This window comes from Halarchaeum sp. P4 (assembly GCF_051195175.1).
Taxonomy (GTDB): Archaea; Halobacteriota; Halobacteria; order Halobacteriales; family Halobacteriaceae; genus Halarchaeum.
On record NZ_JBNTKC010000004.1, the window covers coordinates 171,141 to 226,261 of the forward strand.

Here is a 55,121-nt window from a genome sequence, read left to right on the forward strand (position 1 = left end):
CGTGACGTCCACGCGTCCGCGCAGGGGGGGCTCGTCTTCACGGCGCTCGGCGACCACGAGCGCGCCGGCGACGTCCTCGAGTGGGCGATCGCGAACCTCTCGAACGGCGAGGGCCGCTTCTACCACGAGCAGCGCCGCTACTACACGAAGCGCCAGACATTCATGCGCTGGTGTCAGGCGTGGATGGCGTACGCGCTCTCCGAGCACGTCGTCTTCGGCGGCGACGATGGTCGCGACGCCCCGTGGCACGCCGGCGAGCGCGCGTGGTAGCGCGGTTAGCGGCCGTGTAACAATTCCCCTCTCGCGAGACCACACAGCCAGATGCCCCCGAGTCGGTCAGCAGAGCGTGACGCGAACGCGCGCACGGCGGCGGACGAGCAAGCCACCACGGTCGCGAGCGCCGCTCGCCGTCGCACCGTCGATATCTCCCTCCTCGTCGGCTTCCTCGCGCTCGCCGGCGGCGTCCTCACCGCGCACCGCGCGCCCACTCACGGCTACGAAGTCTCCGTCTACGCGGGAACGCCGACGGCGTTCTGGGGCGGCGTCGTCGCCGCCGTCCTCCTCGCATGTCTCGTCCTCAGCGTCGCCACCCGGTCGTTCGAGCGACGGGCCGCACTCGGCCTCACGGGTCTCGCCGCCGCCGCGTTCGCCGCGCTCCCACTCCTGCGGAGCTATCGCTTCCACGGCCGCTACGACCCGCTCACCCACCTCGGCTGGGTGAAGGGCGTCGCCTCCGGCGCGCTCGACCCCGGCCAGTTGCTCTACCCCGCGGCGCACACGCTCGCCGTCAGTCTCGCCGCCGTCGGCGGCGCGCCGCTCACCCGCGCCATGCTCGTCGTCGTCTGGCTCTGCGCGCTCTGCTTCCTCTGTTTCGTCCCGCTCTGCGTCCACCTGCTCACGGACGACCGGCGCGCGCTCGCCGTCGGCGCCGTCGCCGCCCTCGCCGTCCTCCCCGTCAACACCCTCAGCACCTACCTCCATTTCCACCCGTTCTCGCTCGCGACGCTCGTCGCGCCCGTCTTCCTCTACGTCCTCCTCGCACACCTCAGACGCCGTCACGAGGACCGGACGCTCCCCGACTCGCTCGCGGCGTCGAGTCTCGCCCTGCCCGTCCTCGGCTTCGGCCTCGTCCTCCTCCACCCCCAGTTGGTGACCGACCTCCTCGTCGTCCTCGGTGCCATCGCCACGACACAGCTCCTCGAGCGCCACTACGTCGAATCGCCGCCGGACACGCGCTGGCTGCACGCCCAGTTCGTCCTCCTCGGCGTCGTCTTCCTCCTTTGGGTGTCACGCTACGGCGCGACGCTCGACCTACTTCACGACGTCGTCCAACAGCTCCGCATGCTCGTCGGCGACGTCCCCGCGCGGAGCGCCCCACAGCAGACCGGTGGCGGCGGGTACGACCTCCCCGCGGCGCTGTTCGTCAGGCTCATCGGCGTCAGCGTCGTCGCGTTCGTCGTCGCCACCGGCTACGTCGCCGTCCGGTCGGTCGCACACACCCCCTGGTCGTCGCGCATCCCGCCGCGCGACGGCGTCGCGCACTACTTCAGCATCGTCGGTGTCGCCCTCGCGGGCTACCTCGTCGTCCACATTCTGGGCGGCCTCACCTCGTACTTCTTCCGGCACGCCGGCTTCGTGATGCTCCTCGTCACGATTCTCGCCGCCGGGGGCGTCGTCGCGCTCTCGCGCCGTCTCGACGCCCGTATCGAACGACGACACGTGCGCGGGACGCTCCACACGCTCGGCGTCGTCCTCGCCGTCGTCGCCGTCGCGCTCTCCGCGGCCACCGTCTTCCCGTCGCCCTACATCTATCAGCCCGGACAGGGCGTGAGCGACCAGCAGATGACGGGATACGGGACGATGTTCGACGCACGCGTCGCCGGCGCGGGCGTCGCCGGCATCGCCAGCGGCCCGAGTCGCTTCGCGGACGCCCACCACGAACGCCTCGACCCCGAACTCGCGTGGTCGCTCGAAGCCGACGACCTCGCCGGCACCCTCACCACCTACCACCAGGGCGACTACTACAACCGGAGTTTCTACTACCTCGGCGTCAGCCGCGCCGACTACGGCCGCGAAGTCGCCGCCTACCGCGGGATGCGCGTCCCGGAACGCCTCCTCGACTCGGTTTCGGGCCGGCCGGGACTCAGCCGCGTCTACGCGAACGGCGGCCTCACCTACTACTACGTCGAGCAACCGCCATCGGTGCTGAACGCGTCCACGCGGACGGCGTCAACCGGCCGCTCGGGCACTCGCACCTCCGAGAACGACACGGAGGTGAGGCGATGAGCGCCGACCACGAGCGAAACACGAACGCCGGAGACGCCGCCGACCCCCTGCGCGTGCGCCTCGTCGGCCCCGCCGGCCACGACCGGGGCGGCATCGCGCAGTACATCGCCGCCCAGCGCACCCACCTCGGCGACACCGTCGATTTCGACGTTTACGATGTCGCCGTCGCCTCCGGGTCGGGCCTCCGGTGGTTCCTCCGCGTCGTCCTCGCCGCCGTCTTCGACGCGCTCCGCTTCCCCCTCGCGACGGACGCCGACGTAGACGTCGCGCACGTCCACACGTCACATCGGCGCTCCTTCTACCGGGCGTCCGGCTACGTCCTCTACTGCACGCTCGTTCGGGGCACACCCGTCGTCGTGCACGTCCACGGGTCGTCGTTCGATGACTTCCTCGCCGACGCCGGCCCACTCCTCCGGCGCTACCAGGCGCTCGTCTTCGACGCTGCCGCGCGCGTCGTCGTCCTCTCAGAGGGGTGGGCGGACGTCGTGGGCGCACGCGCCGATCCCGGAAGAATCGTCGTCCTCCCGAACGCCGTCGATGCCGCCGCCTACGACCCGGACGCGGGTGCCACACCACCACGACTCGCGTTCGTCTCCGGGCACACCGAGCGCAAGGGCATTGACGAGTTCCTCGACGCCGTCGAAACCCTGCTCGCGGACGACGCAGTCCCGGAGTTCCGCGTCGATATCGCGGGCGACGGCCCGCGCGCCGACCGCACGCACGGCGTCGCCGACCGGCACAACGCCGTCACCTACCACGGCTACGTCTCCGAGTCGCGAAAGCGCGCGCTGCTCACCGACGCGTCCGTCTACGTCCTCCCGACGCGCGCGGAGAACCTCCCCATCGCCGTCTTGGAGGCGATGGCGGGCGCGAACGCCGTCGTCTCCACGCCGGTCGGCGCGATACCGAGCGTCGTCACCGACGCGAACGGCGTGCGCGTCCCCGCGGGCGACGCCGACGCGCTCGCAGACGCGCTCGCGACGCTCATCGACGCACCCGAACGAACCCGCGGGCTGGGCGCGGCGAGTCGCCGGTACGTCGAGGACACCTACGACTGGGACGTCGTCGGCCCCCGCCTCCACGATCTCTACCGGGAGGTCGCAGCGCTCGAGTGAGCGGGAAGCAGGCCGTTAGGCCGTCGCTACCTATGGGCCTCGCGTCCCTCCGCACCGTCGATGGACCCGACCGTCGTGTTCGTCTACGACGATGGCCCGCTCGCGGACTACGAGGACGTCTATCCCGTGCATCGGCGCTTCGACGCGCCCGCGTGCGTCGCCGTCGTCACCGAGTGGCTCGGCGAGACGCCGCGCCTCCCCGCGCGCCTCGTAGGGCGTGGGACGACCCACCTCGACGAGTCGCACCTGCGCGAGTTCGTCGCGGACGGCTGGGAGGTGTGCGCGCACGGCGTCGCCCACCGACCGCTCGACGCGACGCGGACGACGGCCCCGGTCCCGGCGGGCGATCGCGTCCTCCCGGTCGAGACGGCGCTCCACGGCCGCGTCGCGGGCGACACGCTCCGCATCGACACGCCCGCTGACGGCGAGGTGCGCGCGAGCGTCGCGCGCCCGACTCGCCACCCGAGACAGACCGCGCTCGTCCTCCGCGACCCCCTCACACAGCCGGTTCCAGCGGGGTCAACGGTCCGATACGCCAAGTCGGTGGTGCGCGAGGAACTCGCCGGCGCGAAGCGCGCGCTCGACGCACGGGGGTTCGACGTCACGAGCGTCGCCCTCCCCTACAGTCGCTACGGGCCAACCGCGCGTGCCGTCGTTTCCGAGACATATGACGCCGTCGCGAACGCCGCCGTCGGTGGCCTCAACACGAACCCCGAGAACCCCCACGAGTTGCGACGGCAGTATCTCGGGCGGGATGCCCTGAGCGACGCACAACTCGAGCGCTTCATGGAGACGGTGCGCGAGCGGGATGCGCTCGCGCTCTTCGGCGGGCACAGCCATGCGCACGTGGACGCCGCGCGAGTCGCGGACGCCCTCCGACTCGCCGAGAACCTCGGGATTCGGGTGACGACGCTACGCGACGCCGCCGCGGACGTCAGAGCCTGCGCTCGCGAGAACGAGGAATAGCGAGAGACGGACCGGAGGACCCGCTCAGTCCCCTATCAGGCCTGCCGGGGCTATTCGTTGACGAGCAGGATTTTGCCGACGAAGTCGCCGGATTCGCCGAGGCGGTGGGCGTCGGCCACCTCGGAGAACGCGAAGCGCTCGTCGATGACCGGTTCGACGACGCCGTCGTCGACGAGTGCGGCGATGTCCGCGAGTTCCTCGCCGATGCGCTCCTGCCGGTCGCCGAGAATCACGGGGAGGATGACGAGGACGACGCCGAGCTCGAGCGAGTTGGCGTGCATCGCGGAGAGGTCCTGCGTCGAGGAGGACTCGGTGGTGACGACGGTACCGAAGGGCCGCACGGCCTCGAAGGCGGTCTGGAGATGGTCGTCGCCGATGGGGTCGAAGACGGTGTCGAAGCCGTCGCCGTCGGCGTACTCGGCGACGTCCGTCGTCGTGTAGTCGACGGTGTGGTCCGCACCGAGGTCGGCGGCGAGGTCGCGCTTTGCTTCCGTGGAGCCGGTCGCCGTCACCTCGGCGCCGAACCAGTCAGCGAGCTGGACGCCGATGTGGCCGACGCCGCCGCTTGCGCCGTAGACGAGGACGTCCTCGTCGATGTCAACGGTGGTCTTGTCGGCGAGCATCTCGTAGGCGGTGAGCGCGACGACGGGGAGCGCGGCGGCGTCCTCGAGCGGGATGGACTCGGGGGCGTGCGCGAACGTCCCGGCGTGCCCGACGACGTAGTCCGCGAGCGTGCCCTGCCGGCCGGCACCGCCCGGCATCCCGTAGACTTCCTCGCCCTCCTCGAAGGCCTCGACGTCCTCGCCGACGGCGTCGACGACGCCCGCGACGTCGCAGTGGAGGGTCGCGGGGAAGTCGGGCGCGAACGGCGGCAGGGCGCCCTGGCGAATCTTGTAGTCGACGGGGTTGAGGCTGGAGGCGACGACTTCGACCCGAATCTCGTCCGGCCCCGGCTCGGGGACCTCGACGGTCCGCTCGGTGAAGACGTCCGGGTCGCCGTACTCCTCGATGACGTAGGCGGTCATCTCCGACATACTCGAAGCGTTCGAGCGCCGTTCAGGTATATAGCGGGCTACCGGCGAGAAGGTGTGACGAGTCGGCCACTGTGGTCGCCCCACACAGACAGACTGTCCAGTATTACTGGGCAGTCTGTCTGGTCATATCTTCCTGAAGACCCGGATGGTGTCGCGCTTCGTCGGTTCACGCATCAGTTGCGCGAGGCCGTGCTGTGAGAAGACGTCCTTCCAGTTCCGGTGGAAGAGCGGGAAGTCGTCGTTCACGTAGCTGACGTCGACCTCGTCGCGGCCGCGCGTCGGGCCGTTCCCCTCGTTCTCCGCGGTGACGAGCAGGTCGTCGGTGACGCGCGCGACCTCCTCGAACACCCACTCGTCCTCGGGCGGGACGTGCTGGAGCGTCTCCACCGTGTAGACGACGTCGAACGCGCCGTCCGCGACGTCCGGGAGGTAGTCCTCGATGGCGCCGACGTGGAACGTCCCCGTCTCGTGGAGGCGCGGGAACTCCTCAGCCATCACCTCGAAGGACTCGTCGTTCAGGTCGATGCCGGTGAGGTTCTCGAACCCCTGCTGGCGGAGGTATTCGAGGTGCCGTCCCGAACTACAGCCGAGTTCGAGGACCGCGGCGTCGTCGCCGACGTAGTGTGAGAGGACGTCGCCGAGCGTCTCGCTCACCTCGTTCGGGCCGAGGTGGGCGTAGTAGCGCGGCGAGAACTGGCCTTCACGTTCGGCCCAATCGCGCCGTACGTCCTCGGGGTCCGGGTCTGCGTCCATACCGATGAGAGGGCGTCGCGGGCTAAATGCCCCGCGGACTCAGCCGGGAGTCAGCGACGGGCGTACGCGACGAACAGGGCGCCGAGCGCGGCGAGTACCGTGAGCGGCCCGAAGCCGGGAATCGTCCCACTCGTCGTAGTGGTGGAGTCGGCCGTTGTGTTCGCGCTCGTCGTCCCATCGCTCTGGGTCGTGGTCGTCGTGTCCTGTGTGGTCGTCTGCGTCGTCTGGTCGCTCTCGTTCGCGGGCGGGCCGACGGCGAACGGCGAGAAGCCGTCCGTCTGCGCCGTGTACTCGTGCTCGCCGGTCTGCATCGTCGACAGGGCGTGCCAGCTGCCGTTCGCGTAGTGGTAGAGCTGGACGCCGCCGGCGGGCGTGGCGTTCGGCGCGACGGTGACGGTGAGCGACGCGGACGCCACCACCGACTCGTTCAGGCCGCTCGTCGACACGGCGAAGTAGGTCGTCGCACCCGCGAGCGGCGGCGCGTCGGCCGGCGTCGGGGACGGCTCGCTCGCGTTGACAGTGAAGTCACCGGGCGCCTGTGAGAGGTCGAAGTCGACTGCTTTGACGCCGGTGCCGTTCGCGACGGCCGCCGCGGAGAAGTTCGCGGTGACGTCGGGCGCGCCCGTGACGTTCCGGACGTGCGCCGTCGCGCCGCTCGTCGTGTCCGTGACCGTCACGGTGCTGGACGGCTCCACGGGCTCGGTGGCGCCGCCGGACCCGCCGGTGCCGCCGATGCTGCCGCCGCCGACGCCCCCGCCGGTACCCGCGCCGCCCGTCCCGGTGTTGCCGCCCGAGGAGCCACCGGAGTCGCCGGTGACGCGAATCGTGCCGGCGGTGAGCGTCGGGTTGACGTCGTTGCCGTCGTCGTTGTCGACGTTCGCGCCGGTGACCTCGAGTTGGGTCGTGCCCGCGGCGGCGCCGCGGACTGTGACGGTGACGAGCGGGACGTCGCTCGCGCCGTCCTCGTAGACCTTGTTGAGGTCGATGCCGGAGGCGTAGGCCCGCGCGCCGTCGTCCGTGACGGTGCTGTTCGTGACGGGATAGTTGCCGCCGTAGGAGACGCCGGTGATGGTGGCGACGGAGGCGTTCGTGAGGGCGACCCGGAGGTCGAAGCCGGCGACGCCGTTCGGTGCGTTCGAGAGCCGGAGAGTGACCGTCGTCGATGAGTCGACGGACGTCTCCGCATCCGCGACGGTCAGCGTCGGTGCGTCGCTCGCGCCGGCGACTCCGCCGACGGCAGCACCGGCGAGCGGAGCGCTGAGAAGGGCGAGGACGACGAGCGCGACACCACACCGACGGTACGCGTCCGATAATTGCATCTACTCAACACTTGGAAAACAGGAAACAAAGAAGGTACCGGCCTGTGGTTAGCTAGCAGTGCTCGCAGCCTGACTCATCTCGTAGAGTTCGATGATGTCGTTGTAGCCGACGTCGCCGGAGCCGGTGAAGTCGAAGGCCGCGGTGTGGTTCTGGACGGCGTCGGACTCGCGCTCGGAGAAGAGCGCGATGACGTCCGCGTAGTCCGTCTCACCGTTCGCGTTGATGTCCTCGTAGGTGCCGTCGTTGTCGAGGTCGTTCGGCGTCTCGTTCCCGACGAGCGTCGGGATGTCGCGCACCGTGAACGTCGCGTTCCGGGTGCGGACGTCGAGCGCCGTCTCGTTGTCGCTCTCCATGGCCTGCACGGAGACGGTGACGTTCACCGTCCCGTTGTCGACGCCGACGAGGCCGAGCGTCCCGAGCGTGACGTTGCTCGCCTCGGCCTGCACGGAGCCGTTCAGGTCCACGGCGTCGAACTCGACGGTGGTGTTGTTCGCGGCCACCGTCGCGTTCCCGAGCGCAAACTGCGGGCCATAGCTCGCGTTCGCGGCGAAGCGCGCCGTCTCGTTGTCCGGCAGGGAGACGACCACGTCGTAGCCGGCGAGGCCCTCGTAGGCGTAGGAGAGCGTGAGGTTCGCCGTCCGCGTGTCGTTCTCCGCGACGGACGCGACGCCGTCGAAGGTGAGGTTCACCACGGCGTCCTGGCCGACGGTGACGGACGTCGAGTCGGACTCGTAGCCGTCCTTCGTCGCGGTGGCCGTCACCTCGCCCTCCTCCGCGAAGGACGCGACGACGGTGCCGTCGGAATCAGTGGTGAGCGTCCGGTTCGGGAGCGTCACCGTCGCGTCCGCGAGCGGGGAGCCCTCGGAGGTGACGGTGAACGTGACGTTCTCGCCACGGCGCGGCTCGCTCTCGTTCGCCGTGATGTTGAGCGGCGCGCCCGGCCGGTCAACCGTGACGTTCGTCGTCGCGTTGTAGTAGACGTAGCCGTTCGTCGTGTTCTTCACCGCGGTGACGTTGTACGTCCCCTCCTCGCTGAAGGTGACGTTCGCCGCGTTGTCAGCGCCCGTCGGATACGTCTCGTTCGCGACGACGACCGTCGCGTTCTCGATGGGCGCGCTGTTCGGGTCCGTCACGCGGTACTCGACCGTCCGGTTCGGCCGCACTGGGCTACTCCGGTTCGCGCTCAGCGAGAGGTTCACGTGCTCGTAGGCGACCCGGACCGTCGCGTTCGAGTTCGGCCCCTGCGTGTAGTTCGTCGTCTTCGTGTCGTACGGGACGAGCGTGAGGTTGTAGACGCCGGGTTCACCGATGGTGACGACCTCGGTGCCGTTGACGGCGGTGAAGTTCGTGCCGTTCGCGAAGTTCACGATGCCGTTCGCGTCGTGGCCGTCGGTGTCGTCCGCGCCGAGCTTGATGGGTTCGTTCGGCCGGACGTTCGTCTCGTTGACGCTGAGGACGACGTCCTCCATCCGCTTCGAGATGGTGAAGTTCCGCGTGTCGTTCGCGTACGTGTAGCCGCTCGCGTTCTCCTTCGTGGCGACGGCCGTGTAGTCACCCGTGTCGTCGAAGGTGCGCGCGACCGTGCCGCTCGCGTTCGTTTCGAGCGTCTCGCCGGCCACCGCGACGGTGGCGTTCGCGACCGGGTTACCCGAGCTCTTCTTCGTGACGGTGAACGTCAGCGTGGAGCCGGGCGCGAACGGCCCCTGCGTGTCGCCGGTGCCGTCAGCGAGCGAGAGCTCGAGCGAGCGCTCCTCGCGGACGACGGTGACGTTCGCGGACGTGCTCGTGTACGCCGTCGTCTGCGTCTCGTCCTTGAAGACGTTCGCCGTGTACTCACCGGTGTCGTCGATGCTCGTCGTCGCGACGCCCGACGCGTCCGTCGTCAGCCTCTGGCCGGCGATGGCGACGGTGGCGTTCGAGATGCCTACGCCGGAGTCGTCGTCAGTGACCTTGAAGCGAATCGTCTGCGTCGGCCGGAACGTCGTCTGCGTGTTCTGGCCGGCGTCAGTCACTTTCACGGCGAGGTCCGTGACCTGCCGGGCGACCGTGACGTTCTCCGAGTCGTTGACGTAGTAGGTGCCGCTCATGTTCTGCTTCGAGGCGACGGCCGTGTAGTCGCCTTCCTCGCTGATGCTGGTCGTCACGGCGCCGTCAGCGCCGGTGTTCAGCGTCTTGCCGGCGACGGACACCGTGACGTTCTCGATGATGCTCCCGCTGCCGGGGTTCTTCGCCTTGAACGTGATGTCGGCGCCGGGGACGAACTCGTGTTTGGTGTTCCCGCCCGAGTCCTTTACGAGGAGTTCGAGCTGGGTGGTGTGGCGCCGAATCGTGACGTTCACGCTCGTGTTCTCGTACTTGACGCCGTCAGTCGGCTCCTTCGTGACGTTCGCGACGTACTCGCCGACCTCGGCGATGCTCGTCGTCGCCTCGCCGTTCGCGTCCGTCGTCAGGGTCTTGCCGGCGATGGCGACGGTGGCGTTCGCGATCGCGCCACCGTTGTTCGCGCTCGTCACGGTGAAGGTGAACGCCTCACCGGGCTCGTAGGGCGGGCTGTTGCCGTTCGGGCCGTTGACGCCGACCTTCAGCGTGTCCTGCTTGTAGTAGATGCTGACGTTCGTCGTCGTGTTCCGGTAGGTGACGTTCTGTGTGTCTTCCTTCGAAATGACGGCCTCGTAGGTGCCGGCGCTGTCGAACGTCGTCGTCGCGTAGCCCTGACTGTCTGTCGTGAGGGTCTTGTCCGCGACGCTGACGGTGGCGTTCTCGATGGGGTTGCCGTCACCCTTCACGATGAAGCGGACGGTGTTCCCGACCTGATACTGGCCGTTGTTGCTGCCCTCGCCGTTGTCGACGGTGACGGAGAGGTCGACAACGGTGCGCGCGACGGTGAAGTTCAGCGTGTCGTTGACGTAGGAGACGCCGTCGGTGGTCTCCTTCGCGGCGACGGCGGTGTACTCGCCCGTCTCGCTGATGCTCGTCGAGACTTTCGCGTCACTCCCCGTCTGGAGGGTCGTGCCAGCGACGGAGACAGTGGCGTTCGGGACGGTGTTCCCGTTCGCGTCCGTCACGGTGAAAGAGATGGTTTCGCCGGGGTTCGCGCTCGTGAGCGTGTTCCCGTCGGCGTCCGTCCCCGTGAGGTCGAGTTGCGTCCGGTCGTACGCGACGGTGACGTTCGTGTTCGCCGGCGCGTACTCGGTGCTACTCGTGTTCTCCTTCGTGACCGTCGCCGTGTACTCGCCGGTCTCGGCGATGGTCGTCGTCGCGACGCCCGAACTATCGGTTTCGAGCGTCGCGCCGGCGACACTGACGGTGGCGTTCGCGACGGTGTTCCCGCTCCCCGCGGCCGTCACGGTGAACTCAATGGTCTCGTCCGGCTGGAACGTCGACTGCGTGTTCCCGTTCGTGTCGGTGGTCTTCACCGCGAGGTCGACCGTCGTCGTCGAGTCGCCACTCGACGTGCCGTTCTCGACGGTGACCGTCTTCACGTAGTCGGCGTTGCTCGCGTCCTGCGTGTAGTTGTACGTCGCCGTGTCGTCCGGGACGAGCGTGACGTTGTAGGTGCCTGCCGTCTCGAACGTGTAGACCGCCGTGTGGTTGATGACGACGGACTGGTTCGCGAACTCGAGCGTGCCGTTCACGGCCGCGCCGTTGCTGTCCGTCGCCGTGAACTGGACGGCCTCGGGCGCGGTGACGCTCGTCGTGTTCGCCTGCAGTTTGACGTAGCGCTGCTGTTTCGTCACTTCGACGGGCGGACTCTCCTCGACGTAGTCCGTCGAGTTCGTGTCCGGCACCGTGAAGTCGACCGAGTAGTTGCCGGCCTGCTGGGGCGTCCACGACACCGTCGTCACGGTGGCGTTCGCGACTACGGTGCCGTTCGGCGCGGTCACCGTCCAGTTCGCCGTTGGGTTGTTGCCGTTCTCGGTCTTTGTCTTCAGCTTGACGACCTTCCCGACTTTCGTATAACTCGACTGGACCGTATAGGAGACGTTCACCGTCTCCTGCGTGCTCGTGGTAGTCTGTGCGACTGTACTCCCGGGGGACGTAACCGTCGCCGACCCGACCCCGACCCCGACGCTACTCACGACGAGGAGGACGGTCATGGCGACGGCGGCAGCCGATCTGGACACTGTATGGGTTATGACATAACGTAGCAACTAAAGTTTCAGTCCTAACGAAATAGATTATGGCCGAGAAGACTGAAGGAAAACCGTGCCGCGGCGCTACGCGACCGAGAGGTCGACGCCGCGAAGCCGTCGCGCGTTGACGGCGACGACCACCGTCGAGAGCGACATGAACACCGCGCCCACCGCCGGCGAGAGCAGAACGCCGACGGGCGCGAGCACGCCCGCCGCCAGCGGGAGCGCCACGACGTTGTAGCCGCTCGCCCAGACGATGTTCTCCTGCATCTTCCGGTAGGACGCCCGCGAGAGCGTCACGAGGCGAACCACGTCCAGCGGGTCGTTCTCCACGAGGACGACGTCGCCCGCCTCGACCGCGACGTCGGTCCCGGAGCCGATGGCGATGCCGACGTCCGCGCGCGTGAGCGCCGGCGCGTCGTTCACGCCGTCCCCGACCATCGCGACGAGGTTCCCCTCGTCCTGGAGCGCCGAAATCTTCGCGTCCTTCTCCTCGGGGAGCACCTCCGCGAAGTACTGGTCGATGCCGAGCTGCTCGGAGACGGCTTTCGCCACGTCCTCGGAGTCCCCGGTGAGCATCGCCACCTCGATGCCGCGCTCGTGGAGTGCGTCGACGGCGCGCCGTGACTCGTCGCGCACCACGTCCGCGAGCGCGAACGCCGCCACGACCGACGACTCCTCGTGCACGAGGTAGACGACCGTCTGGGCGTTCGCGCCCGCCTCCGCCGCGAACGTCGCGACGTCCCCGGGCGGGTCGACGTCGAGTTTCTCGAGGAGGTTCGGCCCGCCGACGTGGACGGTCGCTGCCCCCGAGTCGCCGTCGGACGACGAGTCCGGCACCGCCACTTCGGCCCGCACGCCGAGCCCGCGGAGGTTCTCGAAGCCCGTCGCGTTCGCGCGCGTCACGTCGCGCTCCGCCGCAGCCTCCCGAATCGCGCGCGCAATCATGTGCTCCGAGTCCGCCTCGACGGCGCTCGCGACGGCGAACGCACGCTCCTCGTCCCAGCCAGACGCGACGCAGACGTCGACGACGCCCTGCTCGCCCGTCGTCAGCGTACCCGTCTTGTCGAAGACCACCGTGTCGAGGTTCCGGGCGTCCTCCATCGCGATGCGGTCCCGAACGAGGATGCCGTTCGTCGCCGCCGTCGAGGTGTTGATGGCGACGACGAGCGGCACCGCGAGTCCGAGCGCGTGCGGGCACGCGATAACGAGCACCGTCACCACGCGCTCCAGAACCGAAATCTGGAGGCCTTCCACGGCCACCCACGCGACAGCCGTCACGGCGGCGACGCCGAGCGCCGCGTAGAACAACCAGCCCGCGGCGCGGTCCGCGAGCACCTGCGTGCGCGACTTCGACTGCTGGGCTTCCTCGACGAGGCGCACGATGCCGGCGAGCGCCGTCTCGTCGCCCGTCTTCGTCACCTGCACGCGCAGGCTCCCGTCCTGATTCACCGTGCCCGCGACTACCTCGCTCCCGGGTTCCTTCTCGACGGGCCGGGACTCGCCCGTAATCATCGACTCGTCCACGCTCGAGGCACCCTCGACGACCTCGCCGTCCGCCGGGACGCTCGCGCCCGGGCGAACGAGCACGACGTCGCCCACCCGGAGGTCCGAGGCCGGCACCTCCTCGGTCTCACCGGACTCGGTGACGCGCTCGGCGGTGTCCGGGACGAGCGACGCGAGCTCGTCGAGCGCGCCCGACGCCCGGCGCACCGAGCGCATCTCGATCCAGTGGCCGAGCAACATCACGTCGACGAGCGTGACGAGCTCCCAGAAGAACGGCGTCGTCCCCGGGATGAGGAGGCTCGCGAGCGAGTAGCCGAACGCCACCGTAATCGCGAGCGAAATCAGGAGCATCATCCCGGGCTCGCGGTTCTCGACTTCGGTGCGCGCCATCGAGAGGAACGGCACGCCGCCGTAGGCGAAGACGACGACGGCGAGGACCGGCGTTATCCACGCGCTCCCCGGGAACGTCGGTGCCGCGTAGCCGAGCGTCGCCTGCACGAACTCGCTGAAGACGATGACGGGAACCGAGAGGGCGAGACAGACCCAGAAGCGCCGTCGGAACATCTCCTCGTGGCCCGAATGGTCCGTGTGCGCGCCGTGGTCCTCGTGCCCGCCACCGCCGCCGTGCCCGGCGTGCTCACCGCCGGCACCGTGCCCGTCGTGCGCCGCATGGCCGCCGTGGTCGTGTTCGTCGTGCACTCCATGGTCGCCGTGGTCGCCCGACGGAGCGGCCGCCTCCGCGGCGTCGCCCGCGCCGTCCTCACAGAGGCGACACGGCGGATACGCGTCGACCGGACGCTCGGACTCCGCCTCGGAGTCGGGCCAGTCGCTCATCGTCCACCCCCGGTGGCGTCGCTGTACATACGCGACGCGTCGCTCGGCTAGCTGATAAAAGCGGGAGGCCGTCGCGGCCTAGAGGTCACTCCAGTAGTCGGGTTCGTTCCCGGGCTTCCACTTGATGGTGCAGCCGCGCGACGGCTCGAAGTCGCGTTCGACCGTCTCGCCTGCGAGCACCGTCTCGATGGCGTCACGCATCTCGAAGCCCGGTTCGCCCGACGGCTCCGCGTCCGGCGTGAGCGCGTCGTCGAGTCGGCCGTGGTAGGCGAGGACGAACTCGCCGTCGCGGCGCGCGAAGAGGAACGGGTCGGGCGTGCAGACGGCTCCATAGGCCGCCGCGACGTCTTGGGACTCGTCGCGGAGGTAGGCGTCGTAGTCGATGCGGCCGTCCTCGACCTCCGCCCGCATCCGCTCGAAGGAGTCGTCGGGGTAGGCGTCGGCGTCGTTCGCGTTGATTCCGACGACCGCCACGTCGTCGTAGTCGTCCGCGATGGCGTTCAGAGCGGGGTGTTTCGCCTTCGCGTACGGACAGTGGTTGCAGGTGAAGACGACGAGGAGCGCCTCATTGTCCGCGAAGTCATCGAGCGCGTGCGTCTCGCCGTCGACGCCCCGCAGTTCGAACGACGGTGCTTGGTCGCCACGTTCGAGTTTGCGAACGGATTCTCCGGCCATGTCGCGGCCTACACGAGTCGAGTGGAAAAGTCTTGGTCACGCATCACACACCTACGGCTCAGCGTTCGACTCGGCCGATGAATCCACGCGGAGGAGACATATACGGGGAGCGACTACAAGGCGTGTCAGGGTGGACTACAGGTGTGGCTACGAGTGAGTGGGAGCGAACGACGGAAGGGGAGCCGTGACTAGCGCTCGCTGCCAGTTCGACGCGGGCGTAGCGCTTGCGCTCCTCGGGATGTCGCTCTTCGGCGTGGCGATGGTGCTGTCCGTCCACTCCGGAGCGGACCCGGTCGGCGTCCTCCACGCGGCCTACGTCGGGTCGGCGGCGCTCTTCGTCGCCGCCGGCGGCGGCTGGCTCATCTACACCGGGTGGAACGCGGACGAACAGCGCCGCGTTCTCAGTTGGACGCTCCTCGGCGGAGGCTTCCTCGCCGTCCTCACCTTCCTCAGCCTCCTCGGGCGCGTGACGACGAACGGGCCAATGACGAACCCGGGCTTCTTCGTCCTCCAGTTCACCGTCTTCGGCTGCCTCGGCGGGAGCGTCGTCGGCGGCTATCACACCCGAATGCACCGCGAGATGTCGCGCGCGGCCTCCCACCGCGAGCGCTTCGAGACCGTCGTCCGCAACGTCCCGCTCCCCGTCGTCGTCGCGGACGCCGACCGCACTATCTCGCTGTGGAACGATGCCGCCGAAGACACCTTCGGCTACGCCGCCGAGGACGTCCTCGGCGAGCGCATCCCGCTGATTCCGCCCTCCCACGAGTCCGAGCGCGACGAGTTTTTCGCACGCCTCGAGGCCGGCAACAGCATCGAGGGCGTGCGCACACAACGCCGCCACTGCGACGGCACGCTCCTCGATGTCGAGTTGTGGGCGTCACCCATCACGGACCCCGAAACGGGGAACAACGCCGCCGTCTTCGTCCTCCGCGATTTGACGCGCTCGCTCCTGCTCGAACAGGAGCACGCGGTGCTCGAGCGCGTCCTCCGGCACAACCTCCGCAACGAGTTGACCGTCATCCGTGGGTACGCCGGCGAACTCGAGGCCGACGACGAGGCGGACGCCCGCGCGCTCGACGCGATTCGGGACGCCGCCGACCGCCTCGCCTCGCTCTCCGAACACGTCGATCGCCTCCGCCGCCTCGACGACACCGTCGCGTCCCGCGACGTCGCCGCCATCGTCGTCGAAGTCGCCGAGCAGATGCGCACGCGCCACCCCGAGGCGACCATCGACGTCGAAACACCCGAGGTCGCGTGGGCACAGACCGTTCCCGCGATACGGGACGCCATCGAGGAAGCCATCGAGAACGCCGTCGTCCACGCGGACGACCCCGACCCGGACGTCTCGATCCGCGTCACGCGCGACGCGGAGACGGACAGCATCCACGTCTCCGTCGCGGACTACGGGCCGGGCATCCCGAGCACGGAGTGGGACCCCATCGTCGCCGGCGAGGAGGAACCGCTGAGTCACGGGTCGGGCCTCGGCCTCTGGGTGATGCAGTGGGCGGCGGCGCGCTCCGGCGGCCGCCTCTCGAAGACCGAGCGCGACCCCGAGGGGACGGTGGTCACGCTCTCGCTCCCGAAGACGATGGGGACGGCGACGACGCTGACGCGGGAGCGTGCGGCCGCCGTCGCGGCACGCTTCTCGCGCTGAGCGGGGACACGGGCGCGAGCGGGGAAACACCTTACACGCGCTCCGCCGTAGCGGCCAATCATGTACGACGACATCCTCCTTCCCGTCGACGGCAGCGAGGGCGCGAGTCCGGTACTGCATCACGCCGCCGAGCTCGCCCAGTGGGCCGACGCCACCGTCCGCGTGCTCCACGTCGCGGACACGACGCGCGACAGCGTCACGACGGTCGGCAAGACCGTCGTGGACGCGCTCGTCCAACAGGGCGAGGAAATCGTCGCCGAGGCCGCGGAGACGTTCGAGACGCTCGGCGTCGAGCACGACACGGTCGTCGTACAGGGCGGGCCCGCGGAGACCGTCGTCGAGTACGCCGACGCGGAGGGCTTCGACCTCGTCGTGATGCCGACGCACGGCCGCACGGGCCTCAAGCGCCACCTTCTCGGGAGCGTCACCGAGAAAGTCGTCCGCCTCACCGACGTGCCGGTGCTCACCGCGCGACTGCCGGAAGAGGGCCGAATCGCGTTCCCCTACGAGCGCGTCCTGATTCCGACCGACGGGAGCACGGCCGCGACGCGCGCCGCCGAGCACGGCCTCGCGCTCGCGGACGCGCTCGACGCCACCGTCCACGTCCTCTCCGTCGTCGACGACTACTCGCTCGGCATCGACGTCCGCTCGGTGACGATGAGCGAGGAACTGGAGTCGGCCGCACAGTCCGCCGTGGACGACGTCCTCGCGGACGCGGAGGCGCGGGGGCTGGAGGCCGTCGGCCACGTCGAGCACGGCGCGCCCGCGGACGCGATACGCGACACGGTCGAGGAGACGGACGCTCAGGCCGTCGTGATGGGAACGACGGGGCGGCGCGGCGTCGCGCGCGTCCTCCTCGGGAGCGTCGCCGAACAGACCGTCCGCACCTCGCCCGTCCCCGTCGTGACGGTCCGACACGAGCGCGAGGACTAGAGAGCAGGATTCCGCTTCTTCGACCGAGGCCGCAACACCGTCACTCGCGGTCCCAGAGGTAGACGACGAGCGCGAGTATCCCGCCGAAGAACGTCAAGTACGTGAGTGCGCCGACGGCGACGGCCCACAGCGCGGCATTGCTGTTGTCGCGTTTCTGAGCGTCACTGTACACCCAGTACGCCAACACGAAGGGGATGATGAGGAACAGCAGGCCGATGAGTAGGAGTTCGGGACCACCGGGGAGTCCAGCCTGGAGGGGGACCATACGCCCATTTTCAGCTGATTTGACAAAATACGCACGGCTCATCGCTGTGGCTGTGACATCCTCCCACGACTATCCCGTGGGGGATTCGGAGGTATCTGGTTGTTTACCGTCGGTCTGTGTGTCCGAAGGCTTACTTTTTGATGGGGTAAACACCAAGTCAACTGCCAGTTCTCGGACAGTCATTCACGATGGGAAACCATCGCAACGACAATTACAGAAACGCAGCGTGAGAGCTCAAACGTTGCGGTTTCAGTGGTTGCAAACTGTGCGGCGATTCATCCCACGGCTGAACTCGTGGGTTTTCTCGCCTACTCTGTATAACCGACGCTGAACGGTAGGAGTACCGCCGATAGCTGACGGCAGTCGCGTTTCCCTGAAACAGAGGCGATTCGGCGACGGCGTACTACGACGTCGCGTCGTAGACGCCGTCGATGGCCGTCTCGTGGGCCGTCACCGATATCTCGTCGCCCTCCTCGGGGGTCTCGTCGAGGACGACGGTGACGGCCGTAATCGACCCGCCGGTGAGGAACGACCAGACGCGCCGGAGCGGCGAGGGGTCGCCGCCGCGCCGACAGACAACGACGGTGTGGCCCGCCGCGAGCGCTTCGAGGTCAGGGTCGAAGTCGTGGTCGTCGTGTTCGTCCGGCGGGACGACGTGGAGGACGGTTCCGCGTATCGTCTCGGTCATACGGTGGCGTTCGTCCCGGTGGGGTATCCACCCATCGCCTCGTCACCATGGTGGCCACGACGCTTACGGGCGGCCCGTTCGACGGTTCCCCCGAACGATGAGCGACCTCGAACTCGCGAGTCCCGCGTTCGACGACGGCGCGCCGATACCCCGGGAGTACGGCTACACCGAGGCGGACGTGAACCCACCACTCGAGATCGAGGGCGTCCCCGAGGCGGCCGAGTCGCTCGTGCTCGTCCTCGACGACCCGGACGCCGTCGAGCCCGCCGGGAAGGTGTGGGCGCATTGGGTCGTCTGGGACGTCGACCCCGACCGCGAGCGAATCCCCGAGGACTGGGACGCCGCGAGCGCCACCGAGGGGACGAACGACTACGACGAGCGCGGCTACGGTGGCCCGAACCCGCCGGACCGCGAGCACACCTATCGCTTCCGCCTGTTCGCGCTCGACGACACGCTCGATCTGCCGCCGGGCGCAACGAAGGCCGACGTCGAGGACGCAGTCGAGGGCCATGTCGTCGCACGGGCGACGCTCGAAGGCACCTACGCGCCCTGAGGAAGGGGCGAGTGAGTCCGGGCGAACTTTCTTGTCGGCGGGTAGAGAATTCAGACCATGTCCGGAGCCGAAGACATCGACCCGTCGACGCTCGACTGGTTGACGCTCGATGCGGACGAATCAGTCGTGTGGGCGGGGAAACCCCACAAGAGCAGCCTGATTCCGGCGCTCGTCGTCGGGATTCCACTCGCGATCGTGCTCGTCGGCCTGCTCGTCATCGCCGGCGCGTACTTCCACCGCGAGAACACCCAGTATGTCGTCACGACGGAGGCGCTCTACAAGAAGACGGGCGTGCTCTCGCGGGACGTCCAGCGCATCGACTTCGGGAAGGTCCAGAACACCTCCTACAGTCAGGGGTTCTTCGGCTCGCAGTTCGGCTACGGCACCGTCGACGTCTCGACGGCGGGCGGGTCGGGCGTCGAGATGCAGTTCCAGTCGGTGCCCGACCCTCGTTCGGTCCAGGAGCGCATCAACGAGCGCGTGAAGGCCGCGCGCGGCGAGCGAACCCGAGAGGGCGAGGAGTCGCCGGCGGACGTCCTCGAAGACATCCGCGACGAACTCCGCGCGATTCGGCAGACGCTCGAGGCGCGCGAGGGAGTCGAGACGGCGGGCGTGGAGACGGAGGAGTCGGCGCCCACGAGCAACGAATCGGGCGACGCGACGCCCGATGAGGGCGCGGACGGGACCGAGTCAACGGGCCAATGACGTCGCAGGAGGCGCCGACCCACGACGACATCGACCCGGCAATCCCGCTGGAGTCGGACGAGTCGGTGGTGTGGACGGCACACCCGCGCGTCACGCGCGTACTCCCCGCGGTCGTCACCGGACTCGCGCTCGTCCTCGCCGGCGTCGTCGGCTGGGTCGTCGCGGAGACGGCACTCGCCCTCCTGCTGGTCCCGCTCGGAGTTGCGGGGGCGGGCTGGCGCTACCTCGCCAACCGGAACACCCAGTACGTCGTGAGCGAGGACGCGCTCTACAAGAAGACGGGCGTGCTCTCACGGGCGGTGACGCAGGCGGCGCTCGAAACCGTCCAAAACAGCGCGTACGCCCAGTCACTCACGGGGTCGCTGTTCGGCTACGGCTCCGTCGAGTTCGAACTCGCGGGCGGCGGGAGCCTCGTCTTCCGCGGCGTCCCGGACCCCCGCGAGGTGCGCGCGCTCGTCGACCAGACCACCAAGAGTGACGGCATCGCGGGCGACGCGACGGACGACGGCGTACCGGGCGACGTCGAGCAGTGGCGGGCGATACGCGAGGAAGTCGTCGCGCTCCGGGAGACGGTCAAGCGGCGGGGATGAGTCCCGATTGCGGCGGACGCCATCACCGGCCGCGTCGCCGAATCGCTAAAGGGCCGGCCGGTCGAACGGGGCGCCATGGGGACCATATTCGTCGCCTACGGGGAACCCGAGCGACGGACGGCAGTGCTGGAGTTCGCGGCGCGACAGGCGTCGGCGAGCGGCCACGACCTGTTCGTCTACCACGTCCAGGAAACCGAGGACGCGAGCATCGACGCAGTGCGCGAAGAGGCCGAGGAAACGCTCGAGCGCGTCGCGCCGGACGTCTCGGCGGAGGTCGTCGTCGAGGAGCGCGAGTTCTCGGACGACACGAACGTCTCGCCGAACAAACGCCTCATCGACGCGATTCTGGAGTCCAACGAGGAGTACGAGTACGTCGTGATGGGGGCCGTCGAGCGCACGGCCGTCGAAGGCATCACACACCCGAGCATGACGAAGGCGGTACTGGAGACGCGCGCCGTCCCCGTCATGCTCGTCCCCGTGTAGTCTCCCGCGGCGTGAGAATCAGGGCGTAAACTGACGTGCATAGGGTGTGTAGTGACAACTATGTACACGCAACTGCTCTGTCCGACCGACGGGAGCGACGCCTCATCGGCGGCCGTCGAGGCCGCGGTGACGTTCGCCGCGCAAGTCGAGGCTGACGTCACCATCGTGAACGTCCGGACCGGCGACGGCACCGCGCTCGACGAGTCGGCGATGGTTCCGACGGCCGCCGCGGAGCACGCCGAGAGCGTTGGCGTCGACGTCACGACGGCGACAATCGACGCGGACGGCCCGATTCACGAGGCGATTCTGCGCTACGCCCGCGAAATCGAGGCCGACTGCATCGTCATGGGGACGCACGCCCGCTCGGGCCTCCAGCGGTTCGTCCTCGGGAGCGTCACCGAGATGGTGCTGCGCGAGTCGTCCGTTCCCGTGTTGACGGTCCACGCGGAGACGACGCTGAACCCCGACATCGAGACCCTGTTGGTGCCGACGGACGGGAGCGACTGCGCCGAGGCCGCCGCACGGGACGCAATCGACCTCGCGCGGGCGACGTGGGCGACGCTCCACGTCGTCCACGCCGTCGACCCCGGGGCGTTCGGCGCCGAACTCTCCGAGAGCGCGCTCGACGCTATCGAGGAAGCGGGCGTGCGCGCGGTCGTGTCGCTCGCCGACATCGCGGAGACGAACGACGTCCGGGAGGTTGAGACGGCGGTGCTGAACGGGACCCCCGCCCGCACCGTCGTCGACTACGCGCACGAGCACGACGTGGACTGCATCGTCATGGGGACACACGGCCGCACGGGCCTCGAACGCCACCTCGTCGGGAGCGTCACCGAGCGCCTCGTCCGCCTCTCGGACGTCCCCGTCCTCGTGACGCCGAACCCGGCGAACACGACGGCGGAGTGACGCGTCGCGCGCGCCGACGGAAGGGTTGATTGCGGAGGCGAGGAAAGACCGGGACGTACTCGCGATGTCTGACTCCGCACTCGCCGACCACGTGCCCGCCGCGACCGCCGTGTTGAGCGTCGCCTCGCTCGCGCTCGTCTTCGGCGCCGTCTTCGAGGTGATTCCGAGCGCCGTCCTCCCGGGCGCGCCCGACTGGTTCCTCTCGCTGATACCGACGCTGAACGCCGCCGTCTGTCTCGTCGCGTTCGCCGTCGTCGCGCTCGGATGGCGCCACATCCGTCGCGGGGACGTCGCACGCCACCGGCGCGCGATGCTCGCCGGCCTCGGCCTCTTCGCGCTCTTCCTCGTGCTCTACCTCTACCGGGTGAGCCTGCGCGGGCCGACGTCGTTCACCGGGCCCGCAGTCGTCGAGCAGTACGTCTATCTGCCCGTGCTCGCGATTCACATCTTCCTCGCCATCGTCTGCATCCCGCTGCTCTACTACGTCGTCCTGCTCGGACTCACGCGCGACGTCGCCGAAATCCCGCGCACGAACCACGCGCGCGTCGGCCGCGTCGCGGCGGCGCTCTGGCTGGTCTCCTTCGGCCTCGGCGTCGTCGTCTACGTCCTCCTTCACGTCGTCTGGTAGCGCACCCCGAGGAGGGTTCTTGGTCGTGCAGGCCGAACACAATACCATGCAAGAAACGACGCCGGCAGTCGTCCGACTCGACGACACTGACGACCTCGACGACCTCCTCGAGCGCGAGGACCGCGTCCTCCTCGACCTCTACACCTCGGGATGCTCGCTCTGCAACGCCATCGAGCCCGTCCTCGGCAACGTCGCCCGCGCCCGCGACGACGTCACCGTCGCGATGGCGAACGCCGGCGACGACCTCGACTTCGTCGAGCGCTACGACGTCCGCAGCGTCCCGACGCTCGTGCTCTTCGAGGACGGCGAGGTCGTCGCGAAACTCGCCGAGGGGTTCCAGGGCGGCGACGCCATCGAGTCCTTCCTCGACGAGAACTGACGCACGACGCGTGTGGCGGGGAATTCGCCACCCGAACGCCGTCTACCTTTTTCACGCTCGTCAGCGCCACGAGCGGCCGCGAACGGGCCGCCGGAGCGCGACGTCGAAACGCTCGGCCCGCCAGAGCGCGGCGACGAGCAGGAGCGCGCCGAGCACGGGGAGCCAGTTGGCGAACGCGAGGTTGACGAGGCCCCAGAGGAGGACGAAGCTCACGAGGTCATCGAGAACGAACGCGCAGGTTTCGAGGCGCCGGCGAAGCGGGGCGACGTCGAACGCGGCCTCAAGGGCGAGCGCCGCGACTGTCGCGGAGAGCACCCAGCCGGCGTAGTTCGAGAGCGGGACGCCGTAGTAGACGCCACCGCCGCCGTACGCCCAGAAGCCGAGCGCCACCGCGCCCGGGTCGAGGACGGCGTCGATGCCGACGACAACGAGGACGACGGCGGGGACGCGAAGCCGCCAGTCGGCGGCCGCGTCGCCGAGCACCAGCACGGTGAGGAGGAAGGCGTTGACGACGAGCGGCACGAAGAACAGCGGGAGCGCGAGCGGGACGCCCGCGACCATCGGCCCGAGTTCGACGCCGTAGGCGAACGCGCCGTACGGCCAGCCGGTCGTGGTGCCGACGTACTCGATGCCGTAACTGTACGCGCAGAGGCCGGCGAGTGCGCCGACGGCGCGCCGGTCGAGGAGCGGCGCGAGGCCGGCGACGAGCGGGAGGCGCAACATGAGCGTCCCGGCGACGAGCGCGACGGGACTGAACGCGATTTCGGGCGGGAGAAAGCCGTACGCACCCGCGAGGAGCGACAGCGCCCCCATGACGGGCGCGACGACGGCGAGCGTGAGGCGGTTCGCCTCGACGAACGCTTCGAGGCGGCGCTCAACCGCACCGCGTGCGGGCAGGTGGCGCGCGAGTCGTCGCTCACGCATTGACGACACCCCACAGGCCGCCCAGTGTCAGTATCGCGCCGACGGCGGCGTTGATGGCAGGGAACCACCAGTACGCCCGGTCGATGGCCACGTCACCGACCCGGAGGCCGAGCGCGAGGAGCGGGTAGACGCCGAGGAGGAGGCCGGCCCGCACGTCGAGCATGCCGAAGACGGCGGCGGCGAGGAGCCAACACGCCCCGCAGTAGGCGATTGCGCCCGTCTCGCCAAGGACGGTGGCTGTCGTGCGGATGCCGGCGCGGCGGTCCGGGCCGATGTCCGGGATGGCCGAGAAGGTGTGCATCGCCATCGTCCACAGCCACCCACCGACGACGGCGAGCACGGGCGGCAGGTGGCCGGTGAGCGCGGCGTAGGCGGCGACGCCGGGGAGGACGTAGAGGCCGTTCGAGAGCGAGTCGAGCGGCGGCCGGGTCTTCAGGCGCGGCGGCGCGCTGTACGCCCATCCGAGGGCGAGGAACGCCAGTAGCCACGGCGCGGCGGGCGGAAGGGCGACGGCGAGCGCCACCCCGAGAAGCGCGCTGACGGCGACGGCCCCCAGCAATAGGGAGTCGCCGCGATAGCGCACTTCCTTGTCCTCCTTCTTCGGGTTCTCTCGGTCGACGTCCGCGTCGAAGACGTCGTTGACGCCGTAGAGGTAGACGTTCGCCGGCAGGAGGAAGTACGCGAGGAGCGCGAGCGACGCCGGTGCAAGGAGGTTCCCGACCGTGTTCGCCCCGTACGCGACGCCGACGAGCGCGGGCCCAGCGAGGTAGAGCCAGAAGCGCGGGCGCGACTGGGCGAGGAGGCGACGAACCCGATTCATCGGGCGTCGTCGAGGACGGCGGTCGCGGCGTGCTCGCCGCTGATGAGGCACATCGGGACGCCGATGCCGGGCCGCGTGAACCCGCCAGTGTAGTAGAGGCCGTCGAGGGCGTCCGAGCGATGGTCGGGACGCAGCGGGCCGGTCTGCCGGAGGGTGTGCGCGAGGCCGAGCGCCGACCCCTCGGTGGCGTTGTAGCGCGACGCGAAGTCGGAGACCGAGAACTGTTCCTCGACGACGATGCGGTCGCGCAGGTCGACACCGGTGTTCGTGGCGATGTCGTCCAGCAGTCGGTCGCGGTAGGCCGCGCGGGTCTCCTCGTCGTCGTCGAGGCCGGGCGCGATGGGGACGAGCGCGAAGAGGTTGCTGTGGCCGTCGGGCGCGACGGTGTCGTCCGTCTTCGAGGGCGCACAGAGGTAGTAGGCGGGGTCGTCGGGCCACGCCGGCTCGTCGAAGATGGCCTCGAAGTGCGGGTCCCAGTCCTCGGGGAAGACGAGGGTGTGATGGGCGAGTTCCTCGACGTCACCCTCGACGCCGAGGTAGACGAGGAACGCGGACGGCGCATACGTCCGCGACTCCCAGTAGTCGGCGTCGTACTGGCGGTTCTCGGGCGCGAGGAGGTCCTGCTCGGTGTGGGCGTAGTCGGCATCGGAAACGACGACGTCACTCGTGAGGAGTTCGCCGCCCGCGAGTTCAGTGCGCATCGCGCCGCGCGTCCCCCGGACGGCCGTCACTTCCTCACCAGTTCGGTAGGTCACGCCGCGCTCGCGCCCGAGGTCGGCGACCGCGTCCACGACGGCGCCGAGGCCGCCCTCGGGGTAGTAGACGCCGAGGTTCAGGTCGACGTGGCTCATCAGCGTGTAGAGCGCGGGTGTGTTCGTCGGCGACCCACCGAGGAAGACGAGCGAGTACTGGACAAGCTGCTGGAGTTTCGGGTGCTCGAAGTACTCCGCGACGTGCTCCTGCATCGAGGAGAGCAACCCGAGGCCGTGGGCGTTCCGAATCACGTCCCAGTCGACGTAGTCCCGGAAGCGCGGCCGGTCCGTGTAGACGAAGTGCTCCATCCCCACCTCGTAGGCCTCCTCGGACTGCGCGAGGTAGTCGCGCAGGGCGTCGCCCGCGCCAGCCTCGTAGGACTCGAACACGTCCTGCATCTCGTCGACGTCGCCAGTGACATCGACGGGATCACCGTGTTCTCGCGGCTCGTCGCCGCTCGAATCGTTCGAGGCGCGACGCGCCTCGGTATCCTTGAAGTAGACCCGGTAGTGCGGGTCGAGGCGTTCGAGGTCGTAGTAGTCCGCGGGTTCGCGGTCGAAGTGGGCGAAGAAGCGCTCGAAGACGTCCGGCATCAGGTACCACGACGGCCCCATGTCGAAGCGGAAGCCGTCGCGTTCGAGGACGCTCGCGCGCCCGCCGAGCTGGTCGTTCCGCTCGACGACGGTGACGTCCCAGCCGGCGTCCGCGAGGAAGCACGCCGTCGCGAGGCCGCCGAACCCGCCGCCGACGACGGTGGCCGTGCGGTCGCTCACTCCCAGACCCCCCGGAGCGTCGCGACGGCGTTCCGCGCCCGCGTCCGAACCGAACGGGCGGCGCGCCGCGTGCGGCGGCCGGGCCCGCTCCCATCGACTTGCGGAACCGCGCTCGCGGCGTAGAACGTCTCGACGGGGTCGCCCGTCCGCCACCAGTGGTAGGCCGTCGCGGCGACGAGGCGGAGGCGTCGAGATTTCGATAGCGTCCGCCGTTCGGAGAGCGTGTCGTAGCCGTGCTCGCGGATGACGCGGTGGTGGTCGGCGTAGAGCACCGCCGAGAGCAGGACGGCGAACTGGCAGTCGTCGGGGAGGAACTCGATGCCGGCGACGCCCTCCCGATAGAGGCGTTCGGTGCGCCGGAGTTCCGCGCGCATCAGTGCCGCGAAGCGCTCGGAGAACGCGCAGTCCTCGATCTCCGCGACGGTGACGCCGTGCTCTTCGAGGCGCGCCGTCGGGACGTAGACCCGACCGTAGTCCCGGACGTCCTCGCGGACGTCGCGCAGGAAGTTCGTGAGTTGGAACGCCTCGCCGAGCGCTCGCGCGTGTGGGCGCGCCGCCGCGACGTCGGCCTCGTCCATCCCGCCGTCGGCCGCCATGACGTCCATCAGCATGTAGCCCACGGCGACGGACGATCCGCGCAGGTACTCGGCGAGGTCGTCGTGGGTCTCGTAGCGCCGCGTCTCGAGGTCCATCGCCATCGCGTCGAGGAACGTCTCGACTTCCTCGTCGGGAATGTCGTAGCGGGCGGTGAGGTCGCGGAAGGCCTCGAGGACCGGGTCGTCGGTGTCCGCGCCGTCGAGGACGGCCGCGCGTATCTCGGCGAGTTCGCGGCGCTGGCGCTCCGGGTCACCGTCGGGGTCGTCGACCACGTCGTCCGCCACGCGGAAGAACCCGTAGAGGACGTAGGTGGCGCGACGGACGCGCCGGGGGAGGAGGCGCGTCGCGAGGTGGAAGGTGGGGCCAGTTCGCTGCTGTATCGCCTTGCTCTCGGCGACGTCGTCGGGAGATACCATGATTCGAGCACGGCCATCACACTCGGCGCGCGGCGTCGTGTGGGCGTGGCGTACCGTACACCTACTCAGGGCGGTTGTAAGAGACCACTACCCGACTAGTAAGGTATCACCGTTCGAAGGCCGCGGCGAACACCTTCTGCTCGGCGGCCCGGAGGTGCTGGTGGAACGTCGAGCGCGAGATGCCCATCGACTCCGCGAGCGCCTCGCCGGTCACCGAGCGGTTCGCGTCGTAGTAGCCCGAGAGGTAGGCCTTCTGGAGCGCGGTGAACTGCCGCGTGGTGAGCAGGTCCTCGAGGCCAGCGAAGGCGTCGCGCTCCGCCGTCGGCGGGCGTTCGTCCTCCCGGTACGCGACCACCTCGACGCCGGGGTAGCGCTCGCGCACCCGCTCGACGGCCGCGCGGACGTCCGCACTCGCGGAGAAATCGACGTGGATGCGGCCCTCGCCGCCAGCGGCGTGCATCTCCCTGACGCGCGCGCCGCGTTCGGCGAGCTCGCGGACGAACGAGTCGCCGCGGAGGCGGAACTCGAAGAGGCCGGTCTCACCCGCGTCGCCGACGACGCCCGCGGATGCGACGGCCGGGACATCGGCGGCCGCCGCCAACACCGCCTCGGGGTCGGCGTCCACGTCGAAGAAGAGCAGGGGCGCGTCCGACTCCTCGACCATCCCGCGGTAGTCGAACGTCCCGTCGACGCGCGCGGAGAGGTCGACGACGAACAGCGAGTCGTCCGACACCGCGAACTCGACGGCGACCTGCCCGTCGTCGGCGATGAGCCGGCGGGACTCGCGCGCGCTCAGCGCCGTCGCAACGGTGCGCCCGAGGGCTTCGAGCACGGTCAGCTCCGACTCGTCGAGTGCCGCCGACGTCGGCGTGGCGACGACGAGCACGCCGTAGGTCGTCTCCCGATAGCGCAGCGGTATCGCGGCGACGCCGCCGACGTCGAGGGCCGGGAGATAGTCGTTCGCCCGCGGGCCGGTGACGTGCTGGACCGTCCCCGTCTCGACGGCGTTTGCCACCGGGCTGTCGGGGTCGTCACGGTCGACGGCGAGCGCGTCGGCCGCGACGTCCGCGTCGCCCTGCCACGCGTGGGGGCGGACGACGCCGGTCGCGTGGTCGACGTCGCCGATCCAGACGAACGAGTAGGTGTCGACGGCGGCGAGGCGCTCGCAGACGGCCTCCTCGACGCTCGCGCGGCCGTCCGCGCTCACCACGGCCTGCGTCACGTCGCCGACGACGCCCTCCAGTCGGTCGAGGAAGCGCGCGAGGTGCGCGCGCTCGCTCTCGAGAGCAGCCTCGGCCTCGACGCGGGCGGTGACGTCCGTCTGGAACCCGACGAAGTGCGTCACCTGCCCGTCGTCGTCGCGCAACGGCGCGACTGTCACTTCGTTCCAGAACGCCTCGCCGTCCGCGCGGTAGTTGCGGAGGACGACGGTGGTCGGTTCGGCGGCGGCGATGCCCTCGCGGAGGTCGGCGACGGCGTCCGGGTCCGTCTCGGGACCCTGGAGGAACCGGCAGTTCCGCCCGAGGACGTCCTCGCGGGCGTAGCCGGTGACGCGCTCGAAGGCGTCGTTGACGTAGACGAGCGGGTTGTCGGGTCGCGTCGGGTCCGTGATGGTGATACCGACCGGCGCCGCCTCCATCGCCCGGAGTCGCACGTCGGCCACCGGCACGTCGGGCGCGTCCATGGGTACCAGTAGGGCGAGGCGGTACAAATGGATGGTTCCACCACCCATGAATAGACGATATTGCCGTGATTCGGGAGATATAAGTACATACGAAGGACAATCAAAAGTATGAGCGAAGAAAGTCCCATTAATTCGGCGGAGAAAACGGACGATTGCGGAGTAGGGGCTGGTGCCGGGACGGTCGACGCGGCGGACGGCCCGCGTCGCGACGTCGAGGTCACCGCTGAACCGACGCCGCCGCCTGTCCGCGGCGTCGTCGAGGAGGCCGACGACGGCGAGGTGTTCACGCTCTACCCGCCGGACGTCCCGAACGCGGCGCTCACGACGACGTGGATGTCGGCCCACGAGGGGGCGTACGTCTCGCTCGCCGACTACCGGTGAGGCGTCAGGCCGACTCCAACCAATCCCACGCCTCGTCCATCTCGTCCTCGTCGAAGTAGCGCAGGTCAATGCTCGTGAGGTGGTCCTCGACGTCGGTCACCCACTCGAGGAGGCGACTGTCGCCGACGACGGCGTAGCGCCCGATGTCGTCGCCGTGCTCCAACCAGAAACCGATGTCCTCGTCGAGCGCGTCGAGGTCCGGGCGCGGGACGTCGGGCATGTGGACGAGTATCTGCACCGCCCCCTCCTCGGCGATGGTCGTCTCGATGTCCTCCAGAATCGCCTCGAGCTCTGCCTCGCTGAGTTCGTCGCCGACCTCGTACCCGAGGACGTCGCCGCCGCTCCGCTCGAGTCGCCGAATCATGAGCGGGGCGACGCCCGGCAGCCGCAAAGGCCTTCGGGGCGCACCGCCCCCAAGGTTTGTCCGACTGCCGCGCGACGCCACGGACATGACGCTCTTCGAGACGCCGGACGGCCAACCCGTCACGGACGGGGATTACGTTATCGTCCTCGACGCCCACGGGACCGTCGAGCAAGCCAACCGCTTCGACGCCGGGGAGCGCGTCGTCGACATCGAGCCGGTGCGCGACGTGGACGAGTACGCGTCCGGTGTGTTCGAGCGCGAGCGCGGCAACTGGATGACGGAGCGTTACGCCGACGACTACCCGCCGGAGGAGTACGACTACGAAGTGCGTAGTCGCCTCGACGAGGACCTCACGGAACGCCTCGGCCTCTAGCGCCCGGCCGCCGACACCGGGATGTCCGCCGTTCTCGTCGCGACTCGAGTCAGGTGCCGAGTCGTGTGTGTCGCGTGCCGTCGAGCACCCGCTCCACCGACGGAGGCGGCGACAGCTCAGTCCGACAAACTATATATTGAGATGAGAGGTCGGAGCGGACAGCCAGCGAAACGACCGTGACGTTACGCGTCGAGGTGCTCGTCGGCCCACGTTTCAATTGCGTCGAAGACCGGCGCGAGCGCGCGTCCACGGTCCGTCAACTGGTAGTACGTCGCGATGGGGCGGTCCTCGACGCGCCGCGCGACGAGGCCGTCGTCGCCGAGGTCGCCGAGGACGCGCGAGAGCGTGGACGGACTGCTCTCAGTGCGCTCCTCGAGTTCACTGAAGCGCAGTTCGTCGTCGCGGAGGGCGTGGAGAATCCGGAGGTGCCACTCCGAACCGATCGTCTCCGCGAACGTGCGTATTGCTCGTTCTCGTCTCTGCTCGTCCGGTAGTGCTGCCATACTCTGAAACAGGGGAATATACGGATGGTTTCGGCGCGCGTGCGCCGACGCAGTTCTGTCGCCGACGACCGTCGGGTCGTCCTATCAGAGTTCGGGGACGTCCGACGGCATATCGAAGTCGTGATAGTACTCGCCCTTCTCCTTGGAGAGGATGTCGAGGACGGCGGCCGCGCCGTCGCCGACGGCGATGGCGGCCTGCCACTTCGTGTCCCGACCCATCGCACCGGTCGCGTAGACGCCCTCGATGGACGTCTGCATGTCGACGTTCACGTCGACGACCTCCTCGTCGGTGAACTCACAGCCGAGGTCCTCGGCGAGGTCGCGGTTACCACCGGTCGCGAGGACGACGTAGTCGGCCTCGTACTCGCCCTCCTCCGTGGTGAGGGCGAAGCCGTCGTCGGTCTGCTCGACGCTCGTGACTTCCTCGTTCTCGTGGAGGTCAGCGCCGCGGGCCGTCGCCTGCTTCTGCGCGATGTCGATGAACGTCATCCCGTCGATGGAGCGCACGCCCGGGTAGTTGAAGAGGTGCGCCTTGTGCATCCACGTCTCGTCGGTGTCGAAGACGACGGTCTCGAGGTCGTTCTTCGCGGCGAACTGTGCGGCGCTCAGACCGGCGGGACCTCCGCCGACGACTGCTACGTCTACCATACGTGCCAGTGGTAGCGCCGACGTAAAGAAGTTTACCATCTGGTCAAAGGTCGTAGAGTCGTCCCTGTCCCTCGAGACAGGCGCGACCCACATAGTCCCTCGCTGTACACGGATACAGTTGTAATTCCGAGATGTACCAGATGGTCAAATAGCCCGGGGTCGCGGCGAGTCGCGCGCAGGACACAGCGTATTGGTACGCCCGGAGCGAACTCGAGGACATGACCACCACTGGGACGCGCGTCCTCGCGCAGGGGACGTTCGACCTGCTCCACCCCGGCCACCTCCACTACCTGCGGGAGGCCGCGACCCACGGCGACGAACTCCACGTCGTCATCGGCCGTCACGCCGGCGCGGAGAGCGAGAAGCAGCCGCTCCTCCCCGCGCACCAGCGCCGCGACGTCGTCGCCGCCCTCGACGTCGTGGACGACGCCCACCTCGGCCACCCGACGGACATCTACGCCCCGCTCGAAGACATCGATCCGGACGTCGTCGCCATCGGCCACGACCAGCCGTTCGACGTCGCCGGCCTCGAAGCCAGCCTCGCCGACCACGGCTTCGACGCGAGCGTCGTCCGCATCTCCGCGCTTGAGGACCCGACGGACGAGCGCGAACTCCACGCGACGAGTGCCATCGTCGAACGAGTCCTCGACGAGCGTGCGTGACCTGACTGTAGGCGCCTACAGGAATCCTTCTTAGGCGTGTACCCGCTAGAGCCGTGTATGTCTACGGCAGCCACCACCCCGACGGTCGAAGTCACCGAAGACGCCGCCGCGCAGGCGCTCTCGCTTCTCGACGGTGAGGACATGGACACGGACGTGGCAGGCCTGCGCCTCTTCGTCCAGCAGGGCGGCTGTGCCGGCCTCTCCTACGGGATGCGTTTCGACGACGCGCCCGAGGACGACGACGACGTCGTGGAAGCGCACGGCCTCCGCGTCTTCGTCGACCCGGCGAGCGAGGAGTACATCGCCGGCTCCGTCCTCACCTACGAGACCGGCCTCGAGAGCGCGGGCTTCGACGTCGAGAACCCGAACGTCGCCCGGGAGTGCGGCTGTGGCGAGTCCTTCCGGACGTGAACGACCACGGGACGCACGGTGAGTGACGTGTCCGACGTGTCAATGGCGGGCCACGCCCGCGTCGTCGGGCGCTTGCGTCCCGGGGACTGCGTGCGCGGCCGTCTCAGTGATGGCGCGACGTTCGACGCCGACGTCGTCGCCACGGAGCGCGGCCCGGCGGGCGTCCGCGTCGTCCTCGTCCCCGCGGGCGTGAGTCCGGCCGGGACGCGCTGGCGGCTCCGCGTCCCCCGCACCAGCGACGGCTGGCGGGCGACGCGCTTCGAGACCCAGAACGCGGGCGACTGGGTGACGCACGGCGTCGTCGTAGAGCTCAGACGCCGCTGCGAGTAGGAAGAGAGTTAGAAGACGAACGGGCCCTGCTGGCGAATCGGCTCGTCGTGAGGTTCGCCGGCGACGGCGACGAGGCGGAGCGTCCCCTCGTCGCTCGCCACCTCGACGTCGCGGTCCTCCGTGACGGGGAGGACGTCGCCGACGCCGAACTCGCTCCCGTCGACGGTACCCTCGCCTTCGACGCCGTAGAGGAAGCCCGACCAGCCCTCGGGGCGCGTCCACGTCCACGAGTCCGTGACGTGGACGTCGAGGTACTCCATCTCGGTGTAGAGCTCGATGGGCGAGCCCTCGCCGATGACGGTGGTGACGGTCGCGCCCTCGCGTTCCTCCGTGGGGAGGTCCTCGCTGGTGGCGTCGACGTAGTCCGGGTCGGCCTCCTTCTCGGAGCGCGGGAGGTTCACCCAGAGCTGGAGGCCGTTGCAGGCCTGCCCGTCCGCAGGGAACTCGGAGTGCCGGATGCCGCTCCCGGTCGTGATGCGCATGACCTCGTCCTCGTAGGCGGTGTGCTCGACGCCGAGGGAGTCCTCGTGGTCCATCCCGCCCTCGATCATGTAGGAGACGATTTCGAACCCCTTGTGCGGGTGCATCGGGAATCCCTTGTCGGGGTCGATGTAGAAGCGCTCGAAGAGGACGAACGGGTCGAGGTTCGCCGGGTAGTTGTCGGTCGGGAACGCCCGGTTCGAGTTCACGCCCGTCCCGTGGCGGACGGTCTGCCCCGCGACCGGGTCGTCGGGACTGCGCGCTGTCTCGTCTGTAGCCATACACGACCTGACGTACTCACTACTGATAAGCATCTCGTATTCGGAAGTCGTGAACAGACAATATCCGGATAGTATGTTTCTTGAAGTCGGATTTAAACGGCTCTATTCTCTGATTTCGAGATCTTGAGTATTTATCACTCTACCTACTCAAACGCGCTACAGAGAACGTTCATATCCGTCCCGTGTATAGACGGAAGTGCACATGAGCGACTACGAACTTCCGCCGCTTCCGTACGACTACGACGCGCTCGAACCGTCCATCAGCGAACAGGTGCTCAACTGGCATCACGACACGCACCACCAGGGCTACGTGAACGGCTGGAACTCCGCCGAGGAGACGCTCGCCGAGGCCCGCGAGGAGGGCGACTTCTCCGGCTCCGCGAGCGCCATCCGCAACGTCACGCACAACGGCTCCGGCCACATCCTCCACACGCTCTTCTGGCAGTCCATGAGCCCCGAGGGCGGCGACGAGCCCGAGGGCGCCCTCGCGGACCGCATCGAGGAGGACTTCGGTAGCTACGAGGCGTGGCAGGGCGAGTTCGAGGCCGCCGCGAAGGCCGCCGGTGGCTGGGCGCTCCTCGTCTACGACACGCACGCGAACCGCCTGCGCAACCTCGTCGTGGACAAGCACGACCAGGGCGCACTCTGGGGCGCACAGCCCATCCTCGCGCTCGACGTCTGGGAGCACTCCTACTACTACGACTACGGTCCCGCCCGCGGCGACTTCATCGACGCCTTCTTCGACGTCGTCGACTGGGAGGAGCCCGCCGCGCGCTACGAGCAGGCCGTCGAGCGATTCGAGTAACGCGGCAACCGAGCGCCAGCGAGGGCGCCGCGAGAACGCGAGCGCCCGTCGACGCTCGCGAGTCGGCCCACTTCACGTTCGACGGTTGGCATTCTTTTCGGGGCCGTCCGGCCCCGTTTTCACGTTCGAGGAGCAGCGGCGCCGCTCGATGGACCGGCGAACCACGGGAGAAGTAGTTACTGCGCGAGGCCCTCAACGACGGCGGTGTCGACGACGGTGCCGTCGTCGTCGACGAGCACCTGGAGTTCGTCGCCGTCACAAGGGAGCGCGAGTTCGACGCGGAGTGGGTCCTCGGAGACGACGGTCGTCCGGGTGTCGCTGACGCACCAGTCGAAGTGCCAGAACGGTTCGGTGCTGAGGTCGACGTCGCGGTCAGCGAAGAAGACGAGGACGGGCGCGGCATCGAGGAGAGTGACGCCGAGCGTGGACTGGAGACGGTAGTTGCAGCGCTGACAGACGTGTTCGACGGCGACGTCGAGGTCGTCGTCCTCGGGGTCGCGGAGGACGCTCGTCTCGACGGTGCCGGTGCATTCGGGGCAGACGCCGTCGGCGGCGAGACAGTAGTGGTGGCGGACGTAGTGGTGGAAGGCCTGCAGGAGGTCGTCGGTGGAACGGTCGTCGAGGCCGCCGGAGGGGAAGGGATAGCTGACCTGGATGGCCCCGCAGTCGGTACAGCCGATGGTGAGGGTGTCGTCGACGTACCAGCCGTGGAGGTCGCTCTCGCAGTTGTAGCAGGCCCCGCTGGCGGGGAAGAAGCCGAGTTGCGCGCGCTCGGTGAGCGTCCCGGTGAAGATGGCGCTGACGACCTTCCGGCCGGGGGAGCGGAACTCGTAGCCGTCGTCGCCCTGCTTGACGAAGTGACCGGTGAGCTGGCGGAGGTGGTAGCTGAAGTTCGCGCTGTCGTCGATGTCGACGTGCTCGAAGAGGTCGGTGAAGCTGACTGGCTCGTCGTCGGCACCGAGTTCGAGGAGCGCGCGGAGGATGTCGACGCGCGTGTCGTTGCCGAGGACGGAGAACACCTCTGAGGGAAGCATCCGTGATTCGGTCCGCGGGACCGGCGTCTCGGCGCGGTCGCTGTCCGCCTCGGCGTCCGCGCCCGCGTCGGCCGTCCGGTCGAACTGACTCATACCCGGCCTATCGTTAACCGAGTGGTAAAGCCTATCGGGAGACGGAAGCGGCGGTGTTGACCAGATGGTCAACACTTTTGTCCGTCGGGCCCCGAATCCGAACCGGCATCACGCCGATGCCGTCGGTGTTCGGGGCGGCGTGACATGGGCACGTCGCGACGGCACTCCACAGGGCGCTGCCACCACGCCGCGCCGTCCGCCTCGGACACCACACTTTTGCCGACCGTTACCGTACCTGACAGCATGGTCGACGGCACCAAAATCACCGACCTCGAGGAGGTCCCGCTCCGCGGGTCGTACCTCTTCACCGCCGAGGACATGTTCACGAACGAGGAGGAGGTCATCCTCGTGCGCTGCGACGACGACCCGGGCGTCGAGGCGTGGGTGAACAACTGCCCCCACGAGAGTCAGCGCTTCGACCGGGGTGAGGGCGCGCCGATGCGCGACGGCGAAATCATCTGCCCGAAACACGGGTCGCTCTTCGACGCCTGCACGGGCGAGTGCGACAACGGTGAGGCCGCCGGGACGACGCTCCCGGACGTCGAAATCGCCGTCGAGGACGGCGCCGTCTACCTCACCGACGACGACTACACCTACCTCCACGCCGGTCCCGCCGAGGAGGACGTGGGGCCGGGCTCGACCTCCCACCTCTCCTTCTGACGTGTCTCCGAGACGCTCATAAGGCGGACTCTCGTACGGGCGAGTATGCCCCCCGCGAACGAGACCGCGTCGTCTCCTGACACGCGCGAAGCCATCATGGAGGCGACGTTCCGCGCGCTCAGCAAACACGGCTACACGGACCTGCGCGTGCGCGACATCGGCGAGGAGTTCGAGAAGAGTCGAACGCTCATTCACTACCACTTCGACGGAAAGCACGATCTCATCTCGGCGTTCCTCGAGTATCTCGTCGAGCAGTACGAGGACCAACCGGCTGTCGAGGTGACCGACCCGTGGGACGCCCTCGAAGTGCGCATCGAGCAGTGTCTCCTCGGCCCGGACCTCGGCACGGAGTTCGACCACTGGGAGCGCATGACCGTCTACCACGAGCTCTTCTCGCAGGCCCAGCACAACGAGCGCCACCGCGACGTCTTCAACGAGCACTACGAGGTGCTCCGCGGGAACATCAGCGAAGTCCTCCAGGAGGGCATCGAGCAGGGCGCGTTCCGCGACGTCGACGTCGAGGACGTCGCCCAACTCATCACGGACGTCATCCACGCCGCGCGGGCGCGCAAAATCTCGCTCGGCCACGACGACGCCCCCGAGCAGGCGCTGCGCGCCGTCGACGAGTTCGTCCTCCCGACACTCGAACCCGAGGACGGCGGCCGATAACGCAGTCGTTCCGGGGGTTCGGCATATCCCAACACGGTCTTCTTGTGTCTCCGCGACCCACATAGTGGCGATGCGCGAGTTCGCCTTCACCGTCACCTACGAGCCGGGCGTCGACGAGTTGATGGACGTCTTCATCGAGCACCCGGGCCTCTCCTCACACACCATCTCCTGTCACGCGACCGAGAACACGATGTGGCGCGTCGACGAAGTGACCGGACCCGAGGACGCGCTCGCGGCGTACGACCGCGTCATCGAGAACCTGACGCGGTGTTCGAGCCTCCGCGGAATGGGCGGGTGCGAGATCGATTGGCGCTACGAACTGCTCGACGCGGACGCGACGAGTCGCGTCATCTACTCCCAGCAGACCGAGGGGCCGGGCTGTCGCTCGATTCCCTACCTCGTCGCCTCCCGCCTCGGCGACGGCGTCCTCCTGCAGGCCGAACAGCGCGGCAACGAGTACGTCTGGCGCATCCTCGCGGAGGACGACGTCGCGATGAGCGGCGTCTACGACGAACTCAGCGAGCACCTCCGCGACGGCCTCAGCGTCTCGTTCGACCACGTCGAGCGCGCGCCGAACTGGGCGGAGCGCCAGACGCCCGACGAGACGCTCACGCCGACCCAGCGCGAGGCGCTCGAACTCGCCGTCGAGCACGGCTACTACGAGCAGCCGCGTCGCAACTCCATCCAGGAAATCGCGCGCATGGAGGACATCCCGACGTCCACCCTCCAATATCGGGTGAACCGCGCGGAGAGCGCGCTCATCCAGTCGTTCTTCGGCGACGCCGCGGACGAGGACGCGACGGAGGCGCGTGCGGCGGCGCCGACCCAGTGAGTTGGTGGCGGCGGGCCGAGCGCGGGACGGGTCGGCGCTCGCGGCGGGGTTCGCACCGTCTTGCGATATGCCGAACGAATTCCTAACTCGCCGACGGCACAAGCAGGAGGTGTCCATGACAGACGACACGGCGCAGTCCAGTTCGAACGTCTCACGACGGAACTACCTTCAGGCGGGCGCCGCCGGCCTCGCCGCCGTCGCGTTCTCCTCCTCGGCGACCGCCAAGGAGGGGAAGGCGAAGGGCAAGGGCAACGGGAACGGTCGCGGCAACCGGAACTCCGTCCTCATCAAGGGCGGGACGGTCGTCACCGTCGACGAGGACTACGGCGTCCAGCGCGACACCGACGTCTACGTCGAGAACGGCGAGATTCGCCACATCGGCGACGACCTGCAGGTGCCGGCGGCGGACGTCATCGACGCGAGCGACAGCATCGTCGTCCCCGGGTTCGTGAACGCCCACCTCCACACGTGGGAGGCCGGCGTGCGCGGCATCGCCGGCGACTGGACGTTCATGGAGTACCTCGAGAAGATGCTCGGCAACATCAGCAGCCACTACCGACCGGAGGACGCCTACCTCGGCAACCTCTTCGGCGCGGTCATGCAGCTCAACGCCGGGACGACGACGGTGCTCGACTGGTTCCACATCGCGAACACGCCCGAGCACTCCGACCGCGCCATCGACGGCCTTGAGGACGCCGGCATCCGCGCGCTGTTCACGCACGGCCCGCCCGGCGACGACAGCGCGAAGTGGTGGAGCAACAGTTCGACGACTCACCCCGACGACATCAAGCGCCTCGCGCGGGAGCGCTTCCCGAGCGCTGACGGCCGCCTCACGCTCGCGATGGGTGCGCGCGGCCCGGACTACTCGACGGACGAGGTCACCCGGAAGGACATCGAGCTTGCGCGCGAACTCGACATCCCGGTGTCGATGCACATCGGGTCGCTCGGCGGGGGCGGCGTGAAGAAGCTCGAGGAGCTCGGCCTGCTCGGCGACGACCTGAACTACGTCCACGGGAACCGCCTCACGAAGGAGGAGTTCGAGCTCATCGGGCAGTCCGGCGGCTCCGTCTCCACGACGCCGGAAGTCGAACTCCAGATGGGGATGGGGATGCCGGCGCTCGGCGACGCGCTCGAGGCCGGCGCGGTGCCGTCCGTCGGTGTCGACATCGTCTCGAACGTCAGCGACGACATCTTCACCCAGCTCCGGATGGCGCTGCAGGTCGAGCGCGGCCTGCGCAACCAGCCCGAAGTCGATGCGGGCAAGCAGATTCAGAACGTCACGCCGACGGCGCACCGCGCGCTCGAACTCGCGACCATCGAGGGCGCGCGCGCCCTCGGCCTCGAGGACCAGATCGGGTCGCTCACGCCGGGCAAGCGCGCCGACATCACCATCATCGACGCGGACGACCTGAACACCGCGCCGGTCCACAAGCCCGTCGAGACGGTCGTCTTCCAAGCCGGCATCGAGAACATCGACACCGTGCTCGTCGACGGCAACGTCGTCAAGCGCAACGGCCTGATGCACAACCCGACAGCGAAGAACAACCTCGACCGCCTCACGCAGTCCGGCCGCCGCATCATCCGCAAGAGCGGCCTCTGAGGCGACAACACCGGGACATTCGGGCGTCGTGACGGCCCGGAGTAGTACCGGAATCGAGCCAGTCTAGCCAGTCAACCATCATATTTTCGCGCGGTGACTTGAAGCTTCGGCCGGGCGTTCAGAGAAGGCCGAGCATGTAGGCGACGCCGGCGACACCAGCCACGGTGGCGACGACGCCGGCGACGATGCGGACGCGGGCGCTCCCCGCGAACTCGGCTTCGAGGCTCGCCTCGTCCTGGTCGGAGACGACGAGGAGGCCGTCAGCGGGTTCAGTGAGATGGGCCTCGTCGGGTCGGAAGCGCTCGCTCGCGCCGTCGCTCGCCTCGATGCGCCCGTGGAGGTAGACGTCGTCGCCGGGCGCGACGACCTGCTCGCTATAGCGGCGCCGGCCGTGTTTCGCGCCGACATCGACGGCGTTCGTTATCGACCCGGTGTCCTCGTAGAGGCCGTGGTCCTCGTGGAGGCGCCGGATACCGTCGGGAAGTTCCTCGTCCGGGTCGAACTCCGCCTCGACGGGGAAGGCCTCGAACTCCGCGAGGACGTCCTCGATTCGGACGCCGTCCGCGGCGCTGACGCCGGTGGTTTGGGTCCACTTCCCGGCGGTGTTGCGCTTCGAGACGGCCTCGACGGCGAGCGTCCCGGTCTCGTCCTCGACGTCGAAGGCGGGCGCTTCGATGCCACGCGCGACTTCGCGCCACGTCGAGGTGTCGCCGCGCTCGTCCCACTCCTCGACTTTCCACGCGGCGAGGACGGCGTCCCGACCGGTGATCGGCGCGACGAACGGGTGGTCTCGCGGCGTCGCGGTACCCTCGACTTCGACGACGCCCGGCGTGGCGAGTTCGCGAATCGGCGTCGGGTCGACGTCGCTGAGCTGGCCGTGGATGCGCCGGCGCTTCCACCCCGTGTAGAGGAGGACGACACCGAGCGTCGCGGCCAGTACCGGAACGACGACGAGGTCGGAGACCATCAGGAGGTGTATCTCCCGTGATAGGTAAAGGGGCTGTGCCCGACACGCGACTCGATACGCGGCCGGCACTCCGAGGGGCCACCTATCGTTATTTGGGCGGGGTGTGAAGTGCCGACGAGATGTACGACCGCATCCTGCTTGCCACCGACGGCACCGTCGCCTCCGAGAACGCCGAATCGCACGCCATCGACCTCGCGGACACCCACGACGCGACCCTCCACGTCCTCTACGTCGTCGACGAGGACGTCTATCAGGCCTACAGCGGCGACGAGTACGTCGACGAGGCCGAAGGCCCCGAACACGGCATGGAGGAGGTCGGGGAGGAAGCCATTACGGCGGTGCGCGAGCAGGCGTCAGACGCCGGCGTCGAGGTTGTGGACGCGCTCAGACACGGCAAGCCCGCCGAAACCATCGTGAACTACGCGGAGGAGGCGGACGTCGACCTGCTCGTCCTCGGGACGAAGCGCCGCCCGGAGGAGTACCGCACGCTCATCGGGAGCACGACGGACCGCGTCCTGCGGCTGAGCACGCGGCCGGCCGTCGTCGTGAAGACGGAGACGGAGGACTAGTCGGACTCGAAGCCGCGCGGGGCGTCCTCGAAGTCGACGGGGGCCGGGTCGTCGCGCCCGACGCCGCCGACGGGGAGGCGCCGCCGGAGCGCCGCGACGGTGGCCCCGACGTCCATGGATTCGCTGCCGAGGACGGCGAACCCGGCGAAGACGACGAGGAAGCCCGCAACCGTGAGCGCGGTGACGCGCTCGCCGAGGAGCGCCCAGCCGCCGAGCGTCGCGACGACGGGGACGAGGTAGAAGACGAGGTTGGCTTTGATGGCGCCCGTCTCGTCGAGGAGACCGAAGTAGGCGATGTAGGCGATGGCACCGGCGAAGACGCCGACGTAGGCGAGCGCGAGGAGCGCGTGCGGCGTCCACGAGACGGCGGCGACCGATTCGCCGCTCGCGAGGCTGAGGCCGTGACAGAGGAGCGCGCCGACCGGGAGCCCCCACGCGGTGCGCACGGAACTGGAGAGGTCGCTGTCGGCCCAGCGGATGAGGACGCTCCCGAGCGCGCCGGCGACGGCGCCCGCGAAGAGGATGAGTTTCCCGGGACCGCCGGCGAGGAAACTCGCGGGGTCGGGGTTGACGACGAGGCCGACACCCAGGAGACCGACGAGGAGGCCGATGGCGCCGCGCCGCGAGAGGCGTTCCTCGGCGAGGAGGACGCCGGCGAAGACGGGCGTGAGGATGGGGTTGAGGCTGAAGACGATGGACGCGACAGCACTCGAAGCGTACTGCTGGCCGACGAAGAGGAGGGCGTTCGTGAGGCCGATGGAGAGCGCGCCGGTGGCGAGAATGCCGAGGACGTCGCCGCGGGTGCGCGGGCGGAGCGCGCCGCGGTGGGCGTAGACGACGTAGGCGATGAGGGCGACGGCGGCGACGTCGAAGCGGAACGCGACGAAGAGGAGGGGCGGGAAGAACTCGAGGCCGGACTTGGCGGCGACGAACGTCCCGCCGAAGAGGAGGCTCGCGGCACCGAACGCGGCGAGCGTGCGCGTAGAGTGAGTCATACCTGTACGAAGGAACCCGACGGGGATAGTTTCGTTTAGAAAACGTTGTGCGGCAAGAAACTCCCGCGCGGACCGCGTCTCTTTCACGGCGTGAAACTCTTTCACGGTGCGAAAACGATTTAGGGCGAGCCGTCGCGCCTGTACGTATGGAGTCCGCACTAGAGGAAGTGGAGTTCCTCGCCCGCTCGCCGAACCGCGTCGAGGTGCTCCGACTCCTCGCGGAAGACCGGCACACGCGCACCGAGCTCGCGGAGGCGACGGGTGCCTCGCAGGCGACGCTCGGGCGCATCCTCACCGACTTCCAGGAGCGCGCGTGGGTGCGTCGCGCCGGCAGTGAGTACGTCGCGACGGCGACCGGTCGCCTCGTCGCGAGCGGCTTTACGGACTTGCTCGACATCATCGAGACCGAGCGCGAGTTGCGCGACGTCGTGGAGTACCTGCCGACGCACGCGATGGACTTCGACCTCGGGCATCTCGCGGACGCCACGGTCACCTTCCCGAGCGAGACGCGCCCGGACGCCCCGGTGAAGCGCGTCGTCGACCTCATCGGGGACGCCTCCGAGGTGGCGGTGTTCTCCCACGCCTTCAACGAGCGCAGCCTCAGCGCGGTCCACGAGCGCGTCACCGCGGGGGCGGCGACGTTCCGCGGGGTGTTCTCCGAGCACGCCATCGACGCCCTCGCGGACGCCCCGGACCTCCGCGCGCTCCTTGAGGACCTGCTGGCGCACGACGACGCGGCGGTGCGCGTCCACGGCGAGGGCATCCCGCTCGCCGTCACCACCGCCGATGAGACGGTCCACCTCCTGTTGCGCGACGAGAACGGCGTCCTGCAGGCGTCGCTCGACACCGACGACGACGCCGTCCGCTCGTGGGCGAACGACACCTTCGACCACTACTGGCGGAGTGCGGCGCCGCTCGACGCGGACGAGCTCGCCTGAGGGCGTCGTCGGCATGCGAGCGGTCGTGTCGGAACGAACTAGTGTGAGAGACATACTCAAACTCTCGTCTCCCGTCCAATAGGTCGCCTCTCGTACACCTCATATAAAGAGACTAAGTGGGGAAGAGAAACCTCCACGTGCATGGTCGACCTGACCCGACGCAAACTCATGGCATCGTCAGTCGCGGCTGCGCTCGGCGCGAGCGTTGGCGCGAGTGGCGTCGCGAGCGCGGACGTCTCCGAGACGAACACCCCCGGCGCACCGAGCGTCGAAGGCGAGCTGAAGCGGTTCGCGACCACGTCGCTCGGCGCCGAGGTGACGGGCCCGTTCGTCTTCGAGGACGGCACGCTCCTCTTCAGCCACCAGCACCCGAGCACGGACAACCCCGGCGTCTACGGGAAGGCCGGCATCGGCTACGTGAAGGGCTTCAACTTCACGTTCGACGGGAGCAACGACGACTTCAGCGAGGTGTCGACGCCGCAGACGGAAGACGAGCGGGGGCGCGTCCGCGTCGGCGAGGGCGAGTACACGTTCCTCGCGACGCAGGAGGACGCCATCAACGGCGGGAGCGAGCAACTCGGCGTCCCGACGACGCCCGACGGCACGGACATCGACAAGTTCGCCGGCAGTCGCTACAGCGAGGCGGGCCACACGCCGGACTGCAACCAGTTCGTCCCGACGAACGAGGAGGGCACCGAGGGCTACCTCTTCACGAACTTCGAGGCCAGCCCCGGTAACGTCACGCGCATCCCCATCAGCAAGGAGGGCGGCGAGTGGAACGCGGACCTCGAGAACGCCATCAACCTCTCCAACACCCAGCCCTACCGCGACATCGGCGGCACCCGCATCAACTGCTACGGCGACCGCAGTCCGTGGGGGACGATGATTTCCTCCGAGGAGGAGTACGGCCACACGCGCGTCTCCTACACCGCCACCGTCGGCGACATCGTTGAGAAGGGCACCGGCGAGGGCCTGCGCGGCGGCCGCGAGTTCTGGAACCGTCCCGACCCGACGGGCATCCAGAACGCCGTCGACAACGAGTACAGCGACGTCGAGGGGTGGTCGCTCCAGGGCTACTGGGCGCTCGCCGGGCTCGAACTCCTCGCCTACTACCTCGGCGCCGACCCGGTCGACCAGCGCGACTTCGACGCGAGCACTGACAACTCCATCGGTGGGAGCGAGGCCGCCGGCAGCAACACGCTCGAGCCGATCGGCGACGTCTACCCGAACCCGTACCGCTACGGCTACCACGTCGACATCCGTGAGCCCGAGGCCGACACCCCCCAGCCTATCAAGTACTACGTGATGGGGCGTGCCGCCTGGGAGTCCCCGGACATCCAGAGCGACCGCAAGACCGTCTACGGCTGCTCCGACGGGGACAGCAAGGGCATCTACAAGTTCGTCGCCGACCGGCCCATCGACAGTTACGACGACCCGATGGACATCGCGGGCACCATCTACGCGCCGAAGATCACGAACGACGCCGCGAACGCCGCCGAGGCCGGCCAGCGCAACTCCCCCGCGACCACCCCGCTCGAGGTCGAGTGGATCGAACTCGGTCACGCCACCAACCGCGAGGTCGCGTCGTGGATCGCCGAGTACGACGACGTCACCCAGGTCGACTACCTCGAAACTCACGCCGACACCGACTGGCAGGAAGACCTCGACGCCGCCATCGAGGAGGCCGACAAGGAAGTCATCGAGAACGGGAACCAGAACTACATCACCGACGAGGAAATCGTCAAATGGGCCGAGCAGTTCGAGAAGCGCGGCCCCGACGGCGTCGACGAGGACCTCCGCAAGGTCCCCTTCCTCGAGCTGCGCGCCGCCGCGAAGGAAATCGGCGCCTCGCTCGAGTTCAACAAGGCCGAGGGGGTCGACAGCATCGAGGGTGCCCAGCCCGGCGACTTCGTCTACTTCGGCATCTCCGAGTTCAACGACGACCTCGCCAACGAGACGGGCGACGTCCGAATGGCGCGCGTCGACGGCGGCGTCGTCTACCGCGCCGAACTCGAACGCAACTTCAACGTCTCGCGGCTCGAACCGGTCGTCACCGGCCCGGACAGCACGGACTCTGCAGCCGTCTCCGACGACGCCGTCGTGAACGTTGACAACGTCTACGTGATGGACGACGGCCGCGTCCTCTGCTGTGAGGACGCCGACCAGCTCGGGCGCTCCTACCCGAACGACTGCATGTACGTCTACCAGCCGAACGTCGTGGTGGACGCCGGGGCGCTCGCCGTCCGCAGCGGCGCGACGGGCACCGTCGAACTGACGGCGTCCTCGCTCCCCACCGGCTTCTCCGGTGGCGAAATCACCGTCGAACTCGCGAACAGCAGCGTCGGCACCATCACCGGCGTCGAGTTCCCGGACGAGCTCGGCCTCACCAAGCGCAGCGTCAGCGACGACGGCTCCAGCGCGACGATTCGGGTCGCCGACGTCGAGGAGAAGGTGCAGGGCGGCGGCCACGACGTCACGCTCGCGACGCTCACCGTCCGCGGCGACGGCTTCGGCACCACCGACCTCGAGGTGACCGTCCACGGCTTCGACGACGAGAACGGCTCGGCCCTCCAGACGGAGGCACGCGCCGGCCTCCTCGTCACCGGCCCAACGGCCGTCACGGGCTCGAACGCCCCCAAGGACCACGACGGCGACGGCCTCTACGAGGACGTCAACGGGAACGGCCGGATGGACTACGAGGACGTCAACGCGCTCTTCGAGAGCTTCGACTCCGAGAGCGTCCGGCTCAACAAGGGCGCCTACGACTTCAACGAGAACGGCGAACTCGACTACGACGACATCGTCGACCTCTACCGAGGCGTCAACTGACACACCAGCCACCCGCCGTCAGAACGACCACACACCGCCATGCTCCCAGACTCCACTGACCGCCCCGGCCGACGCGTCGCCGTCGCGCTCGCGACGCTCGCCGTCGTCGGGACGGCGTTCGCCGTCGGCACCGTCGGCGCACAGCCCGCCCAACAGGACGTCGCGCTCGACGACACCGCAGCGTCGACGCAGGCGAACCAGACGACGGCCCCGGTCGTCCTGACGGCCGCACCGAAGGGGCTCGCCGGCTACTACCTCCGCGTGAGCGTCGAGGGGTCGGCGAACGCCCGCATCGCGAACGCCAGCTACCCGGACCGGTTCGGGTTGACGACCGACCCGCGCGTCGGCGAGGACGGCCGCACCGTCGTCCTCGAGGCTGCCGACCTCGACGGGAAGGTCCAGCCGGGCGCGACGAACGTGACGCTCGCGCGCCTCGCGCTCGTCGGCGCGACCGAGAACACCACGCTCACCGTCGAACCCGTCCAGTTCGACACCGACAACGGCAGCGTGTTCCAGCCGTCGCTCCGAACGAGCACGCCAGCCGGGGACGCCACGACGGACGCCGGCAGTACGAGCGCCGACGCCACCGCGCCGACCACGACCGAGAGCGACGCACAGCAGTCCGTCGCGCAGAACGCCGTCTCCTCGTCCGACGGCGTACTCGGCGGCGCCCTCGTGCCCGCCGCGCTCGGCGGCCTCGTGCTCCTCGTCGTCGGCGTGCTCGTCGGCCGCCGCATCGGCTCCTAACCACCCCACCCCTCCACCACACCACTATGTCGCTATCTACTGACTCACCGAGCGAGCACAGCGTCGTCGAAGAGTACGTCCTCGGCGTCCGCATCGTCGAATGCGAGGGCGCGGACGGCCCGCGCTACCGCTTCGAGGCACCCGAACACGAGGGCATCACCTTCGAGGACGCCGACCTCGCGCGCCTCTACGCCGACGTCTACTTCGACGTCAACGGCTTCCAGGAGGCCGGCACCGGCGAGCGCGGCGTCCCGCCCATCGTCATTCAGGCGGGTCGGGACACCCTCGCCGCCTACCTCCTCACCCAGCCCGGAACGGACATCCACTGGGTCGCGTCCTACTACGGCCGCGAACCCGAGGTCATTCGACGGCACGTCGACCAAGTTCGGGAGCGCGGCGCCGAAATCCGGCGCGGCATCGCCGACCGCGGCATCGACGAGGCAGACGCCTGAGGCGCGCGTCTCGTCCCCGCTGCCCCAGCCCCCTGCCGGTCTCTCCGCTCCCCTAGACGTTTCACGGTCGCGTCCGATAGCCGACGCGTGTCCCCAGACAAACACCCCCTCCCCGGACGTAGCGCCGGCGCCCTCCGCGTCCTCCGCACCGCGCTCTCGGTGCTCCCGGACGCGCCCGGTATCGTCGTCGTCTACGTCGTGCTCGCGTTCGTGACCGGCCTCTCGACCACCATCGGCAACCTGCTTTCCGCTGCTGTCCTCGGGTTCGCCATCACCCTCGCCGCCGGCGTGCTCCAGTTGGACACCGAGGGTGAGCCGTCGAACTCGCTCGGCGTCCGCCTCCTGCTCGCCGTCATCGCCGCCATCGTCGCCGGCTTCGTCATCCTCATCGGCATCGTCTTCCTCGTCCTCCCGGGACTCTACCTCGCGATCCGCCTCCGCCTCGTCGCCGCGTCCGTGATGCTCGAGGACAGCGGCCCGCTCGAGGCGCTCAGCCGGAGTTTCGAGTTGACGAAGGGCCACACGCTGACCGTCTTCGGCGTCTGGGCCGCCACGACGCTCCTCAACGTCCTCGTCGCGAGCGTCGTCGTCCTCGCGCTCCTCGGCGGCGTCCCGTCGCTCGACTCGCAGGCAGCCCTCCAAGCGCTGCAAGGCGCGCTTTCCGTCGGCGCCGCCGCCGGCACGCTCGTCTCCGGGCCGCTCATCGCCACCTCGGACGCCGTGCTCTTCGGGATGTACGCCGGCAGTGAGACGACCGCACAACCCACCGACCCGACGGCGAGCGTCGCCGAACGGCCCTAGTCAGACCGCCTCGTCGAGTAGCTGTTCCGCCTCCGCGAACACCTCGTCGGCGCGCTCCTCACTCCGCGCCTCGGCGGTGACCCGGACGATGGGTTCGGTGCCGCTCGGTCGGAGGAGGAACCACGCGTCCCCGAGGTCGACGCGGACGCCATCGAGCGTGTCCACGTCGTCGTAGGCGTCGTGGACGGCGTCGCGCACGCGGTCCATGACCGCGCTCTTGTCCGCGACCTCGCGGCTGTCGCGGCGAATCGGATACCGGTCGAGCGCGGCGAGACGCTCGCCGAGGGCCGGGCCGTTCGCGACGAGTTCGACGAGTTTCGCGGCGGCGAGCGGGCCGTCCGGGCAGAGCGTCTCGCCCGGGAAAATCCACGCGCCACTGGGTTCGCCGCCGAAGACGACGTCGTCCTCGGCGGCGCGCTCGGCGACGTAGACGTCGCCGACGCGGGTGTGAACGAGGTCCGCGCCGACGTCGGCGAGCGCGTCGTCCACGAGGAGGCTGGTGTCGACGGGCGCGGCCACCGTGTCGCCCTCGCCGGCGAACGCCTGCGCGAACACCGCGAGGAGGGCGTCGCCGGCGACGAACGCGCCGTCGCCCGTCACCGCCATCATGCGGTCGGCGTCGCCGTCGTGCGCGAGGCCGAGGTCCGCGTCCGAGGACGCGACGAGGTCGCAGAGCGACTCGCAGTTCGCCGCCGTCGGCTCGCTCGGCCGGCCGGGGAAGCGCCCGTCCGGCTGGGCGTTCAGCGTCTCGACATCACACCCCAACTCGACGAGGGCGTCCACGGACGCGGTGCCCGCGCCGTTCCCGAGGTCCACGACGACCGACGGGGCGTCCGCGGGGTCGACGTCGACGGCGTCCACGACGGCCGCGACGTGACGCTCGCGCGCGCCCGGCCACTCGCGGCGCCCGCCCGTCTCGTCCCAGGCCGCGTAGTCGAACTCCTCGGTGACGAGGCGCTCGACGATTTCCTCCTGCATCGGCGTGTCGAACGCCTGCCCGGAGGGCTGCCAGAGTTTGAGGCCGTTGTACTCGGAGGGGTTGTGGGAGGCCGTCACGGAGACGCCGGCGTCCGCGTCCCGCCACGCGACGCTGCGAGCGACGGTCGGCGTCGCGGCCGGCCCGAGGTCGACGACCTCACAACCGCACTCCGCGAGGCCGGCGGCGAGCGCGTCCAGCAGGAACGTCCCACTCTCTCGTGGGTCGCGCCCGACGACCACGCGGTCGGCGTCGTCGGCGAGCGCGCGCCCGACGTTCAGCGCGAGGTCGGCCGTGAGGCCCTCGCCGACGCGCTCGCGAATCCCGCTCGTCCCGAAGTACTCCCGTCGTTCCATACCGCTGGAACCGCACGGGACCCACAATAGGGTTATCCATCAGTTTTTTCCGGCGAGCGACACAACCTCATATATTGACATCTTCGATACGTCGACGCGCGTCCGTCCTCGTCGTCGCCGTCCTCGGCCTCGTCCTCCTCGGGCCGCCGGTCTTCGACATCCTCGATGACTGGCTCTATCGCCCGTTCAAGCCGCTGTGGACGACGCTCATCGAGAACGGCGTGGGCGTCGCGCTCGCGGGCGGCCTCCTCGTCGGGAGCCTCTGGCTCTACCAGCGCGACTGGGAGGACGAGTACGTCTCCGCCGCCGCGCGCTGGGTGCTCGTCGTCGTCGTCGGCCACGCCGCCGTCATGGGGTGGATTCTCTACGTCCAGGTCGTCCTCCAGAACGACATCAAGCCCTACGTCATCGCGATGGACAGCGTCGTGTTGAGTGCGGACGTCGCGCTCGCCGTCGGCGTCTACAGCGCCCGGAGCAGGCGCGCCCGCGACGCGCTCGAACGCGAACGCGACCGCCTCGCCGCACTCTACGAGAACACCGACGACCCCATCGCGACCGTCCGACTCGCCGACGACCCAGTCGTCGAGACGGCGAACGAGGCGTTCCTCGAACGCTTCGACGGCGGAATCGCGGAGGTACTCGAGGCCGCGCCGCGCGCAATCGCGGACGGCGGCGTCGGCATCAACGCCAGCGCCATCGAGACGCTCGAGTACGAGTGGGGCGGCCCCGACGGCGACCACGACTACCTCGTGAGCGTCACGCCGATTCGCGACAGCGACGCCGACTCCGACCGGCAGACGCGCGCCCACGTCCGCATCGCCGACATCACCGAGCAGAAGGAACTCGCCCGCGAGCAGGCGGCGCGCGAGCGCCTCGAACACCTCCATCGGGTCACCTCCGACCTCGCGTCCGTCGACGAGGAGGGCGACGCCTACGAGCGGACGCTGAACGCCCTACGTTCGACCGTCGAGTTCGACGAGGCGTGCGTCGTCGTCGCCGGTGACGTCGTCGCGAGTCGCGGCACCCACGGTGCCGTCGACCCCGACGCCATCGAGCGCGTCCAACCAGACGCCGCCCCGACGGACGGCGGCGCGCTCACGCGAACGACCGAGGACGGCCGGCGCGTCCTCACCGTCCCCATCGGCGAGGACGCCGTCCTGCAGGCCGGTCTCGCGACCGGGTCGTTCCGCGAGTCGCAGGTGACCGCCGCCGAACTGCTCGGCATGCACCTGCGCGAGACGCGACGCCGCCTCGCACGCGAAGACCGACTGCGCGACCAGCGCGAGCGCCTCGAGTTGCTCAACCGGACGTTCCGCCACGACCTGCTGAACGACGTGAACGTCATCACCGCGCGCACCACCCTGCTCGACGACTACGTCACCGACGACGGCGCCCGCTACCTCGACACCGTCCACGAGCGCGTCACCGACATGGAGGAGCGCATCCAGACGATGCGCTCGCTGATGCAGGCCGTCGAGGACGACGACCACGACCTCGCGCCGGTCCCGCTCGCGACGACGCTGAAGGGCCAGGTGGGCGAGGCACGCGACGCCTACCCGAGCGCCGCCTTCGAGGTCGAGACGCCGGTGCCGGACGTCGCCGTCTACGCGGACGACCTGCTCGAGGACGTCTTCGAGAACCTTCTGACGAACGCCGTCGAGCACAACGACGCGGACGCCCCGCACGTCCGGGTCTCCGCCGAACGCGACGGTGACGCCGTCATCGTGACCGTCGGCGACAACGGCCCCGGTATCGAGCCGGAGCGCCGCGACGCCGTCTTCGAGCTCGGCGAGAAGGGGGACGAGAGCGGCGGGACGGGCGTCGGCCTCAACATTTGTGAGCGCGTCGTCTCCTCCTACGGCGGCGAGATGCACATCGGCGAGTCGTCACTCGGCGGCGCGGCGTTCGTCGTCCGCCTCCCCATCGCCTAGGGCGCGTCGCGGCCGTCGTCGACCGGCAGGGGGGTCGGCCGTTCTCCTCCGGCCATCATCCCTTTTCCGTTCCCGGCGGACGACTCCCGTATGCCCCCGCTCACGAGTCGCACCCGGTGGCAGGAACCCGGGGCAATCGAGCGCGCCGCCGACGAGTTCCGCGAGTACGCCCGGCCCGTGGACGGCCCGACGGACCTCGAGGACCTCCTCACCTACCTCGGCGACCGTCGCGTCGTCCTGCTCGGCGAGGCCTCCCACGGCACCTCCGAGTTCTACCGCTGGCGCGCCCACCTCACCGCGCGCCTCATCGCCGACCACGACTTCGACTTCGTCGCCGTCGAGGGCGACTGGCCGAGCTGCCAGACCGTCAACCGCTTCGTGAAGGGCCGTCCCGACGGCCCCGAGACAGTCCGGGCGGCCGTCGACGCGTTCTCGCGGTGGCCGACGTGGATGTGGGCGAACTGGGAGGCCGTCGAGTTCTTCGAGTGGCTCCGCCTCCACAACCGCGAGTTCGAGGACGACGACGTCGGCTTCTACGGCCTCGACGTCTACAGCCTCTACGAGTCGATGGAGGCCGTCGTCGACTACCTCGAGGACGTCGACCCCGACGCCGCTGAGCACGCCCGCGAGGCCTACCGGTGCTTCGAGCCCTACTGGGACGACGCGCGCGAGTACGGCCGCTCCACCCGCCTCGCCCCCGAGTCCTGCGAGGACGAAGTCGTCGAGGTGCTGACTGACCTCCGCGAGGAGCGACTGCACGACGGCGAGGCCGACCACCCGGACGAGCGCTTCAGCGCCGAGCAGAACGCGCTCGTCGCGAAGAACGCCGAGAGCTACTACCGCTCGCTCGCCGGGAGCGGCAACTCGTGGAACGTCCGGGACAGCCACATGACGGACACGCTCGAGCGCCTCCTCGAGCACCACGGCGACGACGCGAACGCCGTCGTCTGGGCGCACAACACCCACGTCGGCGACGCGCGCGCCACCGACATGGAGCGACGGGGCCGCCACAACATCGGCCAACTCGTCCGCGAACGCAACCCGGCCGAGGACGTCGCCGCCGTCGGCTTCAGCACCCACCGCGGCGAAGTCGTCGCCGCCGACGAATGGGGCCGGAAACTCGAGACGATGCCGGTCCCCGAGGCTCAGGAGGGAAGCTACGAGGACGTCTTCCACCGCGCGGGCGGCGAGAACCGGCTGCTCTTCACGGACCGCATCGACGAGGGCGACGCGCTCGCCGACCCACGGGGGCATCGCGCCATCGGCGTCGTCTACCGGCCGTCGCTCGAGTCCGGGAACTACGTTCCGACCGACCTCCGCGAACGCTACGACGCCGTCCTCCACGTCGAGGAGACGGACGCGCTCCACCCCGTCGACGTCCATCCCGAGCGCGAGAAAGTGCCCGACCTCTACCCGATGGGCCTATAGCGCCGTCGAGAGGCACATCGGCCCGCCGATGACGACACCGCACGACCGTGCCGCGCGTCGCGGGCCTAGTTGCCCGTCTCGCTGTCCGGGTCGAACATGACCGTCTCGCCGGGACGCGTCGCGCCCTCCGTCGGGAGTTTCACGCCGGCGTTCAGGCTCGTGTTGATGCCCGTCTTCGCGCCGTCGCCCAGCACCACGCCGAGTTTGCGCCGGCCCGTCTCGGTCACCTCGCCCTTCACGAGCATCTTCACGTCCGCGCCGTCGTGGCGGAGGTTCGCGACCTTCGTGCCCGCGCCGAGGTTCGTCTCCCGGCCGAGCACGCTGTCCCCGACGTAGTTCAGGTGGGGCGCGTGCGCGTCCGCCATCAGCACGCTGTTCTTCACCTCGACGCCGTGGCCGATTTTGCCGCCCGGCCCGAGGTAGGTCGCACCCCGGACGTAGGCGTTCGGCCCGACTGTCGCGCCCGCGTCGATGTACGCCGGGCCCTTGATGACGACGCCCGAGCGCACCGTCGCGCCCTCCTCGACCACGACCGTTCCCGAGAGTTCGGCGTCGTCGTGGACGTCGCCGTCGATTCGGCCGTCGAGTTCGCCGAGCTTCCACTCGTTCGCCTCGAGGAGTTCCCACGGTCGCCCGACGTCCAGCCAGCGCTCGAAGGCGACGGGCGCGACCGAATACTCCTCGCAGGCCCGCGCGAGCACGTCCGTGAACTCGAGTTCGCCGCGCTCGGACTCGCCGACGTCCAGCCATCCCTTCGCCGCCGCCGGGAGGGCGTACGCGCCCGTGTTCACGAGGTCCGAGGGCGGGTCGGCGGGCTTCTCGACGACGCCGGTGACGCGCTTGTCGGCGTCGTCCGTGATGAGGACGCCGTACTGCGTCGGGTCCGCGACCCGGTAGGCGCCGACCGCAGGCGCGCCGTCGTAGAGCGCCGACAGCGAGTCGTGGTCGTAGAGCGCGTCGCCGTTCAGCACGACGAACGGCTCGTCGGCGAGTTTCGGCGCGGCCGCGCGGACGGCGTCCGCGGTGCCGCGCTGTTCGGTCTGCGTCGCGTAGTCGAGGTCGACGCCCGCGTACTCCTCGCCGAAGAACTCGCTCACCGAATCGTCGTCCGGTTGCACGACGAGGACGACGCGGGACGCCCCCGCTTCGGCGGCGGCCTCGACGGTGTGCGCGACGAGCGGCCGCCCCGCGACGGGGAGCATCGGCTTCAACTGGCGGTCCGTCAGCGGCCGCATCCGCGTTCCGCGGCCCGCGGCGAGCACGACTGTCTGCATGGCTCGCAAATCGGCCGAGGGATATAAAGAACCACGTGAGTCGGCCGCCCGAGCGGGGCACGTGCCGCCACAGGTTGCTGCGACGACGGGGTGCGTGGCGTATGGCTGCCCGCCCAGTGCGACATGCGTACAGGCCGACCGACGTACCGGAGGGCGAACCTTTTAGCGGTCCGCGCCGAATCACGAGTCGTGATGACGGAGCCCATTCCGGTGACGGTCGTGAGCGGCACCCTCGGCGCGGGGAAGACGACGCTGGTCAACCACGTCCTCGCGAACCAGCAGGGGTACGAGGTGGCGGTCATCGTCAACGACATGGGCGACGTCAACGTCGACGCCGAACTCGTCGCCGACCGAAACGAGGAGACGGGCGTCGTCGACCTCTCGAACGGCTGTATCTGCTGTCGCCTCCAGGACGACCTGCTCACCGAGGCGCGACGGCTTGCCGAGGAACGCGACTTCGACTACCTGCTCGTCGAGTCCTCGGGCATCAGCGAGCCCGTCCCGGTCGCACAGGTGTTCCTAGAAGGGTCCGAGGCGAGCGACGTCGACCCCACCGAGCACTTCCGCCTCGACACGATGGTCACCGTCCTCGACACCTACGGCTTCTGGAAGGAGTTCGACGCCGGCGAGAGCCTCCCCACGGGTGCCGACGCGGACGACGACCGGCCCCTCAGCGAGGTACTCGTCGAGGGCATTGAGTTCTGCGACGTCCTCCTGCTCAACAAGTGCGACATGGTGCCCGCGGACGTCCTCGAGGACGTCGAAGCCGTCGTACGCGAACTCCAACCGCGTGCCGACGTCGTGCGCACCACGCACTCCGAAATCGACCCCGGGAGAATCCTCGACACCGGCCGCTTCGACTACGCCGAGGTGTCGCGCTCGCAGGGCTGGAAGCGCCACATCGCCGACGACGGCGACCACGGTCACGCACACGACGGGGAGAGCGCCGCCGAACAGCACGACGTCGCCTCGTTCGTCTACCGCAGCGAGCGCGCCTTCCACCCCGAGCGCCTCGCGGCGTGGCTCGAGGACCCGGACCCGACGGTCATCCGCGCGAAGGGCTTCTGCCACGTCGCCGGCGTCGAGGACGTCATCGGGTTCAGTCAGGCCGGCACCGCCGTCCAGGCCGGCCCCATCGGCGAGTGGGACGAGGGCGACGACCGGCAGACGCGTCTCGTCTTCATCGGGCAGGACCTCGAGGAGGACCGTCTGCGCGCGGAACTCGACGAGTTACTCATCGAGGAAGGCGAAACCGCCGAGCGCAACCCGTTCCCGCTCTAGAGGTCGAGTTCGTCCTGCAGGTCGTCCCACGACTCCTGGAAGCCGTGCGTCGACGTCGATTCGACCTCCGCGTAGGCGTCCTGATAGAGGTCGTCGTACTCGATGAGTTGCCCCCACCCGTTGTCGTAGACTGCGCCACAGTAGATACACATACGCGGGCGTACGCGGTACGGAACCATACCTGTTGTCCCGTCGGGCGGCACGTCGGCGACGACACGACGCGTCGCTCAAGTCGAGGGTGAGGAGTCGTGCGAAAAAACGGAGTGGATCGGGTTACGGCTCGAGGATGACCTTCGTGACGCCTTCCTCGCGCTCGTCGAACTTCTGGTACATCTCGGGGGCGTTCTCGAGGGCCTCGCGGTGCGAGACGACGAAGCTCGGTTCAGCGCGGCCGGCGACGATGAGGTCGCGCAGATAGCGGTTGTAGGCCTTCACGTCACACTGGCCGGTGGCGAGCGCCTGGCCCTTCTCGAAGAGCTTCCCGAAGTCGATGCCGAGGCGGCCCGCGGCCTCCATCTCGCTGATGGTCTCGGGCGCCCCGGGGTCCTCGGGGACGTAGAGGCCGATGATGCCGAGTTTGCCCTTCGGCTCGACGACGCGGATGAGCTGGTTGATGAGGACGCCCGGGTTCTCCTTCGTCGGGTCGTAGGGCTCGTCGTCGTCGCGGGCCTCGTCGGGTTCGACGGACTGGTAGCCGACGGCGTCGACGCCCTTGTTCACTTCGCCGCCGTTCGCGTCGATGATCTGCTCGACGGGGTTGCCCTCCTCGAAGTTGATGGGCGTGGCGTCACAGTACTCCTCGGCGAGTTCGAGGCGACTCGAGACGCGGTCGACGACGTAGATCTCGGATGCGCCCTTGATTTTCGCGCTGTAGGCGGCCATGAGGCCGACGGGGCCGGCGCCGAAGACGGCGACGGACTCGCCGGGCTGGAGGTCGGCGAGTTCGGTGCCGTGCCAGCCCGTCGGGAAGATGTCCGCGAGCATCGCGAAGTCGTCCTCGTGGCCCTCGTCCGGGAGTTTGAGTGCGTTGAAGTCCGCGTACGGGACGCGCATGCGCTCGGCCTGGCCGCCCTGGAAG

56 protein-coding genes (2 of these 56 cut by a window edge) are annotated in these 55,121 nt (G+C 69.1%); 32 read left to right on the top strand and 24 right to left on the bottom strand.

Translation table 11 applies throughout. The features are described from left to right. The 4 genes in view from ACQUS8_RS13860 to ACQUS8_RS13875 are tightly spaced (at most 60 nt apart) and all read left to right on the top strand, a layout consistent with a single transcriptional unit that may run on beyond the window. A protein-coding gene (locus tag ACQUS8_RS13860) for an antibiotic ABC transporter permease (protein WP_435102111.1) crosses the window boundary here: on the top strand, positions 1–270 show its final stretch. The gene continues 915 nt to the left of window position 1, outside the view; only the last 270 of its 1,185 coding nucleotides appear in the window; its start codon lies beyond the left edge, outside the window; its stop codon occupies positions 268–270. A gap of 51 nt (positions 271–321) precedes the next feature. Next, a complete protein-coding gene (locus ACQUS8_RS13865; protein ID WP_435102113.1) occupies positions 322–2,286 on the top strand; it encodes a DUF6541 family protein in 1,965 nt (654 codons plus the stop codon). Next, positions 2,283–3,401 carry a glycosyltransferase family 4 protein gene (locus tag ACQUS8_RS13870; RefSeq protein WP_435102115.1) on the top strand — a complete coding sequence of 373 codons (1,119 nt, stop codon included), beginning with the start codon at positions 2,283–2,285 and terminating at the stop codon, positions 3,399–3,401. Before ACQUS8_RS13865 ends, ACQUS8_RS13870 begins: the two co-directional genes overlap by 4 nt. 60 nt (positions 3,402–3,461) lie before the next feature. Further along, the gene (locus tag ACQUS8_RS13875) at positions 3,462–4,367 is read left to right on the top strand and encodes a polysaccharide deacetylase family protein (protein ID WP_435102117.1); all 906 of its coding nucleotides are present in this window, start codon (positions 3,462–3,464) and stop codon (positions 4,365–4,367) included. A gap of 50 nt (positions 4,368–4,417) precedes the next feature. On the opposite strand, the gene ACQUS8_RS13880 is transcribed toward ACQUS8_RS13875, so the two are convergent. The 6 genes from ACQUS8_RS13880 to ACQUS8_RS13905 form a co-directional block, all read right to left on the bottom strand. Next, complete coding sequence (locus tag ACQUS8_RS13880) at positions 4,418–5,401, bottom strand: zinc-binding dehydrogenase (RefSeq protein WP_435102119.1); 984 nt, start codon at positions 5,399–5,401, stop codon at positions 4,418–4,420. Between the two features lie 123 nt (positions 5,402–5,524). After that, the gene (locus ACQUS8_RS13885; protein ID WP_435102121.1) at positions 5,525–6,154 is read right to left on the bottom strand and encodes a class I SAM-dependent methyltransferase; all 630 of its coding nucleotides are present in this window, start codon (positions 6,152–6,154) and stop codon (positions 5,525–5,527) included. A 50-nt stretch (positions 6,155–6,204) separates the two neighbouring features. Then, the gene (locus ACQUS8_RS13890; RefSeq protein ID WP_435102123.1) at positions 6,205–7,473 is read right to left on the bottom strand and encodes a hypothetical protein; all 1,269 of its coding nucleotides are present in this window, start codon (positions 7,471–7,473) and stop codon (positions 6,205–6,207) included. 48 nt (positions 7,474–7,521) lie between these two features. After that, a complete protein-coding gene (locus tag ACQUS8_RS13895) occupies positions 7,522–11,571 on the bottom strand; it encodes a beta strand repeat-containing protein (RefSeq protein WP_435102125.1) in 4,050 nt (1,349 codons plus the stop codon). Between the two features lie 120 nt (positions 11,572–11,691). Next, positions 11,692–13,947, bottom strand: coding sequence for a heavy metal translocating P-type ATPase (locus ACQUS8_RS13900; RefSeq protein ID WP_435102127.1), 2,256 nt, complete (start codon positions 13,945–13,947; stop codon positions 11,692–11,694). A gap of 78 nt (positions 13,948–14,025) precedes the next feature. Then, a complete protein-coding gene (locus ACQUS8_RS13905; protein WP_435102129.1) occupies positions 14,026–14,622 on the bottom strand; it encodes a thioredoxin family protein in 597 nt (198 codons plus the stop codon). Positions 14,623–14,806: 184 nt separating this feature from the next. On the opposite strand from ACQUS8_RS13905, the gene ACQUS8_RS13910 reads away from it, so the two are divergent. Both ACQUS8_RS13910 and ACQUS8_RS13915 read left to right on the top strand, forming a co-directional pair. Beyond that, on the top strand, positions 14,807–16,276 hold the full coding sequence (locus ACQUS8_RS13910) for a PAS domain S-box protein (protein WP_435102132.1): 1,470 nt from the start codon (positions 14,807–14,809) through the stop codon (positions 16,274–16,276). A 60-nt stretch (positions 16,277–16,336) separates the two neighbouring features. Further along, positions 16,337–17,209: a universal stress protein gene (locus ACQUS8_RS13915; RefSeq protein ID WP_435102135.1), complete on the top strand. Its 873-nt coding sequence runs from the start codon at positions 16,337–16,339 to the stop codon at positions 17,207–17,209. A gap of 40 nt (positions 17,210–17,249) precedes the next feature. On the opposite strand, the gene ACQUS8_RS13920 is transcribed toward ACQUS8_RS13915, so the two are convergent. Continuing rightward, positions 17,250–17,474: a hypothetical protein gene (locus ACQUS8_RS13920; protein ID WP_435102137.1), complete on the bottom strand. Its 225-nt coding sequence runs from the start codon at positions 17,472–17,474 to the stop codon at positions 17,250–17,252. A gap of 403 nt (positions 17,475–17,877) precedes the next feature. Next, positions 17,878–18,162 (bottom strand): DUF7526 family protein, encoded by a 285-nt coding sequence (locus ACQUS8_RS13925; protein ID WP_435102139.1) that lies wholly within the window; start codon positions 18,160–18,162, stop codon positions 17,878–17,880. 97 nt (positions 18,163–18,259) lie between these two features. Between ACQUS8_RS13925 and ACQUS8_RS13930 the strand changes: the two genes are divergently transcribed. From ACQUS8_RS13930 to ACQUS8_RS13960, 7 genes are all read left to right on the top strand, one after another. Then, positions 18,260–18,715 carry a YbhB/YbcL family Raf kinase inhibitor-like protein gene (locus ACQUS8_RS13930; RefSeq protein WP_435102141.1) on the top strand — a complete coding sequence of 152 codons (456 nt, stop codon included), beginning with the start codon at positions 18,260–18,262 and terminating at the stop codon, positions 18,713–18,715. Between the two features lie 57 nt (positions 18,716–18,772). Beyond that, entirely contained in the window at positions 18,773–19,420 is a 648-nt protein-coding gene (locus tag ACQUS8_RS13935) for a PH domain-containing protein (protein ID WP_435102143.1), read from the top strand. After that, positions 19,417–20,010: a PH domain-containing protein gene (locus ACQUS8_RS13940; RefSeq protein ID WP_435102145.1), complete on the top strand. Its 594-nt coding sequence runs from the start codon at positions 19,417–19,419 to the stop codon at positions 20,008–20,010. The genes ACQUS8_RS13935 and ACQUS8_RS13940 overlap by 4 nt, the downstream gene beginning before the upstream one ends. Before the next feature lie 75 nt (positions 20,011–20,085). Then, positions 20,086–20,493: a universal stress protein gene (locus ACQUS8_RS13945; RefSeq protein WP_435102147.1), complete on the top strand. Its 408-nt coding sequence runs from the start codon at positions 20,086–20,088 to the stop codon at positions 20,491–20,493. Between the two features lie 60 nt (positions 20,494–20,553). Then, the gene (locus ACQUS8_RS13950; protein WP_435102149.1) at positions 20,554–21,399 is read left to right on the top strand and encodes a universal stress protein; all 846 of its coding nucleotides are present in this window, start codon (positions 20,554–20,556) and stop codon (positions 21,397–21,399) included. Between the two features lie 64 nt (positions 21,400–21,463). Then, complete coding sequence (locus tag ACQUS8_RS13955; protein ID WP_435102151.1) at positions 21,464–22,027, top strand: DUF420 domain-containing protein; 564 nt, start codon at positions 21,464–21,466, stop codon at positions 22,025–22,027. 46 nt (positions 22,028–22,073) lie between these two features. Then, positions 22,074–22,406, top strand: a complete 333-nt coding sequence (locus tag ACQUS8_RS13960; protein ID WP_435102153.1) for a thioredoxin family protein — start codon at positions 22,074–22,076, stop codon at positions 22,404–22,406. A gap of 60 nt (positions 22,407–22,466) precedes the next feature. Here the strand turns inward: ACQUS8_RS13960 and cruF are convergent, their stop codons facing one another. The 5 genes from cruF to ACQUS8_RS13985 all read right to left on the bottom strand — a co-directional run bounded on the left by cruF (position 22,467) and on the right by ACQUS8_RS13985 (position 28,373). After that, positions 22,467–23,330 (bottom strand): bisanhydrobacterioruberin hydratase, encoded by an 864-nt coding sequence (cruF, locus tag ACQUS8_RS13965; RefSeq protein WP_435102155.1) that lies wholly within the window; start codon positions 23,328–23,330, stop codon positions 22,467–22,469. Continuing rightward, positions 23,323–24,150, bottom strand: a complete 828-nt coding sequence (locus ACQUS8_RS13970; RefSeq protein WP_435102157.1) for a prenyltransferase — start codon at positions 24,148–24,150, stop codon at positions 23,323–23,325. The genes cruF and ACQUS8_RS13970 overlap by 8 nt, the downstream gene beginning before the upstream one ends. Then, positions 24,147–25,676: a phytoene desaturase family protein gene (locus tag ACQUS8_RS13975; RefSeq protein ID WP_435102159.1), complete on the bottom strand. Its 1,530-nt coding sequence runs from the start codon at positions 25,674–25,676 to the stop codon at positions 24,147–24,149. The genes ACQUS8_RS13970 and ACQUS8_RS13975 overlap by 4 nt, the downstream gene beginning before the upstream one ends. Continuing rightward, positions 25,673–26,689, bottom strand: coding sequence for a phytoene/squalene synthase family protein (locus ACQUS8_RS13980; RefSeq protein ID WP_435102161.1), 1,017 nt, complete (start codon positions 26,687–26,689; stop codon positions 25,673–25,675). The genes ACQUS8_RS13975 and ACQUS8_RS13980 overlap by 4 nt, the downstream gene beginning before the upstream one ends. Positions 26,690–26,795: 106 nt before the next feature. After that, positions 26,796–28,373, bottom strand: coding sequence for a bacterio-opsin activator domain-containing protein (locus ACQUS8_RS13985; protein ID WP_435102163.1), 1,578 nt, complete (start codon positions 28,371–28,373; stop codon positions 26,796–26,798). Between the two features lie 108 nt (positions 28,374–28,481). Here ACQUS8_RS13985 and ACQUS8_RS13990 point away from each other — a divergent pair, with 108 nt between their 5' ends. Then, entirely contained in the window at positions 28,482–28,754 is a 273-nt protein-coding gene (locus ACQUS8_RS13990; RefSeq protein ID WP_435102165.1) for a DUF7511 domain-containing protein, read from the top strand. 4 nt (positions 28,755–28,758) lie between these two features. On the opposite strand, the gene ACQUS8_RS13995 is transcribed toward ACQUS8_RS13990, so the two are convergent. Next, the gene (locus ACQUS8_RS13995; RefSeq protein ID WP_435102167.1) at positions 28,759–29,118 is read right to left on the bottom strand and encodes an STAS/SEC14 domain-containing protein; all 360 of its coding nucleotides are present in this window, start codon (positions 29,116–29,118) and stop codon (positions 28,759–28,761) included. Between the two features lie 85 nt (positions 29,119–29,203). On the opposite strand from ACQUS8_RS13995, the gene ACQUS8_RS14000 reads away from it, so the two are divergent. Next, positions 29,204–29,491, top strand: a complete 288-nt coding sequence (locus ACQUS8_RS14000) for a hypothetical protein (protein WP_435102169.1) — start codon at positions 29,204–29,206, stop codon at positions 29,489–29,491. 182 nt (positions 29,492–29,673) lie between these two features. On the opposite strand, the gene ACQUS8_RS14005 is transcribed toward ACQUS8_RS14000, so the two are convergent. Further along, the gene (locus ACQUS8_RS14005; RefSeq protein WP_435102171.1) at positions 29,674–29,994 is read right to left on the bottom strand and encodes a winged helix-turn-helix transcriptional regulator; all 321 of its coding nucleotides are present in this window, start codon (positions 29,992–29,994) and stop codon (positions 29,674–29,676) included. Between the two features lie 84 nt (positions 29,995–30,078). Next, positions 30,079–30,642, bottom strand: coding sequence for an FAD-dependent oxidoreductase (locus tag ACQUS8_RS14010; RefSeq protein WP_435102173.1), 564 nt, complete (start codon positions 30,640–30,642; stop codon positions 30,079–30,081). Between the two features lie 218 nt (positions 30,643–30,860). Here ACQUS8_RS14010 and ACQUS8_RS14015 point away from each other — a divergent pair, with 218 nt between their 5' ends. From ACQUS8_RS14015 to ACQUS8_RS14025, 3 genes are read left to right on the top strand one after another with little or no spacing between them, the layout of a single operon-like run. Further along, a complete protein-coding gene (locus ACQUS8_RS14015) occupies positions 30,861–31,304 on the top strand; it encodes an adenylyltransferase/cytidyltransferase family protein (RefSeq protein WP_435102175.1) in 444 nt (147 codons plus the stop codon). A 57-nt stretch (positions 31,305–31,361) separates the two neighbouring features. Further along, positions 31,362–31,715 carry a HesB/IscA family protein gene (locus tag ACQUS8_RS14020; protein ID WP_435102177.1) on the top strand — a complete coding sequence of 118 codons (354 nt, stop codon included), beginning with the start codon at positions 31,362–31,364 and terminating at the stop codon, positions 31,713–31,715. Positions 31,716–31,742: 27 nt separating this feature from the next. Continuing rightward, positions 31,743–32,045 (top strand): hypothetical protein, encoded by a 303-nt coding sequence (locus tag ACQUS8_RS14025; protein ID WP_435102179.1) that lies wholly within the window; start codon positions 31,743–31,745, stop codon positions 32,043–32,045. An 8-nt stretch (positions 32,046–32,053) separates the two neighbouring features. On the opposite strand, the gene ACQUS8_RS14030 is transcribed toward ACQUS8_RS14025, so the two are convergent. Continuing rightward, the gene (locus ACQUS8_RS14030) at positions 32,054–32,806 is read right to left on the bottom strand and encodes a pirin family protein (protein ID WP_435102181.1); all 753 of its coding nucleotides are present in this window, start codon (positions 32,804–32,806) and stop codon (positions 32,054–32,056) included. A gap of 202 nt (positions 32,807–33,008) precedes the next feature. Here ACQUS8_RS14030 and sod point away from each other — a divergent pair, with 202 nt between their 5' ends. Beyond that, on the top strand, positions 33,009–33,611 hold the full coding sequence (gene sod / locus ACQUS8_RS14035) for a superoxide dismutase (protein WP_435102183.1): 603 nt from the start codon (positions 33,009–33,011) through the stop codon (positions 33,609–33,611). 176 nt (positions 33,612–33,787) lie between these two features. Here sod and ACQUS8_RS14040 read toward each other — a convergent pair whose 3' ends face one another. Next, positions 33,788–34,738: a winged helix-turn-helix domain-containing protein gene (locus ACQUS8_RS14040; RefSeq protein ID WP_435102185.1), complete on the bottom strand. Its 951-nt coding sequence runs from the start codon at positions 34,736–34,738 to the stop codon at positions 33,788–33,790. Between the two features lie 243 nt (positions 34,739–34,981). Between ACQUS8_RS14040 and ACQUS8_RS14045 the strand changes: the two genes are divergently transcribed. The 4 genes from ACQUS8_RS14045 to ACQUS8_RS14060 all read left to right on the top strand — a co-directional run bounded on the left by ACQUS8_RS14045 (position 34,982) and on the right by ACQUS8_RS14060 (position 38,499). Continuing rightward, positions 34,982–35,398 carry a Rieske (2Fe-2S) protein gene (locus tag ACQUS8_RS14045; protein WP_435102188.1) on the top strand — a complete coding sequence of 139 codons (417 nt, stop codon included), beginning with the start codon at positions 34,982–34,984 and terminating at the stop codon, positions 35,396–35,398. 45 nt (positions 35,399–35,443) lie between these two features. After that, positions 35,444–36,067 (top strand): TetR/AcrR family transcriptional regulator, encoded by a 624-nt coding sequence (locus ACQUS8_RS14050; protein ID WP_435102190.1) that lies wholly within the window; start codon positions 35,444–35,446, stop codon positions 36,065–36,067. Positions 36,068–36,137: 70 nt separating this feature from the next. Next, on the top strand, positions 36,138–36,899 hold the full coding sequence (locus tag ACQUS8_RS14055; protein ID WP_435102192.1) for a helix-turn-helix domain-containing protein: 762 nt from the start codon (positions 36,138–36,140) through the stop codon (positions 36,897–36,899). A 115-nt stretch (positions 36,900–37,014) separates the two neighbouring features. After that, positions 37,015–38,499 carry an amidohydrolase family protein gene (locus ACQUS8_RS14060; protein WP_435102194.1) on the top strand — a complete coding sequence of 495 codons (1,485 nt, stop codon included), beginning with the start codon at positions 37,015–37,017 and terminating at the stop codon, positions 38,497–38,499. 118 nt (positions 38,500–38,617) lie between these two features. Here the strand turns inward: ACQUS8_RS14060 and ACQUS8_RS14065 are convergent, their stop codons facing one another. Then, positions 38,618–39,466: a hypothetical protein gene (locus ACQUS8_RS14065; protein WP_435102196.1), complete on the bottom strand. Its 849-nt coding sequence runs from the start codon at positions 39,464–39,466 to the stop codon at positions 38,618–38,620. Between the two features lie 119 nt (positions 39,467–39,585). Between ACQUS8_RS14065 and ACQUS8_RS14070 the strand changes: the two genes are divergently transcribed. Further along, positions 39,586–40,035: a universal stress protein gene (locus ACQUS8_RS14070; RefSeq protein ID WP_435102198.1), complete on the top strand. Its 450-nt coding sequence runs from the start codon at positions 39,586–39,588 to the stop codon at positions 40,033–40,035. Here the strand turns inward: ACQUS8_RS14070 and ACQUS8_RS14075 are convergent. After that, positions 40,032–41,030 (bottom strand): DMT family transporter, encoded by a 999-nt coding sequence (locus ACQUS8_RS14075; RefSeq protein ID WP_435102200.1) that lies wholly within the window; start codon positions 41,028–41,030, stop codon positions 40,032–40,034. The genes ACQUS8_RS14070 and ACQUS8_RS14075 overlap by 4 nt on opposite strands. Before the next feature lie 146 nt (positions 41,031–41,176). Here ACQUS8_RS14075 and ACQUS8_RS14080 point away from each other — a divergent pair, with 146 nt between their 5' ends. The 5 genes from ACQUS8_RS14080 (at position 41,177) to ACQUS8_RS14100 (ending at position 46,797) form a co-directional block, all read left to right on the top strand. Next, positions 41,177–41,968 (top strand): helix-turn-helix transcriptional regulator, encoded by a 792-nt coding sequence (locus ACQUS8_RS14080; protein ID WP_435102202.1) that lies wholly within the window; start codon positions 41,177–41,179, stop codon positions 41,966–41,968. Between the two features lie 141 nt (positions 41,969–42,109). Continuing rightward, the gene (locus tag ACQUS8_RS14085) at positions 42,110–44,797 is read left to right on the top strand and encodes an alkaline phosphatase PhoX (protein ID WP_435102204.1); all 2,688 of its coding nucleotides are present in this window, start codon (positions 42,110–42,112) and stop codon (positions 44,795–44,797) included. 39 nt (positions 44,798–44,836) lie between these two features. Then, on the top strand, positions 44,837–45,544 hold the full coding sequence (locus ACQUS8_RS14090) for a cell surface protein (RefSeq protein ID WP_435102206.1): 708 nt from the start codon (positions 44,837–44,839) through the stop codon (positions 45,542–45,544). 26 nt (positions 45,545–45,570) lie between these two features. Beyond that, positions 45,571–45,996 (top strand): hypothetical protein, encoded by a 426-nt coding sequence (locus ACQUS8_RS14095; RefSeq protein WP_435102208.1) that lies wholly within the window; start codon positions 45,571–45,573, stop codon positions 45,994–45,996. An 87-nt stretch (positions 45,997–46,083) separates the two neighbouring features. Beyond that, positions 46,084–46,797 carry a hypothetical protein gene (locus ACQUS8_RS14100; RefSeq protein WP_435102210.1) on the top strand — a complete coding sequence of 238 codons (714 nt, stop codon included), beginning with the start codon at positions 46,084–46,086 and terminating at the stop codon, positions 46,795–46,797. Here the strand turns inward: ACQUS8_RS14100 and glmM are convergent, their stop codons facing one another. Further along, positions 46,798–48,129: a phosphoglucosamine mutase gene (gene glmM / locus ACQUS8_RS14105; protein WP_435102212.1), complete on the bottom strand. Its 1,332-nt coding sequence runs from the start codon at positions 48,127–48,129 to the stop codon at positions 46,798–46,800. It abuts the gene before it with no gap. A gap of 74 nt (positions 48,130–48,203) precedes the next feature. Between glmM and ACQUS8_RS14110 the strand changes: the two genes are divergently transcribed. Next, on the top strand, positions 48,204–50,060 hold the full coding sequence (locus tag ACQUS8_RS14110) for an ATP-binding protein (RefSeq protein WP_435102214.1): 1,857 nt from the start codon (positions 48,204–48,206) through the stop codon (positions 50,058–50,060). A gap of 90 nt (positions 50,061–50,150) precedes the next feature. Further along, positions 50,151–51,488, top strand: a complete 1,338-nt coding sequence (locus ACQUS8_RS14115; protein ID WP_435102216.1) for an erythromycin esterase family protein — start codon at positions 50,151–50,153, stop codon at positions 51,486–51,488. 65 nt (positions 51,489–51,553) lie between these two features. Here the strand turns inward: ACQUS8_RS14115 and glmU are convergent, their stop codons facing one another. Further along, entirely contained in the window at positions 51,554–52,762 is a 1,209-nt protein-coding gene (gene glmU, locus ACQUS8_RS14120; RefSeq protein ID WP_435102218.1) for a bifunctional sugar-1-phosphate nucleotidylyltransferase/acetyltransferase, read from the bottom strand. 192 nt (positions 52,763–52,954) lie between these two features. Here glmU and ACQUS8_RS14125 point away from each other — a divergent pair, with 192 nt between their 5' ends. Next, positions 52,955–54,043, top strand: coding sequence for a CobW family GTP-binding protein (locus ACQUS8_RS14125; RefSeq protein ID WP_435102221.1), 1,089 nt, complete (start codon positions 52,955–52,957; stop codon positions 54,041–54,043). On the opposite strand, the gene ACQUS8_RS14130 is transcribed toward ACQUS8_RS14125, so the two are convergent. Both ACQUS8_RS14130 and ACQUS8_RS14135 read right to left on the bottom strand, forming a co-directional pair. Next, a complete protein-coding gene (locus ACQUS8_RS14130) occupies positions 54,040–54,195 on the bottom strand; it encodes a hypothetical protein (RefSeq protein WP_435102223.1) in 156 nt (51 codons plus the stop codon). The genes ACQUS8_RS14125 and ACQUS8_RS14130 overlap by 4 nt on opposite strands. A 121-nt stretch (positions 54,196–54,316) precedes the next feature. Continuing rightward, on the bottom strand, positions 54,317–55,121 hold the 3' portion of the coding sequence (locus ACQUS8_RS14135) for a glutathione-independent formaldehyde dehydrogenase (RefSeq protein WP_435102322.1). The gene runs 374 nt beyond the window's last position; 805 of the gene's 1,179 nt are visible here — the last part of the coding sequence; its start codon lies beyond the right edge, outside the window; it ends in the stop codon at positions 54,317–54,319.

Excerpts from the sequence above, each read along its gene's own strand:
- ACQUS8_RS13885 (WP_435102121.1), bottom strand. The coding sequence starts at position 6,154 with ATGGACGCAGACCCGGACCCCGAGGACGTACGGCGCGATTGGGCCGAA.
- ACQUS8_RS13995 (WP_435102167.1), bottom strand. The coding sequence starts at position 29,118 with ATGATTCGGCGACTCGAGCGGAGCGGCGGCGACGTCCTCGGGTACGAG.
- ACQUS8_RS14115 (WP_435102216.1), top strand. The coding sequence starts at position 50,151 with ATGCCCCCGCTCACGAGTCGCACCCGGTGGCAGGAACCCGGGGCAATC.
- ACQUS8_RS13920 (WP_435102137.1), bottom strand. The coding sequence starts at position 17,474 with ATGGTCCCCCTCCAGGCTGGACTCCCCGGTGGTCCCGAACTCCTACTC.
- ACQUS8_RS14125 (WP_435102221.1), top strand. The coding sequence starts at position 52,955 with ATGACGGAGCCCATTCCGGTGACGGTCGTGAGCGGCACCCTCGGCGCG.
- ACQUS8_RS13870 (WP_435102115.1), top strand. The coding sequence starts at position 2,283 with ATGAGCGCCGACCACGAGCGAAACACGAACGCCGGAGACGCCGCCGAC.
- ACQUS8_RS14080 (WP_435102202.1), top strand. The coding sequence starts at position 41,177 with ATGGAGTCCGCACTAGAGGAAGTGGAGTTCCTCGCCCGCTCGCCGAAC.
- ACQUS8_RS13970 (WP_435102157.1), bottom strand. The coding sequence starts at position 24,150 with ATGAATCGGGTTCGTCGCCTCCTCGCCCAGTCGCGCCCGCGCTTCTGG.
- ACQUS8_RS14085 (WP_435102204.1), top strand. The coding sequence starts at position 42,110 with ATGGTCGACCTGACCCGACGCAAACTCATGGCATCGTCAGTCGCGGCT.
- ACQUS8_RS14005 (WP_435102171.1), bottom strand. The coding sequence starts at position 29,994 with ATGGCAGCACTACCGGACGAGCAGAGACGAGAACGAGCAATACGCACG.
- ACQUS8_RS13985 (WP_435102163.1), bottom strand. The coding sequence starts at position 28,373 with ATGGACGCGCCCGACGTGCCGGTGGCCGACGTGCGACTCCGGGCGATG.
- ACQUS8_RS14130 (WP_435102223.1), bottom strand. The coding sequence starts at position 54,195 with ATGTGTATCTACTGTGGCGCAGTCTACGACAACGGGTGGGGGCAACTC.
- ACQUS8_RS13980 (WP_435102161.1), bottom strand. The coding sequence starts at position 26,689 with ATGGTATCTCCCGACGACGTCGCCGAGAGCAAGGCGATACAGCAGCGA.
- ACQUS8_RS14010 (WP_435102173.1), bottom strand. The coding sequence starts at position 30,642 with ATGGTAGACGTAGCAGTCGTCGGCGGAGGTCCCGCCGGTCTGAGCGCC.
- ACQUS8_RS13915 (WP_435102135.1), top strand. The coding sequence starts at position 16,337 with ATGTACGACGACATCCTCCTTCCCGTCGACGGCAGCGAGGGCGCGAGT.
- ACQUS8_RS13935 (WP_435102143.1), top strand. The coding sequence starts at position 18,773 with ATGTCCGGAGCCGAAGACATCGACCCGTCGACGCTCGACTGGTTGACG.
- ACQUS8_RS14045 (WP_435102188.1), top strand. The coding sequence starts at position 34,982 with ATGGTCGACGGCACCAAAATCACCGACCTCGAGGAGGTCCCGCTCCGC.
- ACQUS8_RS13990 (WP_435102165.1), top strand. The coding sequence starts at position 28,482 with ATGAGCGAAGAAAGTCCCATTAATTCGGCGGAGAAAACGGACGATTGC.
- glmU (WP_435102218.1), bottom strand. The coding sequence starts at position 52,762 with ATGCAGACAGTCGTGCTCGCCGCGGGCCGCGGAACGCGGATGCGGCCG.
- ACQUS8_RS13925 (WP_435102139.1), bottom strand. The coding sequence starts at position 18,162 with ATGACCGAGACGATACGCGGAACCGTCCTCCACGTCGTCCCGCCGGAC.
- ACQUS8_RS14040 (WP_435102185.1), bottom strand. The coding sequence starts at position 34,738 with ATGAGTCAGTTCGACCGGACGGCCGACGCGGGCGCGGACGCCGAGGCG.
- ACQUS8_RS13950 (WP_435102149.1), top strand. The coding sequence starts at position 20,554 with ATGTACACGCAACTGCTCTGTCCGACCGACGGGAGCGACGCCTCATCG.
- ACQUS8_RS14095 (WP_435102208.1), top strand. The coding sequence starts at position 45,571 with ATGTCGCTATCTACTGACTCACCGAGCGAGCACAGCGTCGTCGAAGAG.
- ACQUS8_RS13880 (WP_435102119.1), bottom strand. The coding sequence starts at position 5,401 with ATGTCGGAGATGACCGCCTACGTCATCGAGGAGTACGGCGACCCGGAC.
- ACQUS8_RS14030 (WP_435102181.1), bottom strand. The coding sequence starts at position 32,806 with ATGGCTACAGACGAGACAGCGCGCAGTCCCGACGACCCGGTCGCGGGG.
- ACQUS8_RS14015 (WP_435102175.1), top strand. The coding sequence starts at position 30,861 with ATGACCACCACTGGGACGCGCGTCCTCGCGCAGGGGACGTTCGACCTG.
- ACQUS8_RS13955 (WP_435102151.1), top strand. The coding sequence starts at position 21,464 with ATGTCTGACTCCGCACTCGCCGACCACGTGCCCGCCGCGACCGCCGTG.
- ACQUS8_RS13940 (WP_435102145.1), top strand. The coding sequence starts at position 19,417 with ATGACGTCGCAGGAGGCGCCGACCCACGACGACATCGACCCGGCAATC.
- ACQUS8_RS13900 (WP_435102127.1), bottom strand. The coding sequence starts at position 13,947 with ATGAGCGACTGGCCCGACTCCGAGGCGGAGTCCGAGCGTCCGGTCGAC.
- ACQUS8_RS13865 (WP_435102113.1), top strand. The coding sequence starts at position 322 with ATGCCCCCGAGTCGGTCAGCAGAGCGTGACGCGAACGCGCGCACGGCG.
- ACQUS8_RS14020 (WP_435102177.1), top strand. The coding sequence starts at position 31,362 with ATGTCTACGGCAGCCACCACCCCGACGGTCGAAGTCACCGAAGACGCC.
- ACQUS8_RS13930 (WP_435102141.1), top strand. The coding sequence starts at position 18,260 with ATGAGCGACCTCGAACTCGCGAGTCCCGCGTTCGACGACGGCGCGCCG.
- ACQUS8_RS13875 (WP_435102117.1), top strand. The coding sequence starts at position 3,462 with ATGGACCCGACCGTCGTGTTCGTCTACGACGATGGCCCGCTCGCGGAC.
- ACQUS8_RS14060 (WP_435102194.1), top strand. The coding sequence starts at position 37,015 with ATGACAGACGACACGGCGCAGTCCAGTTCGAACGTCTCACGACGGAAC.
- ACQUS8_RS14000 (WP_435102169.1), top strand. The coding sequence starts at position 29,204 with ATGACGCTCTTCGAGACGCCGGACGGCCAACCCGTCACGGACGGGGAT.
- sod (WP_435102183.1), top strand. The coding sequence starts at position 33,009 with ATGAGCGACTACGAACTTCCGCCGCTTCCGTACGACTACGACGCGCTC.
- ACQUS8_RS14065 (WP_435102196.1), bottom strand. The coding sequence starts at position 39,466 with ATGGTCTCCGACCTCGTCGTCGTTCCGGTACTGGCCGCGACGCTCGGT.
- ACQUS8_RS14090 (WP_435102206.1), top strand. The coding sequence starts at position 44,837 with ATGCTCCCAGACTCCACTGACCGCCCCGGCCGACGCGTCGCCGTCGCG.
- ACQUS8_RS13945 (WP_435102147.1), top strand. The coding sequence starts at position 20,086 with ATGGGGACCATATTCGTCGCCTACGGGGAACCCGAGCGACGGACGGCA.
- glmM (WP_435102212.1), bottom strand. The coding sequence starts at position 48,129 with ATGGAACGACGGGAGTACTTCGGGACGAGCGGGATTCGCGAGCGCGTC.
- ACQUS8_RS13905 (WP_435102129.1), bottom strand. The coding sequence starts at position 14,622 with ATGGCCGGAGAATCCGTTCGCAAACTCGAACGTGGCGACCAAGCACCG.
- ACQUS8_RS13890 (WP_435102123.1), bottom strand. The coding sequence starts at position 7,473 with ATGCAATTATCGGACGCGTACCGTCGGTGTGGTGTCGCGCTCGTCGTC.
- ACQUS8_RS14070 (WP_435102198.1), top strand. The coding sequence starts at position 39,586 with ATGTACGACCGCATCCTGCTTGCCACCGACGGCACCGTCGCCTCCGAG.
- ACQUS8_RS13895 (WP_435102125.1), bottom strand. The coding sequence starts at position 11,571 with ATGACCGTCCTCCTCGTCGTGAGTAGCGTCGGGGTCGGGGTCGGGTCG.
- ACQUS8_RS14055 (WP_435102192.1), top strand. The coding sequence starts at position 36,138 with ATGCGCGAGTTCGCCTTCACCGTCACCTACGAGCCGGGCGTCGACGAG.
- ACQUS8_RS14075 (WP_435102200.1), bottom strand. The coding sequence starts at position 41,030 with ATGACTCACTCTACGCGCACGCTCGCCGCGTTCGGTGCCGCGAGCCTC.
- cruF (WP_435102155.1), bottom strand. The coding sequence starts at position 23,330 with ATGCGTGAGCGACGACTCGCGCGCCACCTGCCCGCACGCGGTGCGGTT.
- ACQUS8_RS14050 (WP_435102190.1), top strand. The coding sequence starts at position 35,444 with ATGCCCCCCGCGAACGAGACCGCGTCGTCTCCTGACACGCGCGAAGCC.
- ACQUS8_RS13960 (WP_435102153.1), top strand. The coding sequence starts at position 22,074 with ATGCAAGAAACGACGCCGGCAGTCGTCCGACTCGACGACACTGACGAC.